The 51339-nt window shown below is 71.2% G+C and carries 36 protein-coding genes and 2 pseudogenes; 11 read left to right on the forward strand and 27 right to left on the reverse strand.

Going from position 1 to position 51339, the window contains the following annotated elements; all coding sequences use genetic code 11:
- Positions 1-147: 147 nt before the first annotated feature.
- Positions 148-1284, reverse strand: a complete 1137-nt coding sequence (locus IEZ17_RS05220; protein ID WP_189296817.1) for a CobW family GTP-binding protein — start codon at positions 1282-1284, stop codon at positions 148-150.
- A 678-nt stretch (positions 1285-1962) separates the two neighbouring features.
- Here IEZ17_RS05220 and IEZ17_RS05225 point away from each other — a divergent pair.
- Entirely contained in the window at positions 1963-2973 is a 1011-nt protein-coding gene (locus IEZ17_RS05225; protein ID WP_189296819.1) for a ferredoxin family protein, read from the forward strand.
- 794 nt (positions 2974-3767) lie between these two features.
- Here the strand turns inward: IEZ17_RS05225 and IEZ17_RS05230 are convergent.
- The 4 genes from IEZ17_RS05230 to IEZ17_RS05245 form a co-directional block, all read right to left on the reverse strand.
- A complete protein-coding gene (locus IEZ17_RS05230) occupies positions 3768-4454 on the reverse strand; it encodes a response regulator transcription factor (protein WP_189296822.1) in 687 nt (228 codons plus the stop codon).
- Positions 4451-5617: a sensor histidine kinase gene (locus tag IEZ17_RS05235; RefSeq protein ID WP_189296824.1), complete on the reverse strand. Its 1167-nt coding sequence runs from the start codon at positions 5615-5617 to the stop codon at positions 4451-4453. Before IEZ17_RS05235 ends, IEZ17_RS05230 begins: the two co-directional genes overlap by 4 nt.
- Positions 5618-5647: 30 nt before the next feature.
- Entirely contained in the window at positions 5648-6136 is a 489-nt protein-coding gene (locus tag IEZ17_RS05240; RefSeq protein WP_189296826.1) for a DUF1453 domain-containing protein, read from the reverse strand.
- A gap of 159 nt (positions 6137-6295) precedes the next feature.
- Positions 6296-8416 carry a DNA gyrase/topoisomerase IV subunit B gene (locus tag IEZ17_RS05245; protein WP_189296828.1) on the reverse strand — a complete coding sequence of 707 codons (2121 nt, stop codon included), beginning with the start codon at positions 8414-8416 and terminating at the stop codon, positions 6296-6298.
- 445 nt (positions 8417-8861) lie between these two features.
- On the opposite strand from IEZ17_RS05245, the gene IEZ17_RS05250 reads away from it, so the two are divergent.
- Complete coding sequence (locus IEZ17_RS05250) at positions 8862-9092, forward strand: DUF7455 domain-containing protein (RefSeq protein WP_043266503.1); 231 nt, start codon at positions 8862-8864, stop codon at positions 9090-9092.
- Between the two features lie 123 nt (positions 9093-9215).
- On the opposite strand, the gene IEZ17_RS05255 is transcribed toward IEZ17_RS05250, so the two are convergent.
- The 6 genes from IEZ17_RS05255 to IEZ17_RS05280 all read right to left on the reverse strand — a co-directional run bounded on the left by IEZ17_RS05255 (position 9216) and on the right by IEZ17_RS05280 (position 18620).
- Positions 9216-10025 carry a serine protease gene (locus IEZ17_RS05255; RefSeq protein WP_189296830.1) on the reverse strand — a complete coding sequence of 270 codons (810 nt, stop codon included), beginning with the start codon at positions 10023-10025 and terminating at the stop codon, positions 9216-9218.
- A 139-nt stretch (positions 10026-10164) separates the two neighbouring features.
- Positions 10165-11721 (reverse strand): RNA polymerase sigma factor, encoded by a 1557-nt coding sequence (locus tag IEZ17_RS05260; RefSeq protein ID WP_268249804.1) that lies wholly within the window; start codon positions 11719-11721, stop codon positions 10165-10167.
- Positions 11722-12116: 395 nt separating this feature from the next.
- The gene (locus IEZ17_RS05265) at positions 12117-13100 is read right to left on the reverse strand and encodes a FadR/GntR family transcriptional regulator (protein ID WP_308427588.1); all 984 of its coding nucleotides are present in this window, start codon (positions 13098-13100) and stop codon (positions 12117-12119) included.
- A gap of 868 nt (positions 13101-13968) precedes the next feature.
- A complete protein-coding gene (locus IEZ17_RS05270; RefSeq protein WP_189296834.1) occupies positions 13969-14736 on the reverse strand; it encodes an NUDIX hydrolase in 768 nt (255 codons plus the stop codon).
- Positions 14737-14784: 48 nt separating this feature from the next.
- On the reverse strand, positions 14785-16791 hold the full coding sequence (locus IEZ17_RS05275) for a glycogen debranching N-terminal domain-containing protein (protein ID WP_189297026.1): 2007 nt from the start codon (positions 16789-16791) through the stop codon (positions 14785-14787).
- Positions 16792-17006: 215 nt separating this feature from the next.
- A complete protein-coding gene (locus IEZ17_RS05280) occupies positions 17007-18620 on the reverse strand; it encodes a DUF4192 domain-containing protein (RefSeq protein WP_189296836.1) in 1614 nt (537 codons plus the stop codon).
- Between the two features lie 125 nt (positions 18621-18745).
- Here IEZ17_RS05280 and IEZ17_RS05285 point away from each other — a divergent pair, with 125 nt between their 5' ends.
- Positions 18746-20911 carry a RecQ family ATP-dependent DNA helicase gene (locus IEZ17_RS05285; protein WP_189296838.1) on the forward strand — a complete coding sequence of 722 codons (2166 nt, stop codon included), beginning with the start codon at positions 18746-18748 and terminating at the stop codon, positions 20909-20911.
- Between the two features lie 307 nt (positions 20912-21218).
- Positions 21219-21812: pseudogene (locus tag IEZ17_RS42045) on the forward strand (hypothetical protein); the annotation flags it as partial.
- Positions 21813-22326: 514 nt separating this feature from the next.
- Here IEZ17_RS42045 and IEZ17_RS05295 read toward each other — a convergent pair.
- From IEZ17_RS05295 to IEZ17_RS05315, 5 genes are all read right to left on the reverse strand, one after another.
- Positions 22327-22977, reverse strand: a complete 651-nt coding sequence (locus IEZ17_RS05295; protein ID WP_189296842.1) for a hypothetical protein — start codon at positions 22975-22977, stop codon at positions 22327-22329.
- 66 nt (positions 22978-23043) lie between these two features.
- Entirely contained in the window at positions 23044-23745 is a 702-nt protein-coding gene (rnhB, locus tag IEZ17_RS05300) for a ribonuclease HII (RefSeq protein WP_189296844.1), read from the reverse strand.
- A gap of 303 nt (positions 23746-24048) precedes the next feature.
- On the reverse strand, positions 24049-24957 hold the full coding sequence (locus tag IEZ17_RS05305; protein WP_189296846.1) for an ADP-ribosylglycohydrolase family protein: 909 nt from the start codon (positions 24955-24957) through the stop codon (positions 24049-24051).
- A gap of 11 nt (positions 24958-24968) precedes the next feature.
- Entirely contained in the window at positions 24969-25628 is a 660-nt protein-coding gene (locus IEZ17_RS05310) for a histidine phosphatase family protein (RefSeq protein ID WP_189296848.1), read from the reverse strand.
- A 341-nt stretch (positions 25629-25969) separates the two neighbouring features.
- On the reverse strand, positions 25970-27589 hold the full coding sequence (locus IEZ17_RS05315) for an ABC-F family ATP-binding cassette domain-containing protein (protein ID WP_189296850.1): 1620 nt from the start codon (positions 27587-27589) through the stop codon (positions 25970-25972).
- Positions 27590-27706: 117 nt separating this feature from the next.
- On the opposite strand from IEZ17_RS05315, the gene IEZ17_RS05320 reads away from it, so the two are divergent.
- On the forward strand, positions 27707-28453 hold the full coding sequence (locus tag IEZ17_RS05320) for a TetR/AcrR family transcriptional regulator C-terminal ligand-binding domain-containing protein (protein ID WP_229851889.1): 747 nt from the start codon (positions 27707-27709) through the stop codon (positions 28451-28453).
- 50 nt (positions 28454-28503) lie between these two features.
- Here IEZ17_RS05320 and IEZ17_RS05325 read toward each other — a convergent pair whose 3' ends face one another.
- Positions 28504-29109, reverse strand: a complete 606-nt coding sequence (locus IEZ17_RS05325; protein ID WP_189296854.1) for a YdbC family protein — start codon at positions 29107-29109, stop codon at positions 28504-28506.
- A 68-nt stretch (positions 29110-29177) separates the two neighbouring features.
- Complete coding sequence (locus IEZ17_RS05330) at positions 29178-29915, reverse strand: amidase (protein ID WP_444544822.1); 738 nt, start codon at positions 29913-29915, stop codon at positions 29178-29180.
- 158 nt (positions 29916-30073) lie between these two features.
- Here IEZ17_RS05330 and IEZ17_RS05335 point away from each other — a divergent pair, with 158 nt between their 5' ends.
- Positions 30074-30661, forward strand: coding sequence for a TetR/AcrR family transcriptional regulator (locus IEZ17_RS05335; protein WP_189296856.1), 588 nt, complete (start codon positions 30074-30076; stop codon positions 30659-30661).
- Between the two features lie 437 nt (positions 30662-31098).
- Positions 31099-31620 (forward strand): TerD family protein, encoded by a 522-nt coding sequence (locus IEZ17_RS05340; protein ID WP_189296858.1) that lies wholly within the window; start codon positions 31099-31101, stop codon positions 31618-31620.
- 112 nt (positions 31621-31732) lie between these two features.
- Here IEZ17_RS05340 and IEZ17_RS05345 read toward each other — a convergent pair.
- A pseudogene (locus tag IEZ17_RS05345) lies at positions 31733-32176 on the reverse strand (CGNR zinc finger domain-containing protein); the annotation flags it as partial.
- Between IEZ17_RS05345 and IEZ17_RS05350 the strand changes: the two are divergent.
- Both IEZ17_RS05350 and IEZ17_RS05355 read left to right on the forward strand, forming a co-directional pair.
- Positions 32163-33233, forward strand: a complete 1071-nt coding sequence (locus IEZ17_RS05350) for an MFS transporter (RefSeq protein WP_189296860.1) — start codon at positions 32163-32165, stop codon at positions 33231-33233. The pseudogene IEZ17_RS05345 and the gene IEZ17_RS05350 sit on opposite strands and share 14 nt — an antisense overlap.
- A gap of 483 nt (positions 33234-33716) precedes the next feature.
- The gene (locus tag IEZ17_RS05355) at positions 33717-34685 is read left to right on the forward strand and encodes an alpha/beta fold hydrolase (protein WP_189296862.1); all 969 of its coding nucleotides are present in this window, start codon (positions 33717-33719) and stop codon (positions 34683-34685) included.
- Between the two features lie 191 nt (positions 34686-34876).
- Here the strand turns inward: IEZ17_RS05355 and IEZ17_RS05360 are convergent, their stop codons facing one another.
- Both IEZ17_RS05360 and nrdR read right to left on the reverse strand, forming a co-directional pair.
- The gene (locus IEZ17_RS05360; protein ID WP_189296864.1) at positions 34877-37750 is read right to left on the reverse strand and encodes a vitamin B12-dependent ribonucleotide reductase; all 2874 of its coding nucleotides are present in this window, start codon (positions 37748-37750) and stop codon (positions 34877-34879) included.
- Positions 37751-37871: 121 nt separating this feature from the next.
- A complete protein-coding gene (gene nrdR, locus IEZ17_RS05365) occupies positions 37872-38402 on the reverse strand; it encodes a transcriptional regulator NrdR (protein WP_189296867.1) in 531 nt (176 codons plus the stop codon).
- 574 nt (positions 38403-38976) lie between these two features.
- Between nrdR and lexA the strand changes: the two genes are divergently transcribed.
- Positions 38977-39774 carry a transcriptional repressor LexA gene (lexA, locus tag IEZ17_RS05370; RefSeq protein WP_189296869.1) on the forward strand — a complete coding sequence of 266 codons (798 nt, stop codon included), beginning with the start codon at positions 38977-38979 and terminating at the stop codon, positions 39772-39774.
- A gap of 137 nt (positions 39775-39911) precedes the next feature.
- Here lexA and IEZ17_RS05375 read toward each other — a convergent pair whose 3' ends face one another.
- From IEZ17_RS05375 to IEZ17_RS05395, 5 genes are all read right to left on the reverse strand, one after another.
- Positions 39912-41927 (reverse strand): ATP-dependent DNA helicase, encoded by a 2016-nt coding sequence (locus IEZ17_RS05375; RefSeq protein WP_189296871.1) that lies wholly within the window; start codon positions 41925-41927, stop codon positions 39912-39914.
- A gap of 42 nt (positions 41928-41969) precedes the next feature.
- Complete coding sequence (locus tag IEZ17_RS05380; protein WP_189296873.1) at positions 41970-43745, reverse strand: IucA/IucC family protein; 1776 nt, start codon at positions 43743-43745, stop codon at positions 41970-41972.
- Positions 43746-43850: 105 nt separating this feature from the next.
- On the reverse strand, positions 43851-44549 hold the full coding sequence (locus IEZ17_RS05385) for a GNAT family N-acetyltransferase (protein WP_189296875.1): 699 nt from the start codon (positions 44547-44549) through the stop codon (positions 43851-43853).
- A gap of 37 nt (positions 44550-44586) precedes the next feature.
- On the reverse strand, positions 44587-46629 hold the full coding sequence (locus IEZ17_RS05390; RefSeq protein ID WP_189296877.1) for an IucA/IucC family protein: 2043 nt from the start codon (positions 46627-46629) through the stop codon (positions 44587-44589).
- Positions 46626-48020 (reverse strand): diaminobutyrate--2-oxoglutarate transaminase family protein, encoded by a 1395-nt coding sequence (locus tag IEZ17_RS05395; protein ID WP_189296879.1) that lies wholly within the window; start codon positions 48018-48020, stop codon positions 46626-46628. Before IEZ17_RS05395 ends, IEZ17_RS05390 begins: the two co-directional genes overlap by 4 nt.
- 284 nt (positions 48021-48304) lie before the next feature.
- On the opposite strand from IEZ17_RS05395, the gene IEZ17_RS05400 reads away from it, so the two are divergent.
- Positions 48305-49492, forward strand: a complete 1188-nt coding sequence (locus tag IEZ17_RS05400; RefSeq protein WP_189296881.1) for a trypsin-like serine peptidase — start codon at positions 48305-48307, stop codon at positions 49490-49492.
- 137 nt (positions 49493-49629) lie between these two features.
- On the opposite strand, the gene hflX is transcribed toward IEZ17_RS05400, so the two are convergent.
- A complete protein-coding gene (gene hflX / locus IEZ17_RS05405) occupies positions 49630-51117 on the reverse strand; it encodes a GTPase HflX (protein WP_189296883.1) in 1488 nt (495 codons plus the stop codon).
- Positions 51118-51339: the final 222 nt, after the last annotated feature.

Raw genomic sequence — 51339 nt, forward strand, 5'->3', positions numbered from 1 at the left:
TGGACAGGCGGCTGGCATCGCATGGCCGGCCTCCGTTCGGCGGCTGCCACTCCCACCCCAATGACATCAAGCCATGGCCCGCGAAGTCACCCTTCGCCCGGGGCCGCTCCTCGCAGGAGCGTGTTCCCAGGGCGCTCGCTCCTGCACTCACTCCTCCTGCGAGGCAACGAACCGCAGCACACCCCACATGCTGTTCATGTCAGCCTCCGAGGGCGCAATTTGCCGGCAGGTGTCCAGTTCCTTGCGCAGTGCGGGAGCATCAATACCACTGCCGATCATGACCAGTTGGGTACACCGCTCCTCGCCCTTCGGCCACGGCGAGGGATAGAAGCGCAGGAAGTCACCGACCGCGTGGAGCGTGAACTTCTGACGGTTCTCCGGGACATCGAAGTGCACGAAGCCCTTGATGCGATACAGACCGGCGGGACGGCTGTCGAGGAACTCCATCAGGCGCCGCGGATGCATCGGCTCGCCGGAGGCGAACTCCACACTCTGATAGGCGGCATGGAGATGCTCCACATGCTCGTGGCACCCGTCGTGACAGTCCTTGTGGTTATGCTCGCAACCATCGTGGGACCCGTGCTCGACGCCATCCTCGATTCCGTGCCCCGACTCCCCATCGGCGGCGGCTTCGCGCAACACATCCTCGAAGGACAGCTGGCGTACGGCTGCGTGACGGTCCTCCCCCGCTCCCCTGTCGAAGAACAGCTCCGGATCGATCCGCCCGTATGCCGTGCAGAGCACCGGACGGCCGGGAGCAAGATCCGCCAGCGTGTCCAGGAGCTCCTGACGTGCCGCCTCCCCGATCCGGTCGGCCTTGTTGAGCACCACGAGATCGGCGATACCCACATGCCGGTCCAGTTCGGGATGCCGGACCCGGGTCTCCGCGAACTCTGCGGCGTCGACGACCTCGATCAGCCCGCCATAAACGATCCGGTCGTTATCACTCGCAAGGATCATCCGGATGAGTTCCTGCGGCTCGGCCAGGCCGCTGGCCTCGATGACGATCACGTCGATATGAACGGCAGGGCGGGCCAGTCGCTCCAGATAGGTGTCCAGCTCACTGGTGTCGACGGCGCAGCACAGACAGCCGTTGCCGAGCGAGACCATCGAATCCACCTGCCCGGCGACGGTCATCGCGTCGATCTCGATGCTGCCGAAGTCATTGACGATCGCACCGATACGAGTGCCGTCGCCGGCGCGGAGCAGGTGATTGAGGAGCGTCGTCTTACCCGACCCCAGGAACCCCGCGAGCACGACGACGGGGATCTGCTGCGTGGCCAAGGGGGTGCCTCCATGGTGCGGGTGGCGTGCCGCACGAACCGGCGGCAAACGAGCTGTCGATCGTAACGGACCACCTGCGGGACGGACCCAAGCCGCTTCTGCCAACGAGCGGCGTCAAAGACCACAACTGGGTTCCGAGCCGCCGCGATCAGGCGCATACCGTCGTCACGAGGAGGGTTCGCCTGCTATCGGCAGAGGCAGTCCCTGCCATTGCGATCACCACCGACCCCCATGCCTGAGCCGCGTCTCGCGTGCTGCGACCGCCCAGGAAAATCTCACGCTGCGCTCCGGGCACAACTCACCACACGGGCAAGCAGGCCACTCAGCCCCACGCCGCGTGCAGACGGAGCACCGGCCAGAGTGCGGCCCCGGCGCCCACACGCCGGGCTCCAAAGCCCGCCAATGCGCGAACGGCTCCGGCGGCCACAAGGCATTCCACGGCCCTACGCCCCGCCTGGGGCCCCGCACAGCAGTCAGTCACACGTCCCGGCGAGCTGCCCCTGGCCCCGTCGGAGCTGACCTTCGTCGCCTCGGCGTCCCGGAACGTCGCCGCAGCGCTCGGCTGCCATACCCGACACCGCCGTAACGCAAGCACGACAGACCGCCGCCACTCGTCGTAGACCCCGTCGACACCCTCCCGAGATTCAAGGTGAGACGCTCCGAGTTAGGCTCGCCTTTGTGAGCACTTGCGCTACCGCTTCCCGCGTATCGGCCGAACCCGTCGCCGGGACAGCAGCCACCGCCCGTACCTGGCTGCTCATCGAGCAAACCGGACCGTGGGGAGTCAAGGCGCTGACAGACAGCCACCTCGACCCGCACGTCGGCCGGGCCCTGGAGACCGCGGCAGAGGGGACGGATGTAAGGGTCGCCCTGATCCGCCGTCCAGGACGCCACGCCGACCTCCACGGTGTTCCCCGGCGTCGACTTTTCCTCGCACACACCGCTCCGGGCCGTTCCTGGATCCGCACCACCACCGTCACCGACCCGCGGGCGGCTCTTGGGCTGGACTTCGCCGCCTTGGGCGCGGGCGAACATGACGGCCTCTGGGAGCCGTACACCGGTGAGCCTGTGGTTCTTGTATGCACCAACGGCAAGAGGGATCGCTGCTGCGCCATCCTCGGCCGCCCGTTGGCGACCGAGCTCGCCGCCACGAGCTCCGCGGTCTGGGAAGTCACCCACATCGGCGGACACCGCTTCTCCCCCACACTTTTCGTCTTGCCTTACGGATACGCCTACGGACGAGCTTCGGCTCAGTTGGTCAAGGATGTCGTGGAAGCGGCGCGTTACGGCCGTGTCGGACTCGACCATTGCCGTGGCCGCTCGGCGTGGGATCGGCCGGCTCAGGCCGCTGACCTTGCGGTCCGCGAGCTGATCCGAGAGCGGCGGGCGGACGCACTCGACGTCGTACGGACCGACGCGGTGCGGCCCGAAGCGCGGTGGGGCGATGGACCGGCGCCGGGCGACGGGTCGGTTGCGGAGGCTTCCCCCGCCTGGGTTGTCACCGTTACGCACTCCGACGGCCGCGCCTGGCACGTTGTCGTCGATCAGCGGACCGACGGTGCTCCGGCGCCCGCCAGCTGTGGTGCGCCTCTCGGCCCATCGACGCGAATGGCGGTTACTTCCATCACCGCCATCCCGGATGCCGGCGCCCCTGGCCGGCCCTTCTCTCCTGCCCTCCCGCTCACCTGAAGCCGGACGCATATCCGGCTCCTCACCTTCGCTCTTGCACCTGCAGCGCTGTTTCCCTTCCGGCTGCTTTCCGCCTGCCACAGCCCGAGCCAACACAGCCCCTGACGCCAGCCCCAGTGTCACGGCAAGCCCCAAGCCGAGCATCGACCTCGCGGCACTGCGGCGCCCACCGTCCCCCGCTGCCGCACGCCATGCACCGGCGCCATCCCCCGTCGCCCACATACCGACTCCCCTCCGCGTGCCGCACCGCACGCCTCTCCCAGCTCCTGCCGGGCCACAGACCCTCCTCAGCCACCTGCCGCGCGCCCCTCGTACGCTCATCACCGAGCTCGCCGCGCCCGGAAAGAGCGCCGCTCGGCGACGCCAGCCGGCGTCGGACGGACCGTCCAGCCCCTTGAACTTCACTTTGCGAGGCTACGCGCACACAATCCGCAACCGACGAGGCTGTGGATAACTCCACGCCGCACCTGCATTCCTGCCAACGCCCCGCAGCCACCCGTCGTACACGTGCGCCCAGGCCGGCAGCCATCTCTTACAGCGTGCGTATGGAAGGACCGCCATAGCTCGCCCCGCATCGGCGGTTGCCATCCGGAGGCGATTCCGCCGTACCTGACCAGGCCCCCCGGATGAGCGGTCCAGCAACACAGCTGATTCCACGGCGGAGAGTCCCTCCATACGCCCAACTATCCAAATCCACCGACCTGTTGGGCATCCGAACAAGAGCGGATCGATCAAGCGGGCAGTTTGAAATGAAAGGCCCCATATTCTTCAGCCTGGGGCCCCTCGCCACGTCATCAGGTAGCAGCCGAACCTGGCGGCTCCGCGAGGCCATGCCGGTACGCGTAGTGGATCGCCTGGGCACGGTCACGTAGACCTGCCTTGGCGAACAGGTTGTTGATGTGCGTCTTCACCGTCGCAGTGGAGACATGCAGCGTGCGCGCGATCTCTGGGTTCGATTGCCCCTCGGCCACGAGCCGCAGCACCTCCACCTCTCTGGCGGTCAGTCCGTCCGGGGGCCCGTCCGACGGTTTCGGAAGGCTTCGTACGGGCTCAGCGAAGCGCTCCAGGAGGCGGCGCTGGATCTTCGGTGACAGGCTGGCTTCGCCCGACAGCACATCTTCGATGGCGCGGACGATCTCATCGCCGTCGGCGTCCTTGGTGAGGTAGCCACGGGCCCCGGCTTGCAGGGCGGGGAAGAGCGAGTCGTCATCGGCGTACGTAGTGAGTACCACGACCTGGGTTCCGGGGTGATCCGTACGGATCCGGCGGGTGGCCTCGACGCCGTCGCAACGCGGCATCCTCAGGTCCATCAGGGCGACGTCGGGGGCGAGTTCGGCGACCATACGGACGGCCTCCTCACCGTCCGCGGCCGATCCGACGACCTCGATACCCGGCAACAGTCCCAGCAGCATCACGATTCCCTCGCGTACCACCGTCTGATCATCGGCCACGACGACACGCGCCACCGTGCGTGCCGTCATGCGGGCACCTGCAACCGCACCACGAAACCCTCCTCGTCGGGGCCGGACTCCAGCGTTCCACCGAGGAGTTCGGCCCGCTCCCGCATCCCGAGCAGACCGTACCCGGAACCGCTCCTCGCGAGTTCACCGGGCTTGCCGCGTCCTCCCGAATTGCGCACCACCAGTCCTACGTGCCCCTCGGCGTACTCCAGTTGCACGGTCACCCGGGCACCTGGTGCGTGCTTGCGCACATTCGTGAGCGCTTCCTGTGCGACCCTGCGGACGGCGAGACCCGCCTCCGCCGGCAGCGTGCGCCGCTCGCCCACGACGTCCAACTGAGCGCCCTCAGCGGCCGCCAGACGGCGCAGGAAGTCCTCGACCGGGACCATCTCGCCGCGCAGCGCGGAAAGGGCCTCACGGGTGCCGTCCAGCCCTTCTCGCGCCATCCCTCGGCATGCCACCACCCGCTCCAGGAGCTGCTCACGGTCCGATTCCAGATCGCTGCTGCGCTGGATCATCAGCCGCGCTGCCTCCAGGTGCACCAGTTGGGCGCTGAGACTGTGGGCGAGAACGTCGTGGATCTCGCGCGCGATCCGCCCCCGTTCGGCGAGCGCCGAGGTCTCGGCCTCGGCCTTACGGGCAGCGCGTTCCTGCGCCAGCAGGCGCTGGGCATTGCCGCGCGCCTCGGCATCCAGCCGCACGACGTATCCGGCGAGGCCCAGCCCTCCTGTGGTCACAACGGTCGTCAGCCAGTTGTCCGTGTTGACCACCGCGAACGCACCGAGTGCGAGGGATGAGCACGGCACGGCGATGCTCAGCGGCAGCCGCTCCATGGACGTGATGGCACAGGCGCACCACAGGACGATCGCCGGCATCCGGGCGTCGGCCAGGTAGAAGCCGAAGGCCGCGGCCTCCAGCACTGCGAACAGCCCGATGGAGGGCCACAGCCGACGCTCGCGCGTCATACGGAAGAAGCTCCAGAACACCACCAAGGTCATGGCAATTGCGGCGCACGCCGCAACCAGGCCCCAGCCGCTGAAGGTCCCCCCTACGAGGGTGGCCCACACCAGGCTCGCCACCACCAGGACGCGGATGGCGCGGCCGATCCACAACCGGGCCTCGCTGAGGCCCTCGCGGGAGAGTGACTCCCGCAGGGGCCAGCTGGTCCAGTGGTTCGGCGGCACGACGGTCCTTTCGGTGGGCGTCGCAGAGTGTCAGCCCGCGACAGGGACACGGTACGTCTGCTGAACGGCCTGGGCGCGCCAGGTGGTGACACCGGCACGGGTCAGCAGCATGGCCGCCACGGACAGCAGCGTGGCCTGGCTCCCCTGGTGGACGCCCAGGACCGCGGCGATGCCCATGAGGCCGAGGCGCAGGGCCGTCCCGCACAGCCACACACCGGCCGCCGCCCAGGTGCCCTTGGTCCAGACCGCCCCGTCCACGTCGGTCCAGATGCGCGTGGTCCAGGCCCATGCCGCACCGCTGGCCAGTCCGATCAGAAGGGTCATCGCCAGCAGGACCGCGGACGCCGCATGGTGCGCGGGGTCCAGGAGGTCGGGTTGCCGCAGCGCCATGACGGCGAGGATGACGGGCAGCAGCCACCACTTCTTGCCTTCCGAGGTGATGCGCTGCGCCATGAACTGCCGGGCGAACACGATGACGACAACCGCGATCATCGCAACGATGTTGAGCCAGCCGCTCATGTCCTGAAGCCTCCGTGGGACGGGGAATTTCGACGTTTCCGACGCTACGGAGAGGACCCCACCGCCCGGATCGGAGCCAGGGTGGGGCGCGGGTGGAAATGGCGACGGGCACCCGTCCACCCGTAGGTGGAGAGGCGCCCGTAGAGAGTCGCTGCCGGCTCAGGTGTCGATGCGCGAACGGTCCAGAGTGGACGCGGAGTTGGTGATGAACTCCTTACGGGGAGCGACTTCGTTGCCCATCAGGAGGTCGAATGCCTTCTCCGCCGCTTCGAGATCACTGATGTTGATCCGGCGCAGGGTGCGGTGCCGCGGATCCATGGTCGTCTCGGCGAGCTGATCGGCGTCCATCTCACCCAGGCCCTTGTAGCGCTGGATGCTGTCCTTGTAGCGGACCTTCTTGCGCTGGAGCTCCAGCAGGGTCTGGCGGAGTTCGTTGTCCGAGTAGGTGTAGATGTACTTGTCCTGGCCCTTCTTGGGGTTGATGAGCTCGACGCGGTGCAGCGGCGGGACGGCGGAGAAGACCCGGCCCTGTTCGACCATCGGCCGCATGTAGCGCTGGAAGAGCGTCAGCAGCAGGCAGCGGATGTGGGCGCCGTCGACATCGGCGTCGGCTAGGAAGATCACCTTGCCGTAGCGGGCGGTGTCGATGTCGAAGGTGCGACCGGATCCGGCCCCTATGACCTGGATGATGGAGCCGCACTCGGCGTTCTTGAGCATGTCCGAAACCGACGACTTCTGGACATTGAGAATCTTGCCGCGAATCGGCAGCAGCGCCTGGAACTCCGAATTCCGCGCCAGCTTCGCCGTGCCCAGCGCCGAGTCGCCCTCGACGATGAACAGTTCGCTGCGGTCGACGTCGTCGCTGCGGCAGTCCGCGAGCTTGGCCGGCAGGGAGGAGGACTCCAGCGCCGTCTTCCGCCGCTGGGCCTCCTTGTGCTGACGGGCGGCGATGCGCGTACGGGCCGCGGCGACGACCTTGTCCAGTACGGAGCGTGCCTGCTGCTTGGCGTCGCGCTTCGTGGAGGTCAGGAACGCCTTGAGCTCCCTGCTGACCACCTGGGCGACGATCCGGGACGCGGCGGAGGTACCCAGCACCTCCTTGGTCTGCCCCTCGAACTGCGGCTCCGCGAGCCGTACGGTGACGACCGCGGTGAGACCCTCCATCGCGTCGTCCTTGACGACGTCGTCCTCGGCGACGCGCAGCAGCTTGCTGGACCGCAGCACCTCATTGACGGTCCTGGTCACCGCGCGCTCGAAGCCCGAGACATGGGTGCCGCCCTTGGGGGTGGCGATGATGTTGACGAACGACTTGATCGTCGAGTCGTAGCCGGTCCCCCACCGGAGAGCGATGTCGACGCCCAGTTCACGGGTGACTTCGGTCGGTGTCATGTGACCGCGCTCGTCGAGGACCGGCACCGTCTCCTTGAAGGTGCCCTGGCCGGTCAGCCGCAGGACGTCGCAGACGGCCTTGTCCTGCGCCAGGTACTCGCAGAACTCGCTGATGCCGCCGTCGTAGCGGAACGTCTCCTCCGACTTCCCGGCGCCGTCGATACCTCGCTCGTCGCGGACGACGATGGTCAGGCCCGGTACGAGGAAGGCGGTCTGCCGGGCACGGGCGTACAGCGTCTCCAGAGAGAGCTTGGCGTCCTTGAGGAAGATCTGCCGGTCGGCCCAGTAGCGCACCCGGGTGCCGGTCTTCGTCTTGGGGACCCGCCTGCCCTTGATGAGGCCGTTGCCGGGGTCGAACGGGGCGTCCGGCCCCGATTCGGTGAAGATGCCGGGCACCCCGCGCCGGAAGCTGATGGAGTGCGTCTTGCTGTTGCGGTCCACCTCGACGTCCAGCCGCGCGGAGAGCGCGTTGACGACCGAGGCGCCGACGCCGTGCAGGCCGCCGGAGGCAGCGTACGAGCCGCCGCCGAACTTTCCGCCGGCGTGCAGCTTGGTCATCACGACCTCGACGCCGCTGAGCCCCGTTTTGGGCTCGACGTCCACGGGAATCCCGCGGCCGTTGTCCTGGACCTCCACCGACCCGTCGTCGTGGAGGACCACCTCGATGTGGTCGCAGTAGCCGCCCAGCGCCTCGTCGACGGAATTGTCGATGATTTCCCAGAGGCAGTGCATCAGGCCACGGCTGTCCGTGGAGCCGATGTACATGCCGGGACGCTTGCGGACGGCTTCCAGACCCTCGAGGACGAGCAGATGCCGCGCGGTGTAGTTGGAACCGTCCCGGTCTGCCCCGGTCAGCACTGCGGTGGACGGCACGGACATCTCGGCGGTCACGCGGTTCGCTCCTCGCTGAATTTCTGGCAGTCCGCATTCCGCGGACTCGGTTGTGGCGGTGTCGCCGGTGAGAGGGTACCGAGGCCCAGTAGAGCCGATGTGACGCCACCCGTGAGCATGACCATGGTAGTAGAATTTCGCTCACGCGTTCGATCGCTCGATGGGGTGACGTCCGAGTGACGTGCACATCACGTTCCCTTCGAGGCATGAACCATTTAGGCTCCGGGCACGTCCTCATCAACAACCGGCAAGCCAGCCGGGAGGGCACACCTCCAGTAACCAACGTGAATCAGACCACCACGCAATACGGCTCATTCGCCGCCACCCGGCAGCACCCGGCCCCTCGGAAGAATTTTTTCGAGGAAAAGGCACGAGCGGGAACGTTTTCGGCCTGGTTGGATGTTGACCCTGGTACGACAGCTCGTCGAGCTAGAGAAGAGGCGACGTGACTACTGTTCTGACACCCGCGAGCCCGCTGACGGCCGCTGACCGCTGCGACCGCTGCGGCGCCCAGGCATACCTGCGCGTCGTCCTGATGTCCGGCGGAGAACTGCTCTTCTGCGCCCACCACGGTCGCAAGTTCGAGCCAGAACTCAAGAAGATCGCCGCGGAAATACAGGACGAGACGGAGCGGCTGACCGCTTCTCCGACGTCTGCGTCCGATGAGGAACGCTGACACATCGCATCCACGACGAGCGAGTAGCGGCCCAGGGCCGTGCGGCGGGCGGTTTTCCCGGCACCACAGGGGAGGCCGCCCGCACTCGTGCGCCGCGGCAACTCTGACAGCCCTTGGCAGCGCTCAGCCCGCCCCGTGCTCGTGCACCGCCGGGAGCAGCGCGGAGGCGCGCGTGTAGACACCGGGGCTGGCCGCCTGCCCGCAGCCCGTCCCCCACGACACCAGCCCCACCAAGCGCCCGTGCACCACCAGCGGCCCCCCGCTGTCTCCCTGGCAGGCATCCCGCCCGCCCTTCGGCTCCCCCGCACAAAGCATCGATGCGGCCTTGTACGTCCCGTCCGCGCTGCCCGGATAGGCCCGCGCGCAGACCGAGTCGCGCAGCACGTTCACCCTGGCCGACCGCAGCTGCGACGCATAGCTGCCCTCTCCGGTCGTATCGCCCCATCCGTAGACCGTGGCCGCGCTGCCCGGCCGGTAGGCGCTGTCGTCCTCGTCGGCTATTCGAATCGGGCGGTTCGGGACTCGCTCCTGGAGCGTGAGGACAGCCATGTCGCCCTCGTTGGTCCAGCTGTTGTAGCGCGGATTGACCCACACATTGGCGACCTTGATCTCCCGGCCGCCCCCGCCGGTGAGGTTGTCGCGTCCGACGACGACCCGTAGATCGCGTACCTCTTTCCAGGGGAGTCCCAGCACTTCCTGGCCCAGACAGTGCGCGGCCGTCACCACCGTCGCGCGCCCGACCAGCACGCCGCCGCAGAACTGCCCGGAGCGCTGGGTTCCGAACCGCTGGTGTGATGCCAGGGCCACCGCCCAGGGGGTGCTGGAGGGCCGTACGGGCTTGCCGCCGATCACGACCCCGTCCGCAGCGGACGAGGTCGGTACGGCGAGTATCAGCGCGAGGGCTCCGAAGGCGGCGGGCACGGAGGGTCGCATACGGACTCCTGACTCTGGGGCAGTGGTCGCCCACCCAGAGTGACCCAAACGGCCGCGCCCCGCACCCGGACGGCCGCGAGCCCGGCCCGTCCACCGAGGTGGGAGGGCCGGGCTCGCGGCGCGATCGGAGCAGGTTCGGTTAGTCGAGGTAGTCGCGCAGCACCTGGGAACGCGACGGGTGACGCAGCTTCGACATCGTCTTGGACTCGATCTGACGGATCCGCTCACGCGTGACGCCGTAGACCTTGCCGATCTCGTCCAGCGTCTTGGGCTGGCCGTCGGTGAGGCCGAAGCGCATGGACACCACGCCGGCCTCGCGCTCGGAGAGAGTGTCCAGCACGGAGTGCAGCTGCTCCTGCAGGAGCGTGAAGCTGACCGCGTCGGCCGGGACGACGGCCTCGGAGTCCTCGATGAGGTCACCGAACTCGCTGTCGCCGTCCTCGCCCAGCGGGGTGTGCAGCGAGATCGGCTCACGGCCGTACTTCTGGACCTCGATGACCTTCTCGGGGGTCATGTCGAGTTCCTTGGCCAGCTCCTCCGGGGTGGGCTCGCGGCCCAGGTCCTGGAGCATCTGGCGCTGGACGCGCGCGAGCTTGTTGATGACCTCGACCATGTGGACGGGGATACGGATCGTACGGGCCTGGTCGGCCATGGCACGGGTGATGGCCTGGCGGATCCACCACGTCGCGTACGTCGAGAACTTGTATCCCTTGGTGTAGTCGAACTTCTCGACCGCACGGATCAGACCGAGGTTGCCCTCCTGGATCAGGTCCAGGAAGAGCATGCCGCGGCCGGTGTACCGCTTGGCCAGGGAGACGACCAGTCGGAGGTTGGCCTCCAGGAGGTGGTTCTTCGCCCGGCGGCCGTCCTCGGCGATGATCTCCAGCTCGCGCTTGAGCTTCGGCGCGAGCTTGTCGCTGTTCGCGAGCTTGTCCTCGGCGAACAGGCCGGCCTCGATGCGCTTGGCGAGCTCGACCTCCTGCTCGGCGTTGAGGAGCGGAACCTTACCGATCTGCTTGAGGTAGTCCTTGACCGGGTCGGCGGTGGCGCCGGCCGCGGCGACCTGCTGCGCCGGGGCGTCGTCCTCGTCGTCGTCGGACAGTACGAAGCCGGCGCTCTCGGCGCCTTCGGCGGCCTCGGGAGCGTCGCCCTTGCCGGGCGCTGCGTTCTCCTCGGTCATGTCGTCGTCGAGCAGCTCGTCGACGTCCTTTTTGGACGCGGTCTTCTTTGCCGTGGCCTTCTTGGCCGTGGCCTTCTTCGCGACCGTCTTCTTGGCGGCCGTCTTCTTCGCCGCCGCCTTCTTCGCAGGCGCGGACTCGGACTCACCCACCGGCGGGTCCGCCACGGGGGCGGGGGCGGCGGCGGTGGCCTTCTTCACCGTGGCGGTCTTCGCGGCCACGGTCTTGGTGGCGGTGCGCTTTGCGGGACTCTTCGCTGCGACGCTCTTGCGGGTGCGCTTGGGCGCCTCTGCGGCACTGACCATCAGCGTCACACCCTCCTCGTCGAGGATCTGGTTGAGGCTGCGCAGAACGTTCTTCCACTGGGTTGGCGGAATCTGGTCAGCCTCGAAGGCCCGACGCACGTCATCGCCGGCGATCTGCCCATCTGCCTTTCCCCGCTCGATGAGCGCCATCACAGACTCGGACTCGGCGATCTCCGGCGGGAGCGTACGGGATGTGCTGGCCGACACGAACAACCTCTCGGAACGATGGAAACGGCTTCCGACCCCGTCCACTACGGATCGGAGCCGACGACCGCCGGTAGGGATGGACCGACGGCGCAGGGGCAACCGGGGAGTTGAACAGCGTCACGAACGCCGCTCGTATTCCCTCCTCGGCTATCACCTCTTAAGTCATCGCGCTTCCCCGGAGAGCGTTACGCCCAATCTGCGTGGCCCGAGTCACACCCCATAACGACCCATTCCCAGTCATATGACATGCAACCCTCTCAAGGTCTACCGCCGGATCCGGACGACGCCCCGGATCCGGCGATCCTGCGCTCCTTCGGTACGTACGCCACACCCTCCATCAGGGCGCGCGGGACACGAGGTCGCGCGGGGCTTACGGTCCGCACGTGGTCGGGTGCGGGCCTTCAGTGCTCGCGGGGCGCGGGGACGACGTGGTCCACGGGCGTCCCGGTGCCCTGACCGCCGGTCTCGCCGTGGGCGGCGAGGAGCTGGCGCATCGCGGATTCGGCGGCCGTGGCGTCGCCGGAACCGATCGCGTCGACGACCCGCATGTGCTGGCCCACGGATGTCTCGACCGGCCGCTCACAGCCGCCGCCGGATCCGCCGGAGACGTGCAGGGCGGAGGTGACGATGCCCGAGAGGTGCTCGAGCATCCGGTTGCCGGCGAGCTGGAGGAGCAGCGTGTGGAACTCGACGTCGGCACGGGTGAAGGTCATGGTGTCGCCCTGGGCGGCGGAGTGGCCCATGATCTCGACCATGTCGGCGAGCCGCTGCTGGATGTCCTCGCGGCCGTGGCCGGCGGCGAGCCGGGCGGCGAGCGGCTCGATCGTCCAGCGCAGCTCGCACAGCTCGCGCCGCTGATCGTCGCGCTGCGGCCCGTAGGCCCGCCACTCGATGATGTCGGGGTCGAGGAGGTTCCAGTCGCTGACCGGGCGCACCCGGGTGCCTACGTTGGGGCGCGCGCTGACCAGCCCCTTGGCTTCGAGGACGCGCAGCGACTCACGGACGACGGTGCGGGAGACCTCGAAGCGCTGGCCGATCTCCTCGGGGACGAGCGGGCGGTCGGCGCCGAGATCGCCGGAGACGATCATCTGGCCGAGCTGTTGCACGAGTTGGCCGTGGAGGCCGCGGCCACGGCTGCCCGCCGCGCGACGGCCGACCCGGCCGATGTCTGCTTCGGAGCCTTCCCAGACCGGTGAAACGCGCTCTGCGCGGTCCTGGCCGGTCGCGTTGGCGGCGTTGGCGTAGGAGTAGCGGTCAAGCTCGCCGGGGCCTGCGAGGCCGGTGTCGCCGGGGCGAGCCGCGGTCATCATGGTGTGCGCAAGGGTACTCACGCATCCTTTGTCGGCGACACCCTGAACGGCCTTGAGGTCTTTGGTGAAAAGCACACGAAAGGGTGATCGCCCGTTATCTCGCAATTGACGCTTTATCGGAAAGAAATGCGCTTTCGGCGGTGAGTTGTGGACAGCGGGTGCAACAACGGGGCCCGGAAACGGGCGTCTTGGCCGGTAGGCGCCCCCGGGCCCGTTAGCACGGTGAACACATAAGCGCAGACCAGGGCGGACGACGGCAACGCCGTTGCACCGTCAGAGGGTTGGGCACAAGTCGCGTCGCCATCGATACGCCTCGGTCGATTCCGTAAGGCCGGCGGACTGCCGCCGACGGCCTCACGGACCGGGCACTCCGGCTGAGGGCTCGGGCCGCCGAGTCGAGCCGGACGCGTGCGCCGGCGGCTCACGCCGGATGGGGGTGGCGAGTTCGGCCGTCCACCGCACTGCTGCCCGCGGCCATACGCCGGCGGCCGGTCCCCCGTATGCGCCGCCGGGCTCCGGCACGAAGCGACCAGCGGGAGTCACGAGGTAACCAGCGAGGTTTACAGGCCACTCGGGGATGCCGGCGGATACGTCCCGGGCGAACTGCATGCGGGCGGTGGCCTCGTGGGCGATGAGTGATGCGTCGCGGTGAGCACCGAAGGTCGGGAAGCGGCGCACTCTCGCCGGGGAGGCTCCCAGGTTCGCCTGGAAGCAGGGGAGTTGGCGGAGCGCAAGCTGTGACCATTGGGGGTGTCGAGGCGGTGGAGTCACCTCGGTCGGTGACTTCACGGGCGGCTTGTTGACCCGGTGGGTGACGCTGCGGACGGCGTGAACCGGCGACTGCGCGACCGGGTGGGTGCATGTCCGTCGCGCGCCTCATGGGGCGTGAGGCGGTGCGCAAGCGGATGTGGTGGCGAGCGGACCCGGCGGTACGCGGCGGTGGTCAGACCTCCGGGCGCAGCATCGGGGGGTTGAGGAGGGTCGCACCGCCGGCTCGGAACAGCTGCGCGGGGCGACCGCCCTGACGGGTCGTGGTGCCGCCGGTGGGGACCAGGAAGCCGGGGGTGCCGGTGACCTTGCGGTGGAAGTTGCGCGGGTCGAGGGCGACGCCCCAGACCGCCTCGTAGACCCTGCGGAGTTCGCCGACGGTGAATTCCTGCGGGCAGAAGGCTGTGGCGAGGGAGGAGTATTCGATCTTCGAGCGGGCGCGTTCCACGCCGTCGGCGAGGATCCGCGCGTGGTCGAAGGCGAGCGGGGTCGTCAGCTCGCCTTCGCGGGCGTGCCCGCCTCCCTCGTGCTCCAGGAGGGTGTCCACGGGCGCCCAACGGGCGCTGTGGGCGTCGCCGCCTGCCCTGGGGGCGGGCAGGTCGGGAGCCAGGACGAGGTGCGCGACGCTGACGACCCGCATCCGGGGGTCACGCTTGGGATCGCCGTAGGTGGCGAGCTGTTCGAGGTGCGCACCGTACGCGGGCGGCGGGCCGGCCTCCGGGTGGGCGTGCAGGCCGGTCTCCTCGGCGAGCTCCCGGGCAGCCGCGTCCTCAAGATCCTCGTCGGCGCGGACGAATCCGCCCGGCAGGGCCCAGCGGCCCTGGAACGGCGGCTCACCGCGCCGTACGGCCAACGCGCACAGGGCGTGGCGGCGCACGGTGAGCACGACCAGGTCGACGGTGACAGCGAAGGGCGGGAAGGCCGACGGGTCGTAGGGAGGCATGACGTGATCATAGTCGTCCGCCTGACGATAAACAGGTCATGCGGCCCTTCACGACCCCAGTTGCAGGCCGTCCGCCGCTGCCTCGACCATGCCCATGCCCAGCCTGCTGATCCGTACGGCGAAAGGCTGCTCGGCGATGGTGAGGCCGGTGAACTGCATCGCGCCGAGCGGGGCGGTGCCGAGCGGGCGGACGGCCACCGTTCCCGAGGGGACATCGGGGCGCAGGCCGGCCAGGGCGACGAGTGTCTGGACCGCCCCGGCCGCCGCGACGGAGGCGGGGCGGCAGGCCGCCGGGTGCGGCACGGGAGCGCCGTCGGCGGTGCGCTGCTCCCCCGCGTACATCTCCGGGAGGCGGTGGCCGAAGCGCTCCGCGGCGTCGAGAACGCCCCGTGTCAGGGCGCCGGCCGCGGCTTCGTGGCCGGCTGCGGCCAGTCCGGCGGCGGCGATGGCCGTCTCCTGGACGCGGACGGCTCCGCTGCGGTGGCCGAACGGGTTGTAGCCGGTCTCCCTGGCGCCGAGTCCGCGCAGGCCCCATCCGGAGTCCATGGCCGGGCTGCGGAGCAGTCGGGCCAGCTGGTCGGTCTGGGTCGCGTCCAGGAGGCCGGGGGCCAGGGCGCCGCCGCCGAGCAGGCCCGTGTCGAGGAGATGGGCGGCGGTGGAGCCCAGGTGCGGCACCGGCCTGCCGTCGCCGGTGAGCAGGGCGGGACGGCCGCCGGCGCGGTCCTCCACCCAGAAGTCGGTCCGGAAGCGGGTACGCAGGTCGGCTGCCCAGTCGCGGAGTGCGGCGGCGCCTGCGGCGCCGCAGGCATCGAGGAGGTCGGCGCCGAGGAGCGCGGCGCGGTGGGCGTGGGCCTGCGTCTCGCAGCGGTAGGGGCCGTCGGGCGCCGGGTCGGGGAGGTAGCCACCGCGGCCACCGCCCGGTGGGTCGGTGGCCGTACGCAGCCACTGGAGGCAGCGTTCGGCGGCGGGCAGCAGCCGTTCGGTCTCCTGATCGGGCAGGCCCCAGCGGCGGGCCTCCGCGAGGACCGCCGGGAAGAGGAGCGTGGCTTCGATGCCCGTGCAGCTCGGTGGAGCGTGGGGCCCGGCGTCCCGCAGGGCGCCGGGAATTCGGCCGAAATCCGTTCCCGGGGTGGCTTGTTGAGTACGGGCGAGGGTGCGCAGGGTGCTCGCGGTGAGCCGGGTGCCGAGGGGGAGCAGCATCCGGGCGGTCCAGAGGGCCTCGGCCGGGGCGAGACCGCAGCGCCAGGGGAATCCCCCGGCTACACAGACGTCCGTGGGCATGGCCGGGTCGCGCATCAGCAGGCCGTGCAGATCGTCGAGGCTGCTCGCCATGAGGGCGTCGGCGCGATGGTCGTCACACTCCAGGCGGGCGGCCGACCAGGGGTGCGGCGGCCGGTCGCCGCGCATTCGGGGGCCGGAGGGGCCTTGGCGCGGGCCGGGAATACGGGGCCGGCCGGGCCGCCCGTGGGCGGCCGGGTGGGCGCCGCCCCGGGGGCTGCCTGTGTTGTATTCGAGGCGGGCGTGCAGTTCGACGGTGCGCCGGCCGCCCGGTGGCAGCTCCAGGTCCCAGCGCAGCAGGCCCGCCGAGGCCAGGGCGTCCTGGGGCGTGGGCGTCGCGGAGACCACGGCGTGCGCGCCGGGCCCGGACCAGCGGAGTCCGGAGCCGTGGACCGCGGCGCGGAGTTCGGCGCCGGGGAAGCCGACGGCGACGGCTCCGAGCTCTGCGAGGTCGGTGCCGAGCCGGATTTCGAGCGGCAGCCGGACGGGCCGGCCGGCGCTGCTGTGGAAGGTGATCCGTTCGATGCCGTCGGCGGAACGCAGCCGCTCCATCCGGATCTCCGGATCCGGCCCGCGCTCGCCCGTTCTGCGGACCACACCGATGAACTGGGCGCGGTCCGCGGCGACCAACCGGCCCTGGACGACGAGCGGTTCGCCGCCCGCGGCTCGTACCTCACAGCGGGAGAGGATCCGCCGGCCGTCCCGGTAGTAGCCCTCCAGGCCCTCGCCGGTGAGCTGCCCCGAGGGGGGCGATACGGCGAGGGACGGCAGGGCCACACAGATCAGCGAGGAGTGGACGGGCTGTGGTTGGGGCGGCCGGGGCGGCGTGGTGCGCCGTTCTCCGGCGGGCTGGTGGGTCGGCTGGGTGGTGGGGACGATCCCTGGCACGCTCTGCGCTCCCTGGTGAGGTCGGGGCTCCGTACGGCCTGCGCCATACAGGTGAACGGTCCGGCCGGCGCCCAGGTCACGCCGACCGGACCGCGACCGCTCGGTCAACGCCGGCTCCGGTCACCGTCCCGGCCGGTCCGGCGCTTGCCGGCGGCACCGGTCACACGAGTGCCGGGGCCGGTGCCGCCGCGTGGCCCCTTGGGGCGTTCGGCGGATCCGGGGCGCGGCGGTCGGGCCCGCTTCGCGGGCCGGCGTGGTTCCTGCGCAACGGCCTCCGGCCCGTCGGCGGCGGCGCTCTCCGCCTCCTTCCGCTGCTCGCGCAGGCAGCGGCGCAGCGGCTCGGGATCCAGGCCCTCGTTGATGGCGCGGTGCAGCATCTGGGCGAAGACATAGCCGGGGTCAACGGTGAGAGCACGGCTGAGGGCGACGCGCGCGGACGGTCCGTCGGCGGTGGACCAGCAGACCCAGCCGGCGAGGGTCAGCGGCGCCGCCGCGTGCTCGACGTAGCCGCCGGCGCAGCGGCGGGCGAGGGCGCGCCAGAGCCGGAGGGCCGGGGCGGCCTCGGGGCCGTCCATCCATTCCGCGGCCCGATCGCGGGTGACGCGGTCCTGGAGGCCGAGGATGAGGTCGGCGGCTTCGCGGTCGGTGATCAGGGCGTCGTCGCAGGCGTCCCTGGCGCGGTTGCTGCCGGTGGGGGTGTCCTGGCGGAAGCGGCGGATCATCGCGCGCGCCAGATCGAGGGTGTCGCGCCCGACCGCCGGCGCGCCGTCCGGCCGGAGCATCCGGGGCATGAGCGCCGCCGCCGCAGCGTCCAGGGCCCTCTCCTGGTCGGCGGCGCGCGGTCCGGTGCGCGGTGCCAGCCTGGCCTCCATCTCCTTGAGCGAGCCGCGTACCTGCATTCCCGCATAGGCGGCGGCTGCGGCGATCACGGACGTACCGGGCAGGAACAGGGGTGTCCCCTCGGCGGGGCAGCAGCGGAAGTCGGGGCAACAGTAGGACCAGAAGCGGCCGTTGGAGATGCACAGGGCTTCGAGGACCGGGACGTCCTGCGCGCCGCAGGCGGTGCGGAGGCGCTGGGCGAGGGGGCGGAGGCGGTCCTTGACGTCCTTGCCGCTCTCGCCGTGGGACGGTTCCCGGCAGAGGAAGACGAGGATGCCCACGGGCCGGGTGCCGCGGTCCCGGGCGCCGGTGATGAGGCAGTCGGCGAGCTGGTCGCAGACGTCGGGCCATTGAGTGGTGTCCGTCGGGATGCCGAGCCTGAGCCGTCCGCCGAAGCGGGCGCGCTCACCGTGCAGCGCGACCATCACGATGCTGTCGTCCGGATAGAAGCCCATGAGATACGGCAGTGCGTCGGCGAGCTCGGCGGGGCCGCGCAAGGTGACCGGGGATTCGGTGGTCTCGTCATCGGCGGCGGCTGATGCGGACGGATGGGAGTCGGCTGAGTCGAAAGCCGTACGGGAGGCAGCGGAGTCGGCCGGCGCGTGGGCGTTGCAGGAGAGGGAGGGGGCGGACGGGTCGGGGGCGATGAAGGGGGGCACGGGGGTGGAAGCGGCGGTGGGGTCGGCGGATTGCGTGGGGGCGGCGGAGGCGGGTGGGCCGGGCGGAGCGCCGGGGGCCGGTGGCTCGGGCGGGCCCGTGGGGGTCTCGGAGGGCTGGCTCGCGGAGGCGGGCGCGGGGTTGTCGGTGCCGGGCTTGCGCGGTTCGCTGTGCGGATTCATGGCTCGAAGATCGCGCAGGCAGCCGCCGCTCCGCGACCCCTGTGGATAACTCGCGGGTGAGGTGGTTGTCCACAGCTTCGGGCCGGGGTTCGCGCGTTGTCGGTGCCATCGGGTTGCATGGGGGCATGAGCAACGAAGATCTGCGTGCCGCAGCCGATGCCGTCCTGAGCCGACTCGTCGGGGATCCCGAGGGCGACGCCCGGCTGCGCGAGGATCAGTGGCGGGCGATCGAGGCGCTGGTCGCCGACCACCGCCGCGCCCTGGTCGTGCAGCGCACGGGCTGGGGGAAGTCCGCAGTCTATTTCGTCGCGACGGCGCTGCTCCGCGAGCGGGGCAGCGGTCCGACCGTGATCGTCTCCCCGTTGCTCGCGCTGATGCGTAATCAGGTCGAGGCGGCGGCACGGGCCGGTATTCGCGCACGCACGATCAACTCCGCCAACACCGAGGAGTGGGACACCGTCCAGGCCGAGGTGGCGGCCGGTGAGGTGGATGTGCTGCTGGTGAGCCCGGAGCGGCTCAACAACCCGGATTTCCGCGATCAGGTGCTGCCCAAGCTCGCGGCGGCCACCGGCCTCCTGGTGGTGGACGAGGCGCACTGCATCTCCGACTGGGGCCATGACTTCCGGCCGGACTACCGGCGGCTGCGCACGATGCTCGCCGACCTCCCGCCCGGTGTGCCCGTGCTCGCCACGACGGCCACCGCCAACGCCAGGGTGACGGCCGACGTCGCCGAGCAGCTGGGGACGGGCGAGGGCACCGGCGAGGCGCTGGTGCTGCGCGGCACGCTCGACCGGGAGAGCCTGAGCCTGGGCGTGCTGCCGCTGCCGGACGCGGCGCACCGGCTCGCCTGGCTCGCGGACCATCTGCACGAGCTGCCGGGCTCCGGGATCATCTACACGCTCACGGTCGCCGCCGCGGAGGAGGTCACGGCGTTCCTGCGCCACCGGGGGCACACGGTCTCCTCGTACACCGGCAAGACGGAGAACGCCGACCGCCAGCAGGCCGAGGACGATCTGCTGGCCAACAGGGTCAAGGCGCTGGTGGCGACCTCGGCTCTGGGGATGGGCTTCGACAAGCCCGACCTGGGGTTCGTGGTGCACCTGGGCTCGCCGTCGTCGCCCATCGCGTACTACCAGCAGGTGGGCCGCGCCGGGCGCGGGGTCGAGCACGCCGAGGTGCTGCTGCTGCCCGGCCGGGAGGACGAGGCGATCTGGAAGTACTTCGCGTCGCTGGCGTTCCCCCCGGAGGAGCAGGTGCGCCGGACGCTGGACGTCCTGGCGGCGGCCGGCCGGCCGGTGTCGCTGCCGGCGCTGGAGCCGCAGGTCGAACTGCGCCGCTCCCGGCTGGAGATCATGCTCAAGGTGCTCGACGTGGACGGTGCCGTCCAGCGCGTCAAGGGCGGCTGGACGTCGACGGGGCGGCCGTGGTCGTACGACGCCGAGCGCTATGCATGGGTGGCGCGGCAGCGGGAGACCGAGCAGCAGGCGATGCGGGAGTACGCGTCGACGACCGGTTGCCGGATGGAGTTTCTGCGGCGGCAGCTGGACGACGAGGCGGCGGCCCCGTGCGGCCGGTGCGACAACTGCGCGGGAGCGCGGTTCGGCACCGAGGTGTCCGCCGCGTCGCTCGACGCGGCGCGCGGCGAACTGGGGCGCCCGGGGGTGGAGGTGGAGCCGCGGCGGATGTGGCCCACGGGTCTGCCGGCCGTCGGCATCGACCTCAAGGGCCGTATCCCGGCCGGTGAACTGGCCGCCACCGGCCGGGCGTTGGGGCGGCTTTCGGACATCGGGTGGGGCAACCGGCTGCGGCCGATGCTCGCACCGCAGGCCCCGGACGGTCCGGTGCCCGACGATGTGTCGGCCGCGGTGGTCACGGTCCTCGCCGACTGGGCCAAGGGCCCCGGGGGCTGGGCCTCGGGCGCGGCGGACGCACCGGCCCGCCCGGTGGGTGTCGTCTGCCTCGGTTCGCGCAGCCGCCCGCAGCTGATCCGGTCGCTGGCCGAGCGGATCGCCTCGGTGGGCCGGATGCCGTTCCTGGGCACCGTGGGGTCGGTGGACGACGGTCCGGACGGCAGGATTCCGCGCAGCAACAGCGCCCAGCGGCTGCGGGCGCTGCACAGCTCGCTGAGTGTGCCGCCGGAGCTCGCCCGGGCGCTGGCGTCGGCCGGCGGCCCGGTGCTCCTGGTGGACGACTATGCGGACACCGGCTGGACGCTCGCGGTGGCCGCCCGGCTGCTGCGCAGGGCCGGGGCCGAGGGCGTGTTTCCACTGGTCCTGGCCGTGCAGGGCTAGCGCGGACGAGCCGTGCGGCCGGTCGGTGATCGGGCAGGGGTCATCGGCGCCGTACGGGTCGGGGCCGGGAGAGAAGGGAGGGAGGCGGCGGGCATCAGAGACACGTGCGGCGGGCAGGGATACCGGCAGCGGACCGGATGATTCCGGCCGTGCGGGGGAATTGCTCGTTGCCGCATGCCTGTACGAACCGCGAGAATTGAAGTCGCTTCCCGTATCCGGCCGTTCGCGGTCCGGAAGAGCCCTGCCGCGCTGCGCTCGCGCGCCGGGCCGCCACCCGAAACGCGGACGCATCGACGAAGGGAGGACGATGACCTTCGGATTCGCCCAGCCCCCGTATGTGTCCCGGCCCCCGTCCACCGATTCCGCCGCCCCGCTGGGGCGGATGCTGGAGCCCGCGGAGTGGGCCTCGGCCGGAATTCCGCTGCTGCGCAATCCTCGTGAGGTCGTCGCCGGTCTGTACGCACGGCACCTCCCGGGGCTGTCCACGGTCATTGTGGCGGTGCTCGACCCGCAGGAGCGGGTGATCGCCAGTGCGTCGTTCACCCAGCGCCCGGTGGCTCCCGACGGCTGGGAGTTCCGCAATGCGCTGCTGACGCAGCTGCGCCGGATCGTCCCGCACGACCTGCGGCTGCGCGTCCCGGTGCGGACCGCGGTGCTGCTCTACTGCCGTGCGGGCGAGCCTCGTTGGACGGAGGCGGACGGTGCGTGGATGTGGGGGCTGCGCGACGCCTGCACCCTGCACGGGCTCCGTTGCGGGGCCTACATCACGCTCACGGGGGACCGCTGGCAGGTGCTGGGCGAGGGGCGGGGCGGGCGACGTCCGCGGGCGTCCGCTGCGGAGAAGTCCCGGGGCGGAGCGGACAGGGCGCGGACGGGGGCGCGGGACGGTACGGCGGGCTCGATCACCGGCGCAGATGGGGCGGGATTGCGCCATACCGAGGCGGAATCACCGCGTGGCGAGCCGGGGCCGGAGCCTGCGGAAGCACCTTGTGCGGAGCCGCGGCGTACGACATCGCCCGGTACGGCGGCAGCCCGTACGGAATCGCTCGGCACGGCGGCACCGTATACGGATGCGCCTCCCGGGTCTGTCACGCCGCCGGTGGAGGCGCCGGGCACGCCGGAGGCGCTGCCCGCCGCCCAGCCTCGGCCGCCCGGCCCGGCCGCCGCACCCCCACAGCGCATCACCCCTCAGGCGCGCACCGTGCCGCCGCCCGAGCAGCCGCGCAGCGGTGGCCGCGGGGCGCCGCGGCGGGCCGGAGGTGGCGCGGCCGAGGCGCACCGGCACACCGCGGCGCGCTGACCGGTGCGGTCCAGCCGCCGCCGGAACGCGGCTCCCGACCGCGGGCCACGTCCGGGCAGGCGAACGAGCCCGACCGGCCACTGGGGCCGGCGGGCTGCGTCGGGCCAGCGGCGGGTCAGGCGTTCGCGCCGAGAGCGGTGTTGATCCGCTGCGGGTCGCCGCAGACGATCAGCAGCGTTCCGGCACGGGCCATCGCGTCGGGCAGTGCCCGCGCGGCGGTCTCGTCCGTACCACCGTTGACGGCCACGACCACCACGGGTCGCCCGGTGGCGCGTTCGGCAGAGGCGTCCGCGTAGAACACATCGTCCGCGGCGTCGTGTTGGGCCCAGTAGGACGCCTCACCGAAGGACAGTTCGTGGACCGCCCACGGGTGGCTGTCGCCGGTGGTCAGCACCAGGATCTCGCCCGGCGCGCGCCCGGAGTCCAGGAGCAGGTCGACGGCCTCGTCTGCGGCGTCGACGGCGCCCCCGGCGGGCGCCGGGATCAGCTGGAGCTGGGTTCCCGTGGCGGTGTCGGTCTTGGCTACGGGGGGCTGCGGCGAGCCGGTGCGCTGCGCCGGCGGAACGGCGACAGGCACACGCGACGGGGCAGCGGGTCCGGGCTTGCCCGGACGGGCACTGGACGCGGGCGCGCCACGCGGCGGGGCGGGGCGGGGACCGGGACCAGGGACAGGACGGGGGGTCGGCGCGGTACGGCCGGCGGCCGGAACAGCGCGGGGACCCGGGACACTCTCGTGAATCTGAGGCTCCTCGGGGATGAGAGGCATAAAAGGATGTCTATCAAACGTAGGTGCGGGACACGTCAGTGGGTACCGAATTCATGCCCGCACCGCTCAGAAGTCGAAGCCGAGTTGGCCACCGGCCTCCAGAGCGGCTGCTTCGGGGGTGATGCGCACCTTCTTGAGATGCCGCCACCGGGGCAGGGCGTCCATGTAGGACCACGACACTCGGTGGTGCGGCGTGGGACCGTACTCCTCCAGGGCGATGCGATGGGTCGGCGATGGGTAGCCGGCGTTGGCCGCGAAGTCGAAGTCGGCGTATTCCAGGCCCAGTTCGGCCATCAACGCGTCCCGCCGCACCTTGGCGATCACGGACGCGGCGGCGACCGCGATACAGGACTGGTCGCCCTTGATGACCGTGCGGACCCGCCATGGCGCGCCCAGGTAGTCGTGCTTGCCGTCGAGGATGATCGCATCCGGCCGGACCGGCAGCGCCCCCAGGGCGCGTACGGCGGCGAGCCGCAGCGCCGCGGTCATTCCCAGGGCGTCGATCTCCTCCGGTGAGGAGTGCCCCAGGGCGTACGCGGTGACCCAGTCGGCGAGCACCGCGCTGAGTTCGGTGCGGCGCTTGTGGGTCAGCAGTTTGGAATCGGTGAGTCCATCCGGCGGCCGGCGCAGTCCGGTGATGGCTGCACAGACGCTGACCGGGCCGGCCCAGGCTCCGCGCCCGACCTCGTCGACCCCTGCGACGATCTTGGCCCCCGTCTTGGCGCGCAGTGATCGCTCGACGGTATGGGTGGGAGGCTCGTACGGCATGGCGCCAGCCAGGTTACGCCTATTCGGCCCAGCCGTCCGCATCGGATCCCGACCTGGTGGCGGTCGGTTTCGGCGGAGATGCGGGCGGGACGGCTCCGCGCACTTACCGGCGGGTATGCACAGGGGGTGCGGACGGAGCGGCGCAGGCGCCGGACCGGGCGCGGGCAGGCACCCGCGCAGGCGTGAAGTCGCCCTTCCACGGGGCCTGTTGGCGGCGTGGGAGAGCGTGGGCGGATGGGCGTCGATCATGTCGCGGGCGGGTGGTGCGGGCGTGCCGGGACGCCGTCCCGCGAGTGGGCGCGGTCAGGCGGCGGAGCCGGGCGCCCAGGACGGGAGGGGCTCGGTGCCGTCGCACCATGCCTGGGGCGGGGCGCCGCCGGGGGATGCCGCGATGATGCCGCCGACGATGGCGCAGGTGGTGTCCACATCGCCGCCGGCCCGGACGGTGGTCCAGAACGCCTTCTCGTAGTCGCCCAGGTTCCGTGCTGCGGCCCAGAGGGTGAACGGCACGGTGTCATGGGCACTGGTGCGGCGACCGCAGCCCAGGACGGCGGCGACGGTGCCGGAGTCGGCGTAGTCGAGCATGTCGCGGGCCCGGCGCAGGCCGGCTTGTACGGCGCTGCGCGGGATCAGCGCGAGCACGCCGTCGAGCAGTTCCCCGGGGCCGAGGGCGCGCGCCGGGTCGGCGACCAGGGCTGCCGCGGCGGCCACGGCCATCGCGCCGACGACGGCCTCACGGTGCTGGTGGGTGATGTAGGCGGAGATCTCCGCCTGGTGGGTGGCCTGCTCCGGGTCGTCGGCGTACCAGGCACCGAGGGGGGCGATGCGCATGGCGGCACCGTTGCCCCAGGAGCCATGGCCGCTGAAGAGACCCGACGCCAGCTCGCGCCAGTCCTCGCCCTCGCGGATCAGCCGGAGCATGCGGTCGACTGCCCGGCCGTAGTTGCGGTCGACGTCGTGGTGGTCGGCGAAGGAGCGGGCCAGCGCGTCCTGGTCGATGCGGTGGTGGGTGGCGAGTACGGCCAGGACGGAGCAGGCCATCTCGGTGTCGTCGGTCCACCGCCAGGGGGCGGGGGGCAGCTCGCGGCGCTTGAGGGAGGGGTAGTGGGCGGGGACGAAGAACTGTGATCCGAGGGCATCACCCACGGCGAGTCCGCGCAGGCTCGCCAGAGCCCGCGCCCAGCGGTCGGCGTCACGACGGTCGGCGGTCATCGCTGTGCACTCTAACCGGTGACGCCATAAGGCTCCGGTTCACACCAGCGGTCGAAGGGGCGATCGAGGGAGTAGCGGCCTTCCAGGCCGAGGAACAGGGTGCGGAATTCCGCGTTGCCCGGATTGGACAGCGACTCGAACTCCGCGACCGTCCAGTGGAACCAGCGCATGCAGAAAAGGCGCATGGTGAGCCCGTGCGTGACGATCAGGACGTTCGGTGGATGGCAGGGGTCCTCGAAGCTGCGCCAGAGGCTTTCCAGGAACGCCCCGACCCGGTCGTAGACGTCCGCGCCGGACTCGCCTTGGGCGAAGCGGTAGAAGAAGTGCCCGTAGGCGTCGCGGTATGCCTTCTGGAGGCGTACGTCGTCCCGGTCCTGCCAGTTTCCCCAGTCCTGCTCGCGCAGCCGGGGCTCCTCGCGGACCCGGACCGTAGCGGGGTCCAGGCCGAGGAGCCGGAAGGTCTGGTGGGTGCGGCGGTACGGCGACACATAGGCGGAGACCCGTTCGTGGCCGAACATCTCGCGCAGCTGCACGCCGGCTTCCTCGGCCTGCCGCATACCGGTCTCGGTCAGGGAGAGTGCGTGGTCGGGCTCGCGCTCGTAGATGGTGTCGTCGACGTTGCCCTCGGACTCTCCGTGGCGGATGAGGACAATACGTCGGGGCCGGGCCATGCCGACAGCCTAAATCGGCTGCCCTGTACATGCCGCATCCGGTCGCCCGGCCGGGCTCTCGCCTCCTGCACCGCCTTGATCGCACGACGTTCCTCTCTGCTCGTGCCGTGTGCTCCGTACATCTGTGGCCCTTCCGGGCAACTTCGATGGACCTTCCGGTTCCTGTCCTTCCGGCTTCTCGTCCTTCCGGCTTCTCGTCCTTCCGGCTTCTCGTCCTTGCGCCTCTTCGGCTTTTCGCCTCTCCGCCCTGCTGTCTCTCCGTCTTGCTGCCTGACTGCCCTCTGACGCTGCTGTCTGCCGTTGCGGACAGCCCGGCACCGGTGGCTTCCGGCGCGGGCCGGTCAGCAGGGGACGAGGGCCGGGCGGCCGTCGCGTATCTCGTACGGGCGGCCGGCGAAGCGCCGGCGCAGCAGGCGGTCATGGGAAACGACGACCAGGGCGCCGGGCCATGTGGTGAGGGCTTCCTCCAGTTCTTCGACCAGGGCGAGGGCCAGGTGGTTGGTCGGCTCGTCGAGGAGCAGCAGATCCGCCGGGCGGGCCAGTAGCCGGGCCAGGGCCAGGCGGCGGTGCTGGCCGGCGGAGAGGGCCCCTACCGGCACCTGGAGATCGCGCTCCCGGAACAGGCCGTAGGAGAGGAGAAGGGCGGTCAGCTCTTCGGCGTCGCCCGTCAGGCCCCTGCCGAAGGCGGTCAGCAGCGGCTCGGCGGGGCGGGAGACCGGTATCTCCTGGGCGAGGAATCCGATGCGTCCCCGGCGGACAACCGTGCCGCTGTCCGGTTCGGTGACGCCCGCGAGGACGCGCAGCAACGTGGTCTTGCCCGCGCCGTTGGCGCCGTGGACCAGGAGCCGCTCGCCGGCCCCCACGGTGAGCGAGTCCACCGCGAGCCGGTCGCCGACCCGTACGCCGTCGAGGCGGACGAGGGTGCCCTCGGCCCCGCCGACGCCGGGCGCCGCGCGGAAGCGGAGCGGCTCGGGAGGTCTGGGGACCGGCTCCGCACGGAGTCGGCGCAATCGCTCCTGGGCGTTGCGGACCCTGCTGGAGACGGACGACTGGACACGCCCTCTGTCCCGGTCGTAGGCCATTTTGTTGTTGTCCTTCATGAGCCTCCCCTGGGCGATGCCGTGTGCCGTGCCCGCCGCGTACTCGGTGAGCCGGTCGATCTCGTCGCACCACTGGGCGTGGTCCTGCTCCCAGCGGCGGCGGGCGGCGGCTTTGGTGGCGACGAAGGTGCCATAGCCCTCGCCGTAGCGGACGAGGTCACGGCGGTCGGCGTCGACCTCGACGATCGCGGTGGCGATGCGCTGGAGGAAGAGCCGGTCGTGGGAGACGGCCAGGACCGTGCCGCGGTGGGCGAGCAGGGCGTCTTCCAGCCAGTCGAGGGCGGTCGCGTCGAGGTGGTTGGTCGGTTCGTCGAGGAGCATGACCTCCGGTGATGCGGCGATGAGGCAGGCGAGGCCCAGCCGGGCCTGCTCCCCTCCGGAGAGGCTGCCGAGCCGCCGGTCGTGGTCCAGCGCCTCCAAGCCCAGGCCGTGCAGCGCCTTGGCGACGCGGGCGTCGGCTTCGTAGCCGCCGCGCAGCTCGAAGAGGGTGAGCAGATCGCCGTACTCGTCGAGCCGGTCGGCCCCGGCACTGCCCAGGCCGGACTCCAGGGAGCGCAGCTGCCGTTCGATGTCTCCGAGCTCTGCCAGGGCCGCGTCGATCGCGTCCCGGACGGTGCAGTCCGGCGGGAGATCGGGGGTCTGGCCGAGATAGCCGATACCGCCGTCGGCGCTGAGCACGGCGCGGCCTTCGTCGGGCCGCTCGATGCCCGCGATGATGCGGAGCAGCGTGGACTTGCCGGCCCCGTTCTCCCCCACGATTCCGACGCGGTCACCGGGCCGTATCGACAGCGAGACACCCTCGAGCAGCAGCCGGTCGGCATAGGACTTGCTGACGTCGTGCAACGAGATCTGAGTGGGCAAGCAAACCTCCAGGTGATGCCGCGGCGCTCCGGGCACCCCCCGAAGCAGCAAATGCAACCAATGTTGCGTTACGATGATGGTGACACAGGAAGCCCACTAACGCAACAGGAGTTGCAGTTGTCTGGCGAGGACGAGAAGAAGCAGGCCGGTGCGGAGCCCGGCAGCGGTAGGCCCGCGACCGCGCCCACCCCTGGCACCCGGCGCCCCGGCGGACGCACCGCCCGCACCCGGGCCGCCGTCCGCGACGCCGTGCTGACCGGCCTCACCGAACACGGTTATCCCGGGCTGACCGTCGAATACGTCGCCGAGCACTCCGGCGTGCACAAGACGACGCTCTACCGCCGCTGGGGCGATGTCGAGGGACTGCTGGCCGACGCCCTGGACCTGGCGGGCGAGGACACCTGGACCCCGCCCGACACCGGCTCCCTGGAGGGCGACTTGCGGGCGCTCGCACAGGAGGTCGTCACCTCGTTCGCCGACCCCGCGGCGGCTGCGTCGGGATCCGCGATCATCGCAGCAGCGTTCCAGTCGGAACGGGCTGCCACAGCGCTGCGCGCCTACTACACCGAGCGGTTCGCGCGCTGCGAAGCCATCGTGGAGCGCGCCCTCCACCGCGGGGAGTTGACCGCAGCGGAAGCCTTGGCGGGCTCTTCCCGGGGGCCTGCCATCGACGCCGGGGCACTGGTCCGGTCCGTCTCCGCGCCGCTGTTCTTCCGGCTGTTCATCAGTCGGGAGCCGGTCGACGCCGCACTCGCCGACCAGGCCGCGGCGGCAACCCTGGCCGCCGCCCGCGCGGGCGTCTTCACCGTGGAACGGCCGGCCGCGGCGACCCCGGACGACGGCTCCCGCGGCACCGCCCCCTGACCGCACCGGCCGCGCCGTTCAGCGCCGCCGCGCTCAGCGCGGCGCTGGGCTCACACCGTCCAGGACGGTTCGAGCTGCACCACATCGCCCGCGATCGCGCGTACGTCCGCGGCTATCTGGGCCCGCAGAGCCAGCCGTTCCACCCGCTCCGGCCGGTATTTCCCCCGCTCGGCCGCGGACTGCCACATCGACAGGACCAGGAATTCCTCGCCGGGGGCCCGGCCGACCATCCCCCGCAGCATGCCCGGGGAACCGGCCATCGCCGGGTTCCAGACCTTCTCCTGCATGAGGACGAAGTGGTCCACCCGGTCCTGGCGCACCTGGCAGTGCGCCAGCCGCAGCACATCCGCGTCCCCGAACGCCGGCCGGAATCCGACCTTCACGTCGAATTCATGCTCGAACAGCCGCACTTGGCTGTCCTTGAAGGTGCCGACCTGGGATGCGGCCAGCCGGTCGTGGGAGCGCGCCATGAAGGAGTCGTAGAACGCCCGGCTCTCCCAGAAGGCGACCAGATGCGCCACTCCCGGACGCCTGCGGCTCCACCCCCCGGCCTGCCCTCGGAACCCTGGCTCACCCAGCAGCCCCGCCCACTTCCGCTGCCCCCGCTCGAACCCTCGACGGTCCACGACGGTGAGGCGAATCCACTTGACCAGCACCGCGCCATGGTACGGCCCATGGGCACCCTGAATATCTGCGCGTCACTCCAGGGCCACCCCGAACTCCCTTACGGTCGCGGATCAATGGGGGGCAGCACGCCCAGCCGCCGCTCTCCCTCCTCCGCGGCGTCCAGGCACAGGACCTCCCAGCAGGAGCGCCGGATCAGCTGCACGCCATACGGGAGCCCGTTCACCACCCCCGTGGGCACCGCCACCGCGGGCACGCCGACGAAACTCGTCGCCGTGCACATCCGCAGCGCGGTCCGCACCCGCCGGTGACTCTCCGCGTCGCGCGACTCATCCCCCGGCAGGAACGACGGATCGGTGAACACCGGCACCAGGACCAGCGGATACGCATCCAGGAACACGGCCCGGTCCCACTGGATACCGAGCCGCTCACCGGTCAGCCGCAGATACTCGGGGAGCTCCACGGGGCCGCGTGCCGCCGGGCGCTCGCAGCTTCGCCATCGGGGGCGCGTCGCGATGCGCCACGAGGTCACGGAAGCGCCCGGCGCCGAGGGTCGTCGGCGCACCCTCGATGGCGGTGCTGTCCTTGAGGTGAACGGCGCACCGGCCAGCGGGCCCGGGTCGGCGCCGGCGACACGTCGGCGGTCGGCCTCCGCCACCTCGGCCCGCGCCCGCTCGGCGAGCGGTTGCGTGACCGCGTTGGCGGCCGGACTCACGGCTGGATTGACCTCGGCGATCCGCGTCAGATGACTCTCGACCAGTTCCGCGGCCGTCACGTCACCTTCGCGTACTGCCGCCGCCTGCGCGCGGGCCAGCGGCTCCCACAGCGCATCCCCCATGACCCCAGACCTCACCATGGAGATGACCTCGCCCTTCCGATTGCGTCGCCCCTATTGAGCCCGACACCCGAGGACCGTTCCGATGCGATTGCATCGATTCAACGGCATCGTAACCTTGCAACCGATACGTACGCATCGAATACATCGGGGAGCGCGGCATGCCCAGACAGGTGGACCACGAGAGCCGACGGCGGCAGATCGCCGAGGCGGTGTGCCAACTGGCCGATGAGAGCGGCCTGGAGGGCGTGACGCTCCGGGACGTGGCGGCCAGGGCGGAGGTGTCCATGGGGGCGGTCCAGCGGTGCTTCCGCACCAAGGAGGAGATGCTGGTCTTCGCACTCACCCACGTCGGTGAGCGGATCACCGCACGGGTGACGGCGCGACTCGCCGGATCGCCCGCCCAGTCGGCCCGTACGGCGCTGGGGCACGCCTCGACCGAGGTCGCACTTCTTCAGCAGGAGCAGCGCACCGAGGCGCGGGTCTGGCTGGCCTTTGTCGCGCAGGCCGCCGTCAGCCCGGCACTGTCCGGAATTCTTCGTACCAACTATGCCGCCCTCCAGGGACTGTTCACCCGGCTGATCAGCGAGGCCACCGCAGCCACCGACCCGGAGTACGCCGCGCGCACCCTCCTCGCCCTCGCCGACGGCCTCACCACCCATGTCCTGATCGGCCACCTCTCCCCTGACGAGGCGCTGGCCGTTCTCGACTGCCACCTCGGCCGCCTCTGGGACGAGCCGACGGGATGAACAGGCGGAACGAACAGGCGGAACGAACGGCTGAGACGAGCGAGGGGGATGAACTGGGGGATGGCCCCGGCGGGATCAATCGGTGGGATGAGTTGAGCTGACGGATCGAGGTGAGTGAGCGGTCCAGGGAGCCAGTTGGCGGGATGCGCGGCGGTGAATTCCAACCCGGGCAAGATGATCGTGTCGATTGATCGCCCAGCGGTCGGCCGTCTCCCCGTCGGCTGTATTCCCAAAGATCCCGTCGCGCGAATCCCGGTCGATCGGTCGGCGCTTTCAAGCCAGCGGCACCGTTCGCAAGGGGTTTTCCACAGGGGGAGTTCATCTCGTCCGCCGGACGCCATTGCGTGGCACCCTGGTCAAACAAGGGGAAATCCTGGGGAGTTGCCCGCATGCAGGCGGGCGAGCTGCGCCACGGGAGCTGACGGAAGGGGAGCCCGGTGAGCACGCTCAACAAAGGCATCGACAAAGTCGAGGTATCGCTCGGGTGGGACCCCAGCCCCATCGGAGAGCCGGACAATGACCTCGACATCATCGCGGCGACGTATCCGGCGGACGCGCCGCACGGCGAGCCGGCATATCTGGTGCACTTCGACAGCCGGTCGCCCGACGGAACCATCACCCTCAACCGGGACAGCCGGACCGGCCAGGGATTCGGCGCCGACGAGGTCCTGACGCTGGAACTGAACCGGTTGTCCGAAAGCTACTCCCGCGTCGTGGTGGGCGTCCTCATCCAGCAGACCGACGGCCGGAAGGTCTTCGGCGAGGTGGAGAACACCGTGGTGGTGGTGCGCGAGGGGTACCACATGCTGGCCGAGAACGATTTCGCCGAAGTCGCGGAGTCCACCGCGGCGGCCGTCGCCGGATTCTCCCGGGATGCGGCGGGCGAATGGCGGTTCCACCCCGTGATGCGCGGGTTCGACGCCGATCCGGACACGTTTGCCGGGCTCATGGGCGGCTGATCGGTGGCTGACGGGCGCAATGGATAGCGGAATGCGCCCGTGCGGAGGGGAATCGGCGACCGGCCGCTTCCCCTCCGCGTCCCTCGGCTGCCCTCGTCGTCCACCCAGCGCCTCACGCCCCTTTCTCCGCGCCCCCTTGCCGCTTACGGCGGCGGTGCGCAGCCACCCGGTCCCGGGAGGCGCAGGTGAGCGAGCAGTAGCGGCGCGCGCTCCCGGGGCCGGTGCCCGAATAGAGGGTTGTGCAGCCGGCCGCGGCACATTCACCCCAGGGCACACGGCCGTATTCGGTCAGAACCTGGGCCAGCGCCAAGGCACTTGAGGCCAGGAACCAGTCGGCCCAGCTCGCGTCATCACCCCGGCCCACGTGGAGGTGCCAGGGGTGCCCGCCATGGCGGGAGAGGTGCGGACGGGCGCCGCATTCGGCAAGCAGCGCGTTGATGGCGAGCGCGACCCGGTCGACATCGCTCTCCGCGAGGAGGCACGCGACGCGGGCCACTGCGCCACGCAGGGCATCGGCGTCGTCCTGCGAGAACGCCTCGTCGGTGAGGTCGTACGGCCGGTTCTTCTACCTCGGGTCGCTGGGCGGCTTCGCCGCGGCCATAGCCGCGCCGGCGCTGCTCGTGGGGCGCGCCCCCGTCCCCGTGACCCTGGCCGCAGCCCTCGTCGGCGGCAGCTGCGGCCCGGTGGTCTCCGGCGGATTGTCGGGGCTGATCGCCCTCCTGGTACCGGCGGGCGTATCACGCGACCGCGCCTACGCGCTGGATGCGGCGGTCTACAACGCCGCATCGGTGGCCGGACCCGCGGCTGTCAGCGTCATCGCCGGGCTGGCCGCGCCGGGTCCCGCGATGGCGCTGCTCGCCGGAGCGGCAGCCGCTGCAGCGGCACTGGTCACCGGGCTCCCCTACAGACACACGCAGCCCGGCACTCGTCCCGTAGGAGCGTCCTCCGCGCCGGACGCGCCCGCCTCGCCGACGACACTGCGGTCCGATCTGGCGGCGGGCTTCGCGACCGTACGGCACATCCGGGAGCTGCGGGCGATCACCGGGGCCACCTCCCTGGCGTTCGTCGGAATCGGCGGGCTGACCACCACCACTGTGCTGCTCGCCGCCTGTCGGGGCGGCCCGGGGAGCGGCGGCGTCCTCATGACCGCGTTCGCCATCGGGGCACTCGCCGGCTCCCTGGCCCTGGCCCGCTGGGAGCCGCGCATTCCGGTCCAACACCAGGCCACCGCCGCCCTGTTGGGCACCGGGCTGGCGCTGGGTGCCGCGGCCCTGATCCCCGCGCCGGCGGCCATCGTGGCGCTGTTCGTCCTCGCGGGGCTGTACGACGGCCCACTGTTGGCCGCGACGCTGCGGATCCGGGCGGATCACGCCCCGGCAGGCGTACGGGCCCAAGTCTTCACCCTGGGGGCGGGCCTGAAGATCACAGCAGCGGCGTGCGGGGCGGCTCTCGTCGGACTGGCCGCCTCACTGCCACCGCCCGCGCTGCTGCCGGCCATCGCCGCCCTTCAGCTCGCCGCCGCACTGCTCCACGCTCGCGGCCGGTCAGCCACCGGCCGCACCCCTGGCGCGACAGAACGGCTCCCGGAAACCCGCCCCCGCGCGACCCGATAGCCGTCCCCTGCGGAAGTCCGCCCCTCTGCGGAAGTGCTCCGGCGCAAGCGGAGGAGAGCCTCTCGCGGTGGCACAACGGCCGGGTTCGGTCACCCCTGCTCGCCACATCAGCCCCATCGCCCCCATCAGCCCCAACGGCCCTATCGGCCCCATCACCTCATCGGGAGCGCCAAGGACTGCCGGGTCCGCAGGAAGGAAGCCCGCACGAACGGAGTCCGCACGGAGAGAATCCACGGGAAGGAAGCCCAGAGGAACGGGGTTCACGGAGAGAGGAAGGGAGTTCACGGATACGGGTTTCACGGACACACACCGAAGTTCGCGGACGAATATCCCCGGCACGGAGAAATCAGCAACGGAAACCCCAGGGCCGCACCCGCACCCTCCCTTCCCCTCCCCCAGGCACAGCCGCAATCCCGACAAGGAGCAGCACACCGACAGGTAAACCCCTTGTCGTGATCGTCACGCCCTCTCAAAGACGGCGCCATGCCCACCTTCAGCGCGCCCGACGGGACCCAACTCGCCTACCAGGAACAGGGAGAAGGCGAACCGCTGCTCTGTATACCCGGTGGGGCCATGCGCGCCTCCGGGTATCTCGGTGGTCTCGGCGGACTGCCGCGGCATCTCCGGTTGATCATGCTCGATCTGCGGGGCACCGGTGGTTCCGGTGTCCCCGCCGACCAGGCCACGTACCGTTGCGACCGGCAGGTCGACGATGTCGAGTCGCTCCGCGCCCACCTGGGGCTGGCTCGCGTCGATCTTCTGGCGCACTCCGCGGGCGGTGATCTCGCCCTGCTCTACGCGGCCCGGTACCCGCAGCGCATCCGCTCGCTCGCACTGATCACGGCTCGCGCGCGGGCCGTGGGCATCGATTTCACCGAGGAGCACCGCCGGGAGGCGGCCTCCCTCCGTTCAGCCGAGCCGTGGTTCCCGGAGGCGTACGCCGCCTACGAAGCCGTGTGGGCCGGTTCCGCGACGGACGTCGAACGGGACGCCATCGCCCCCTTCTTCTACGGCCGTTGGGACGCGGTCGCCGCGGCGCACGCCGCCGGCGAGGTGGCGCAGACCAACGAACCCGCCGCGGAGATCTACGCCTCCTCGGGCGCCTTCGATCCGGCCGCGGCACGTGCCGCGTTCGCCGCATGGGACGCCCGGGTCCCGGTCCTCGCGGGTGAGAAGGACAGCGGCCCGCTCCCCCGCGTGGCCGCGGGCATCGCCGAACTGTTCCCCGGCGCCGAACTGGCCGTCCAACGGGACGCCGTGCACTACCCGTGGCTCGACGATCCGCGTCACTTCGCCCGCACCGTCGAGGAATTCCTCTCCAGGGGGAGATCCGGCCGGCAACCGGGAGAAGCACCCGAAAACCGGCGACAAGGATTCCGGCCGGCAGGGATTCCCGCCGACAAGCCGGCAGGGATTCCGGCCGACGGGGATTCCCGGTGCGTCGGGCGATAGGGGACCGTAGCAGCCCGCGCAAAAGCCCGGTCCGCGGGCAACCCGGCGCGACCGCCCGAGGGCGTCACCCCGCCACCCCCCAAACAAACCAGGGCGGTGGAGACCGGATTCCCGGTTCCACCGCCCTGGCCGGCCGTTCATGCCGGCTCAGGCTCCCCGGCTACTGCGTACGCGCCGGGGAGCGTGCGCCGTCAGCTGCAACCGCTCGTCGAACCGCAGCCCTCGCAGAGGTAGCAGCTGCCGGCCCGCTGCATCTTCGTGCCGCAGGAGAAGCAGAGCGGCGCGTCGGCGTTGATGCCCAGCTGCATCTCGACCAGTTCGGCGTTGGTGTGCGCCTGCTTCGGAGCCGGGGCCGCGGGCTCCTCGACGATCTTCACCGTCGGGGTGGCATCCGTCTGGCGCGGGGCGGACTGGGCCAGGCCCTCGACGTCGACCTCGTCCTCGGCCGGCTCGTACGAACCGGTCTCCAGGTGGCGCTGGCGCTCCTCGACGGAGTGGATGCCGAGCGCCGAGCGGGTCTCGAACGGCAGGAAGTCCAGCGCCAGCCGGCGGAAGATGTAGTCGACGATCGACTGCGCCATCCGCACGTCCGGGTCGTCGGTCATACCGGCCGGCTCGAAGCGCATGTTGACGAACTTCGAGACGTAGGTCTCCAGCGGCACGCCGTACTGGAGGCCGACCGACACCGCGATGGAGAAGGCGTCCATCATGCCCGCGAGGGTCGAGCCCTGCTTGGACATCTTCAGGAAGACCTCACCGAGACCGTCGTCCGGGTAGGAATTGGCGGTCATGTAGCCCTCGGCGCCACCGACCGTGAAGGAGGTGGTGATCCCCGGACGGCCCTTGGGCAGGCGCTTGCGGACCGGGCGGTACTCGACGACCTTCTTCTCCGCGGTCTGCTCGGTGACCTCGGCCTTCTTCTCCTCTTCCTTCTTCTTGGCGGAGAGGGGCTGGCCGACCTTGCAGTTGTCACGGTAGATCGCGAGCGCCTTCAGGCCGAGCTTCCAGCCCTGGAAGTAGACGTCCTCGATCTCCTCGACGGTGGCCGACTCCGGGACGTTGACCGTCTTGGAGATGGCGCCGGAGAGGAACGGCTGGGCCGCGGCCATCATGCGGACGTGGCCCATCGGGGAGATGGAGCGCTCGCCCATGGCGCAGTCGAAGACCTCGTAGTGCTCCGGCCTGAGGCCGGGGGCGTCGACGACATTGCCGTGGTCGGCGATGTGGGCGACGATCGCCTCGACCTGCTCGGGCTGGTAGCCGAGCCGCTTGAGCGCCTTGGGGACCGTGTTGTTCACGATCTGCATGGAGCCGCCGCCGACCAGCTTCTTGAACTTGACCAGGGCCAGGTCCGGCTCGACGCCCGTGGTGTCACAGTCCATCATCAGGCCGATGGTGCCGGTCGGGGCCAGCACGGACGCCTGCGCGTTGCGGAAGCCGTTCTTCTCGCCGAGGCGGAGCACGTCCTGCCAGGCTTCGGTGGCCGCGGCCCAGACGGGGGTGTCCAGGTCGTCCATCCGCACCGCGGTGCCGTTGGCGTCGGAGTGCTGCTTCATGACGCGCTTGTGGGCGTCGGCGTTCCGGGCGTAGCCGTCGTACGGGCCGACGACCGCGGCCAGTTCGGCGGAGCGCTTGTACGAGGTGCCGGTCATCAGGGAGGTGATGGCACCCGCCAGCGCGCGACCGCCGTCGGAGTCGTAGGCGTGGCCGGTGGCCATCAGCAGGGCGCCGAGGTTGGCGTAGCCGATGCCCAGCTGGCGGAAGGCGCGGGTGGTCTCGCCGATCTTCTGGGTGGGGAAGTCCGCGAAGCAGATCGAGATGTCCATGGCCGTGATGACCAGCTCGACGACCTTGGCGAAGCGCGCGGCGTCGAAGGACTGGTTGCCCTGGTCGTCGTCGCGGAGGAACTTCAGGAGGTTGAGCGAGGCGAGGTTGCACGAGGAGTTGTCCAGGTGCATGTACTCGCTGCACGGGTTGGACGCGGTGATCCGGCCCGTCTCCGGCGAGGTGTGCCAGTGGTTGATGGTGTCGTCGTACTGGATGCCGGGGTCGGCGCAGGCCCAGGCGGCCTCGGCCATCTTGCGGAACAGGCCCTTGGCGTCGACCTCCTCGATGACCTCGCCGGTCATCCGGCCGCGCAGCCCGAACTTGGCCCCGGACTCGACGGCCTTCATGAACTCGTCGTTCACGCGGACCGAGTTGTTGGCGTTCTGGTACTGGACGGACGTGATGTCGTCGCCGCCCAGGTCCATGTCGAAGCCCGCGTCACGCAGCGCGCGGATCTTCTCCTCTTCCTTGACCTTGGTCTCGATGAACGCCTCGACGTCGGGGTGGTCGACGTCGAGGACGACCATCTTGGCCGCGCGGCGGGTCGCGCCGCCGGACTTGATCGTTCCTGCGGAGGCGTCGGCGCCGCGCATGAAGGAGACCGGGCCGGAGGCGTTGCCGCCGGAGGAGAGCAGCTCCTTGGAGGAGCGGATGCGGGAGAGGTTCAGGCCGGCGCCGGAGCCGCCCTTGAAGATCATCCCCTCTTCCTTGTACCAGTCCAGGATCGACTCCATGGAGTCGTCCACGGAGAGGATGAAGCAGGCGCTGACCTGCTGCGGCTGCTGGGTGCCGACGTTGAACCAGACCGGGGAGTTGAAGCTGAAGATCTGGTGGAGCAGGGCGTGGGCCAGCTCGTGCTCGAAGATCTCGGCGTCGGCCGGGGAAGCGAAGTAACCGTTCTCCTCGCCGCTCTTCCGGTAGGTCTTCACGACCCGGTCGATGAGCTGCTTGAGGCTCGACTCCCGGTTCGGGGAGCCCACCGCGCCGCGGAAGTACTTGCTCGTGACGATGTTGACCGCGTTCACCGACCAGAAGTCGGGGAACTCGACGCCACGCTGCTCGAAGTTGACCGAGCCGTCGCGCCAGTTGGTCATGACGACGTCACGGCGCGCCCACTCGACCTCGTCGTACGGATGCACGCCGGGGGTGGTGTGGATGCGCTCGATACGCAGACCCTTGCTCGCCTTGCTGCCCTTGGCGCGGGAGCCTCGTGCCGGGCCGCTCGTCGTCTCTGTCATTCCGCCTCCCTGTATAGGCAAACGCCCATATGTGCACACTCATTCCGTGGCACGGTGTATGTCTTTCTGCGACCGGGACGCCCTGCTCTCGCCCCGGCCCAGGTCTGGATGCGCGCCGAGCTCAGTCGGCGGCGGTGGCGGGCACGGGAACAGCCGGGTTGCCGGCCTCCTCGTCGGTCCCGCGGTCCTGCACGGGCGGCCCCTGCTCGCGCTGCTCCCGCAGCTCGGTGATGGCCGCCTCGAAGTCCTCAAGTGAGTCGAACGCCCGGTAGACGGACGCGAAGCGCAGGTACGCGACGAGGTCGAGTTCCTGCAACGGGCCCAGTATGGCGAGCCCGACGTCATGGGTGGTCAGCTCGGCGCTGCCGGTGGCGCGCACCGCCTCCTCGACCCGCTGGCCGAGCTTGGCGAGCGCGTCCTCGGTGACCGGCCGCCCCTGGCACGCCTTGCGCACCCCCGCGATGACCTTGTTGCGGCTGAAGGGCTCGGTGACCCCGCTCCGCTTGATCACCATCAGTGACGCCGTCTCGATGGTCGTGAAACGGCGGGAGCAGTCGGGGCACTGGCGGCGCCGGCGGATCGCCGTCCCGTCATCCGTGGTGCGGCTGTCGACGACCCGGCTGTCCGGGTGCCTGCAGAAGGGGCAGTGCATGGCTCCACCCTCCTCACCCTCGAATACGGACGCACGCCAAAGGAACCGGCGTACGGCGAACGGCCTCCGGCCGGTCCGTACGGGCCCTTCGGAGCAGCCACCAGCATAGGCGATCCCTGGGGCCCCGACGGACCCGGCACCACAACTTGTAGGCGGCCGAACGCATCTAAGCACTAGATATGGTGTCGGGGCGCTTATACATGCCTACCGCGTGTCGCCGTGGCGGCGTGCCGGCGGGCCGTGCAAGAGGGTACGGGAAGACACCCGGGCGGCAGCCCGGAGGGGCGGGGATGACACAATCTGCGGCGTCGCGGCGGCCCGCTTCCGCGACGGCCGTCCGCCGGATTTCCGGAGGGGCGGCCGGCCGGAAATCCGGGACGGAAACCGGCGCGGAGGCCGGGTGGAAACCCGGTGGAAAGCGTCCCGGGGACCCGAATTGCCATTGGGCCATACACCCCACTGCGTGATCAGGTCAGCCAATCGCTGAATTTTTCACTCGAACGTGTGTTTGGCGCAACCTTTCGAAAGCAACTACCGTTGGCTAACTAGGGAGAACATTTCGAGAGGGGCCGACGTGACCACCACCGCAGACAGCGCGACCATCACCGCACACAGCCACTCCCAGAGCCGATTCGAACAACCGCAAAGGGCACAGCGGCCGATGGATGACGCCACGTCGGGCTCCGAAGAGAACAAGCCGACCCGCTCGCTCCCGGGCCGCCCTCCGGGAATTCGCGCCGACAGCTCCGGGCTCACCGATCGCCAGCGCCGGGTGATCGAGGTGATCCGCGATTCGGTGCAGCGGCGCGGCTATCCACCGTCGATGCGCGAGATCGGCCAGGCCGTCGGGCTGTCCAGCACCTCCTCCGTCGCCCATCAGCTGATGGCACTGGAGCGCAAGGGCTTCCTGCGACGCGACCCGCACCGCCCCCGGGCGTACGAGGTCCGCGGCTCCGACCAGCCGACGAGCGCGGCGACCGAGACCGCCGGCAAGCCCGCCGCGTCCTACGTCCCGCTGGTCGGCCGGATCGCGGCCGGTGGCCCGATCCTCGCCGAGGAATCCGTCGAGGACGTCTTCCCGCTCCCCCGCCAGCTGGTCGGTGACGGCGAACTGTTCGTGCTGAAGGTCGTCGGCGACTCCATGATCGAGGCGGCGATCTGCGACGGCGACTGGGTCACCGTCCGCCGCCAGCCGGTCGCCGAGAACGGCGACATCGTCGCCGCGATGCTCGACGGCGAGGCGACCGTCAAGCGCTTCAAGCGCGAGGACGGCCATGTCTGGCTGCTGCCGCACAACTCCGCGTATCAGCCCATCCCCGGCGACGAGGCGACCATCCTCGGCAAGGTGGTCGCGGTGCTGCGCCGGGTCTGACACCGCGCTCGCGACCGGGCCCCGGAACCACTGCGCCGGTTCCGGGGCTCGCCTGTGCGCCGGAACCGGCGCCGCTCTCGCGGACCGGCTTGCCCGCCGTGGGGCGTTGCTCCATTGCCGGTCGCGGTCACCACCGGCTACTCGGCCTCCTTGGCGGCCTTGTCGATGGCCGCGAGGGAGCGGCGGACCTGATTCCGGTCCGTGGTGTACCAGAAGTCCGGCATGGACTTGCGGAGGAAGGAGCCGTAGCGGGCCCGCTCCACGCGCGGGTCCAGCACCGCGACCACACCGCGGTCGCCGGTGGCCCGGACCAGGCGGCCCGCGCCCTGCGCCATGAGCAGCGCCGCATGGGTCGCGGCGACCGCCATGAAGCCATTGCCGCCGGCCTCCTCCACGGCCTTCTGCCGGGCGCTCATCAGGGGGTCGTCGGGGCGCGGGAACGGCACCCGGTCCATCACCACCAGCTGGCAGTTGGGGCCCGGCACGTCGACGCCCTGCCAGAGCGACAAGGTGCCGAACAGGCAGGTCCGCGCGTCCGCGGCGAAGTTCCGGATGAGCTCGCCGAGGGTCTCCTCGCCCTGGAGCAGGATCGGCATGTCCAGCCGGCCGCGCATCGCCTCGGCCGCGGCCTGGGCGCCGCGCATCGACGAGAACAGCCCGAGCGTCCGCCCGCCGGCGGCCTCGATCAGCTCGGCGAGCTCGTCGAGCATGTCCGTGCGGCTGCCCTCGCGGCCGGGCTGGGCGAGGTGCTTGGCGACGTAGAGGATGCCCTGCTTGCCGTAGTCGAAGGGCGAGCCGACATCCAGCCCCTTCCACGCCGGCTCGTCGTCGCCCGCGGTGCCCTCGGGGGCCAGGCCGAGGGAGGCGCCGACGCCGTTGAAGTCGCCGCCGAGCTTGAGGGTGGCGGAGGTCAGCACCACGGAGCGGTCGGCGAACAGCTTCTCGCGCAGCAGGCCGGAGACGGAGAGCGGGGCCACCCGCAGGGACGCGCCGAAGCGGTCGTGGCGCTCGTACCAGACGACGTCGTACTCGGAGCCGTTGGCGATCCGCTCGGCGACCTCGTGGACGTTCTCCACCGAGGCGATGGCCTGCTTGCGGACGGCGTCCTCGTCCTGGACGGACTTGTCGCGGGTCGCGCCGAGCGCCGAGATGACCGTGCGGGCCGCGTCCCGCAGCGCCATCAGGCAGTAGCCCAGGTCCTCCGGGATCTCCTCCAGGCGGCCGGGCAGCGCCAGCTCCATCAGCCGCTCGAAGGTCTCGGCGGCGGTCTGGAGCTGGTCGGCGGCCTTTTCGTCGACCAGCTTGGCGGCGCGGCGGACGGCGCGGTTGACCTGGCCGGGGGTGAGCTCGCCGGTGGCGACACCGGTCACCCGGGAGACCAGCTCATGGGCCTCGTCGATGATCAGCACCTCGTGCTGCGGCAGCACTGGGGCGCCTTCGATGGCGTCGATCGCCAGCAGCGCGTGGTTGGTGATCACCACGTCGGCGAGCTTGGCGCGCTCCCGGGCCGCCTCGGCGAAGCACTCCGCGCCGTACGCGCACTTGGAGGCGCCCAGGCACTCCCGGGAGGAGACCGAGACCTGGCCCCAGGCGCGGTCGGAGACACCGGGGGTGAGGTCGTCGCGGTCGCCGGTCTCGGTCTCGTCCGCCCAGTCGCGCAGCCGGAGCAGATCCTTGCCGAGCTTGCTGGTGGGCGTCGCCTGCTCGAAGACGTCGAAGAGGCCGTCCTCCTCTTCCTGCGGCGCGCCTTCATGGAGGCGGTGCAGGCAGAGGTAGTTGGAGCGGCCCTTGAGCATCGCGAAACTCGGGCGGCGGCGCAGCTGCGGATGCAGCGCCTCGACCGTACGCGGCAGATCGCGCTCGACGAGCTGGCGCTGGAGGGCGAGGGTGGCCGTGGCGACCACCACCCGCTCGCCGTGGGCCAGCGCCGGCACCAGATAGCCGAGGGACTTTCCGGTGCCGGTGCCGGCCTGCACCAGCAGATGGGAGGCGCTTCGCTTCGCTTCGCCTCCGCTGTGTGATGAGTCCTTGGAGGCGGAGCCGTCCACGGCCTCGGCGACGGCCTCGGCCATGGCCACCTGGCCGGGCCGCTCGGTGCCGCCGACGGCGGTGACGGCGGCATGCAGCAGATCGGGGAGAGAGGGCTTCGTCATAGCGCTTGCCAGCCTACGCGGGACCACTGACAGCGGGGTCGGTCACGGGACGTGCAGGGGGTTCGGGACGGTGCCGTGCACGGCGGCGTGCGGGCGGTCGCGGCGGTCGCGGTAGCCGTCGACGTGCAGCCGGTTGCGGTTCAGGCAGAGCCGCTCGATCTCCGGGGTGAGCAGGTCGAAGGTCTCCTGCCGCTCCTTGAGGTGCGGGAAGCGCTCGTGGTGGCGCAGGACCTCCGCCCGGACGAGCGACCAGAACTCGTCCTCGGGCACACCGAGTTGGTCCTCGCACAGCGGTGCCAGATAGCGGAAGACGCCGACGAACAGTCCGGAGTGGATGAACTGGGTGAGGAACGCGGGCGGTTCGGTCAGCAGCACCGCCCGGACGTCGTCCGGCATGGCGTCGTGCTCGGGCAGCGGCTGGGCGCTGGTGTTGACGTCGTCGACGAAGTCCTTCATGGCCAGGCGGGTGGGGATGTCGTGCTCGTCGAAGACGACGATGGCGTTCTCGCCGTGCGGGGAGAAGACCGTGCCGTACTGGTACAGGAAGTGCAGCAGGGGCGGCAGCAGCGCGGCGAAGAGGTGGGCCAGCCAGCTGCGCGCGGGCAGCCCGGAGCGGTGCACCAGCTCGGTGGTGAGGGCGCGGCCGGCGGGGTCGGTCTGGAGCAGCGAGGCGAGGGTGCGGGCCCGCTCCCCGGGGTCGAGGCAGCGGCTGACGGGCTCCCGCCAGATGCAGCCGAGCAGTTCCTTGAACTGGTAGGGGACGCCGGGCAGCCGGTCGTAGAGGGGGTGCTCGACGGTGACCGAGGCGGTCTCGCCGAGCAGGATCACCCGGGTTTCGTCGCGCAGATACGTATCGCCGTCGCGCAGGCCGTGGACCCAGCGGGTGACGGCGGGGGCGGCGAGGGTGCGCTCGGTGGGCAGGCCGCGCCAGACGAGGGTGTTGAGGATGGACAGCGGCAGCTTGACCGTGCGCGCCAGGGGGCGGCTGATGTTCAGGAAGGTGCGGATGGACTGCTGCGGCAGCCGGAGGTCGTTGTCAGTGGGCAGCGCGATGATGGATCTGTCGGCGAGCTGCGGGGCGAAGAGCGGGGCGATGGTCTCGTCCCACTGCCAGGGGTGGACGGGGAGGTAGAGGTAGTCGGCGGGGTCCTGTCCGGCGTCGGTGATGGTGCGGGCGAAGGCGCGGTGGGTGGCGGGCGACAGTTCGTCGCTGTAGAGGCGGTCGGGGGTGGCGAGTGCGGGGACGCCGCGGTAGTGGGCGATGCGGTGGTGGGCGGCGAGCCAGGGCAGCCGCTGGGGGCTGCGGGCCTCGGGGGCCCAGATCTCCGCGTCGGTGGCGGAGAAGCCGAGCCGGCCCTTGTTGGCGACGAGCCAGGGGTGGCCGGTCTGGTGGCCTTCGAGGTCGGCGTAGTCCAGGTCGGCGAGCTCGGCGGCGGTCAGGGCGGTGGCGTCCAGACGGGTGTCGGCGGCGAGGGTGGCGGTCAGTTCGCGGATGAGGTGGCCGGTGGTGTCGCCGGACAGGCCCAGGACGGTGTCGTGGGCGTGGGTGAGGAAGTGGAAGGGATCGGTGTCGGGGGTGATCGAGTGGGGGTCGACGCGCCAGTGCCCGTAGGCGCCTCTGCGGGCGGTGAAGCGGTAGGTGAGGTCGTCGCCGACCGGCAGGCGGTAGCGCCGGGTGCCGTCGGGGGCGGTGCCGTCGGGCTCGGGGGTGAGGATTTCCTCGTAGGCGAATTCCGCGAGGGTCTTGGCGAAGAGCCGGCGGGCGGCGTGCTGCCAGGCGCGGTGCGACGGGTGGGACGCAGGAAACGCAGGAGACAATGCGGGACTCCTCGATGCGGGACCGGCCCGGCGCGTGCGGGGGACAACCGGGGCGGCGAGGTGGATGGCGGACCGGATCGGGGCCGTCGACGGACGGCCCCGGGGTCAGAGCAGGTGGCGGTGGGCGCGGTCGCGGACCATCAACGCCGCGCGTTTCTCCGGGAGTTCGATCTCCTCGGCATAGCGGAATCCCGCGCTCAGGAAGGCCGCGACGGAGGCGGTGTTGCGCAGGTCGGGTTCGGCGATGACGCGCTCGCACCGGGGGCGCCGGTCGAGGACGAGGTCGGCGGTGGCCCGCAGCAGCGCCGTGCCCAGGCCGCGGCCCCGGTCGCCGGCGCCGCCGATCAGCAGGTGCACTCCGGTGTCGTGGGGCCGGGCCCGGTAGCAGCGGGCGACGCGGTCCAGGTCGGCGCGGTAGATCTCCCAGTAGCTCATCGGGACGCCGTCCAGCACGCCCAGGCACGGCACGCTGCGCCCGTCGCCGTCGAGCTGGGCGCGCAGATGGGCCGCGGTGGTCTCCGGGGGGCCGGCCAGTTCCCAGAAGGCGGCGACGGCGGGATCGTTCATCCAGGCGGTGATCCGGTCCAGGTCGCGGTCCGGCCGGACGGGGACGAGGGCGAACGACCCGGCGGGGGTGTCGGCCGCCGGCCAGTCCGCCGGGTTGTCCAGCAGCGGGCCGGCGGCGGGGGTGCCGTCAGCGGGCAGGCGGTCTCCGCCTACGGGCAGAGCGCCGGGTTCGGGCGGGATCTGGAGGTCGAGGGTGTGGTCCGAGGCGGCGCGGAGGTCGGAATCGGTGGGTGGCACGGTGTCGCTCTCCTCTGATGGCTGGGGACCGCGTCATCTAGGGCGCGAGCGGGTTGGGCAGGGTGACGTAGACGGACTGGGTGTCGACGGGGCCGACGAGTTCGTCCAGGCCGTGCAGCCGGGTGGCGAGATTGGCCTTGCAGCGCAGGGTGCGGGCCTCCAGCAGTTGTTCCGGCAGGGGCGAGCGGTGGGCACGGGGGGCCGCGGCGGCGTCGGCGAGGAAGCGCCGGAAGGCGGCGAGCAGGATCTCCTCGCGGATCAGCCGGGCCGCGCCGAAGGCCCCGATGAGGCCGAGGACGTTGTTGATGCCGAGGTAGTAGGCGAAGCGCTCGTCGGTGACGTCGTCGGCGACGAAGGTGTCGCTGGTGGCGCCGATGCCGGGCAGCCGCCGCTCCAGTTCGGCGCGGCGGGAGGCGCGGAAGTAGTAGCCCTGGTTGTCGCGGTAGCGGCCACCGGCCGGCCAGCCGTCGCGGTCCAGCAGGACGAGGGTGTTCTGCTGGTGGGCCTCCAGCGCGACGCCCGCCGTGCCGTCGAGCCAGAGGACGGGGCGGACGACGGCTTCGAGATAGCGCAGGAACCACTCCGTGGCCACCGCCCCGGCAGGCCGCCCGGTGCGGGCGCTGAGCGCGCCGACCAGGCTTTCGAGGCGGGAGCGCATCTCGCTGTGCCCGGGCCAGGGCCGCGGCGAGGTGAGCCCGGCGATGCAGACGGCGTCGTCGGTGGTACTGAAGGGGTTGTGGCGGATGACGACGTCCAGGCCCCGGACGGGCGCGCCGTCGGGGCCGTCCACGGCGAGATAGGCCGGGTCGCGGACGATGTCGAATCCTGGGGCGCCCGGGAAGGCGGCCAGCCACTGCTCGCCGAGGCCGGTGCGCAGCAGCCGGTGCACCTCGACGCCGCGCTCCAGTTCCTTGCGGAGGTTCTCCCGGCGGGAGTTGGTGATGCGCAGCCCGAGCGAGAGCTTGAGCATGGCAGGCGCACCGGGCCGGTAGACGGTGCGGACGGAGGAGGTGGGGTGCCAGGGCGCGCCGTGCGGGCCGAGGTCGTGCAGCAGGCCGGTGTCGAGCAGTGCGGCGATTTCCGGGCGTGCGGCGACTTCCCGGGCCTGCCAGGGGTGCAGCGGCAACAGCACGGTGTCGTCGGGGAGCGGGAGCCCGTCGCCGGCCAGGTCCGCGGCGAGCTGTCCGGCCGGTACGGTCTTGCCGCGTTCGGTCCAGGCGGAGTCGGCGGCGACGGCGGAGCGGTGGACGGCCATCCAGTGGAGCGGGAAGGCGCCGCGGAGTTCGGGCGAATAGGCGCGGGCCTCGGCGTCGGTGAGGCCCTCGCGGCTCTTGGGGGTGGGGTGCAGGGGGTGGCCGAGGAGCAGCGCCTGCTCGCCTTCGAGGAAGCGGGAGTCCTGGTCGTCGGCGGGGTGGGCGCGCCGGTCGGCGATGAACACGGCGGTGGTCCGTACGGAGTTGGCGACCCGGCCGACCAGCTCGGCGCCGTCGCCGTCCGGAGCCTGCGGCGCGCCGTCCACCGCGGGGTGTTCGTCGCCGTCCGCGACCCGGTGCTCGCCGCCGTCCGAGGCCCGGCGGTCGCCGCCGTGCGCGGCTTCGCGGCGCAGCAGCGCGGCGAGGGTGACGGCGTCCAGGGGGGCGGAGCCGGGCGGGGTGCCTTCGAGGGTGGGCGCGCCCAGGCGGTGCCAGCCGGTGGGTGACCAGTAGCGGACGGGGATGTGCAGGGCGGTGGCGCTGGCGTGCAGCGGGAGGCGCAGCCGACCGCCGGCCGGGCGGGGGGTGCCGTTCTCGCGGAGCCAGCAGCGCAGCAGGTTCTCGATGCCGGCGGCGTCGGCGGCGACCGCCGCGTCGGGGTGGTCGAGGGGGTCGGCGTCGGGATGCCGGGCCGTGTCGTACGGGCCGGGGGTGCCGTACGCGGCCGGGGGCCGGTCGCGGCCTTCGGGGGTCTGCTGGTGGCAGGCGTCGTCGCCGGGCCGCCGCTGCTGCCGCGGTACGGACGGCTCGATCAGCCCCGGGCCCGGGTGGTGGGCGGGGAGTCGTTCGGCGGCCTGGGTCCCGTCGGGGCCGGGGCGTTCGTTCATGCGGAGGTGCCTCGCAGGGTGGTGGGGGACGAGCCCAGGGGCCCGGGGGTGGTGCGGACCGCCGCCGTGACGGCGTCGGCGAGGCGGTCGAGGATCGCGTCCGCCTGTTCGTCGGTGATGGTCAGGGGTGGCAGCAGCCGGACGACGGCGGAGTGCCGGCCGCCCAGTTCGACGATCAGGCCGCGGTCCAGGCAGGCCCGCTGGACGGCGGCGGCGAGCGCCGGGTCGGCGGGCCGGGCGCCGGTGGGGTCGGCGTCGGCGGCCCGGTCGACCAGTTCGACGCCGAGCATCAGCCCGCGCCCGCGGACGTCGCCGATGCAGTCGTGGGCGGCGGCGAGTCCGCCGAGCCGGGCGAGCATCCGGGCGCCGAGCTCGGCGGCGCGCCGGTCGAGGCCGTTGCGGCGGACGTAGGCGAGGGTGGCGGTGCCGGCGGCCATGGCGAGCTGGTTGCCGCGGAAGGTGCCGGCGTGCGCGCCGGGCTGCCAGGCGTCCAGTTCCTCGCGGTAGACGATCACAGCGAGCGGCAGGCTGCCGCCGATCGCCTTCGACAGGACGAGGACGTCGGGCACGATGCCGCTCTGCTCGACGGCCCAGAAGGTGCCGGTGCGGCCGACGCCGGTCTGCACCTCGTCGACGATCAGCGGGATGTCCCGGGCGGCGGTGATCTCCCGCATCCGGCGCAGCCAGTTCGGCGGCGCCGGGATCACCCCGCCTTCGCCCTGCACCGGTTCGAGGATCATGCCCGCGGGCCGCGGCACGCCGCTCTTGTGGTCGTCGAGCAGGCTCTCCGTCCAGCGCGCGGAGAGTTCGGCGCCGCGCTCGCCGCCGGTCCCGAACGGGCAGCGGTAGTCGTACGGGTAGGGGAGCCGGGTCACGCCGGTGTGCCGGGCTCCCCCGGAGGCGGTGAGCGCGTCCGACGTCATGCCGTGGTAGGCGCCGGAGAAGGCCATCAGGCCGCTGCGCCCGGTCGCGGTGCGGACGAGGGTGAAGGCGGCCTCGACGGCGTCCGTACCGGCCGGGCCGCAGAACTGGATGCGCGCCTTTTCGGACAACTCCCCTGGCAGGGTGGCGAACAGCTCGGTCGTGAAAGCGTCCTTGACGGGCGTGGCCAGGTCGAGGATGTGCAGCGGCGCCCCGGAGTCGAGCACCGTGCGGATCGCTTCGAGGACCACCGGGTGGTTGTGGCCCAGCGCGAGGGTGCCGGCGCCGGAGAGGCAGTCGAGATAGCGCCGGCCGTCGGCGCCTTCGATGGTCAGCCCGCGGGCGCGCACCGGGACGATGGGCAGCGAGCGCGCGTAGGTACGGGCAGCGGACTCACGCAGGGACTGCCGCCGCAGGATCCCTTCGTGGGCCGGCGGTGCGCCCGCCGGCACGGTTTCGGTCAACGCCACGGCAGTTGTGTCCTCCTGCTGGTGAACTGCTGGATTCCGCGCGGGCGCTGCGGGCAGCCCGACTGTCCCCCGTACGTACCAACGACGGCACCGGCAGGGGAACACGGCCGCCGGCAAGATCCTTGACGGCCGGGAACCGGGGACCCGAGTACCGCCGTCCCCTTCGGCACCGGCATAGTGGGGGGCTGCACCCCGGATCTTGAGGTTCATGACAAGGACCCGTGAGGGTGCGCACCACACGAGCCGCTCCGGCTCGGCCCGATTCACTCAGGGGGAACTGACCCATGCGATCGATACGTCGGCCAGTGCTGGCCGCCGCCGCCCTCACCGCCGTGGTGGCGCTGACCGCGACGGGCTGCGGGCCGTCGGGCGACAACGCGGACGCCAAGCCGAGCCAGTCGGCCCAGGGCACCACGGGCGGGGGTGAGATCAAGATCCCCAAGGACCTCCAGGACAAGCTCAAGCAGCACGGCATCGACCTGGACAAGTGGAAGAACGGGGAGTGGAAGAACTGGGACAAGGAAAAGTGGCTCCGCGAGGCGGGGCAGTTCATCAACCCGGTCATCAAGGGCTTCTGGAACCCGGACAAGATCGACCACGTCAAGCCGCCCCAGGACCCGAGCAAGCCGTCGGACATCGCCGAGGACCAGGGCAAGACCGACCCCGAGCCGGCCGCGGTCACCGCGCAGCCCGTCAAGGCGCCGTACACCTCCACCGCGCCGGGCATCGGCCTGCTGGTGTTCAGCACACCCGAGGGTGAGTCCCGCTGCTCCGCCACGGTCGTCAAGGACCCGGCGCACCCGGGCAAGTCCAACCTCGTGTGGACCGCGGCGCACTGTGTGCACGCCGGCAAGAACGGCGGCTGGTACCGCAACGTGATGTTCGTGCCGAACTTCAACCGGACCGGCAAGCCGGCCACCCAGCTGAAGACCACGCCCTTCGAGGACCGGGTCCCGGCGGGCAAGTGGTGGGCGGACGACATGGCCACGTCCCAGGAGTGGATCAAGGACGGCGGCGCCGTGCCGGGCGTCCCGATGGCCCCGTACGACTTCGCGCTGATGCACGTGAAGCCGGAGGAGGGCACCGGCGGCAAGTCGCTGGAGGAGATGGCCGGCGGCGCGTACCAGGTCGACTTCAACGCCCCGGCGATCGGCAAGATCCCGAGCCTGACCGCGCAGGGCTACCCGGCCGAGGCTCCGTTCGACGGCGCGGTGCAGGAGTCGTGCACCGACAAGCCGACCCGGCTGTCGCTGGACGCCAAGAAGCCGACCATGTACCGGATCGGCTGCACCATGACCGGCGGTTCCTCCGGCGGCCCCTGGTTCGTCAAGGGCCCGGACGGCAAGCCGGTGCTGGTCTCCAACATGTCGATGGGGCCGCGTCCGGCCCGTTGGTCGGCGGGTCCGCACCTGGGCCCCGAGGCCAAGTCGATCTTCGACGCGATGAGCAAGAAGTGGGCCGGCCAGAGCTGAGGACGTGAGGGGGGTGGTGCCGGCGTCCGGCGCCACCCGCCGCGTACGGCCCACGGCATGACGAAGGCCCGCCCCCGGGAATCCGGGGGCGGGCCTTCACCGTACGGACGCCGTACGGGGCGCCCTTGGGGCAGGGCCTAGGCGGCCGGGACGAACGGGCGGAACTCGGCGGCCAGTTCCTCGTGCACCCGGGCCTTGAGGAACGTGCCGTCGGCGGTGTGCTCCTCGGAGATGACCTCGCCCTCGGCGTGCGCCCGCGAGACCAGGGCACCCTGGGTGTAGGGCACCAGCACCTCGATCTCGACCTGGGGGCGCGGGAGTTCCTCGTCGAGGAGGGTCAGCAGCTCCGTCATGCCCTGGCCCGTACGGGCCGAGACCACGATGGCGCGCTTCTCCTGGCGCAGCAGCCGCTGGAGCACCAGCGGATCGGCCGCGTCGGCCTTGTTGACGACCACGATCTCGGGCACGTCCGTCGCGCCCACGTCGCGGATCACCTCGCGCACCGCCGCCAGCTGCTCCTCCGGCACCGGGTGGGAGCCGTCGACCACATGGAGGATCAGGTCGGAGTCGCCGACCTCCTCCATCGTGGAGCGGAACGCCTCGACGAGGTGGTGCGGCAGATGCCGGACGAATCCGACGGTGTCGGCGAGGGTGTACAGCCGCCCGCTGGGGGTCTCGGCCCGGCGGACGGTCGGGTCCAGGGTGGCGAACAGGGCGTTCTCCACCAGGACTCCGGCGCCGGTGAGGCGGTTGAGCAGGGAGGACTTGCCGGCGTTGGTGTAGCCGGCGATGGCGACCGAGGGGACCTTGTTGCGACGGCGCTCCTGGCGCTTGATGTCGCGGCCGGTCTTCATCTCCGCGATCTCCCGGCGCATCTTCGCCATCTTCTCGCGGATCCGCCGCCGGTCCGTCTCGATCTTGGTCTCACCGGGGCCACGGGTGGCCATACCGCCACCCGCCGAACCGGAGCCACCGCCACCCATCTGCCGGGACAGCGACTGTCCCCAGCCGCGGAGCCTGGGGAGCATGTACTGCATCTGCGCCAGCGAGACCTGCGCCTTGCCCTCCCGGGACTTGGCGTGCTGGGCGAAGATGTCGAGGATCAGGGCGGTCCGGTCGACCACCTTGACCTTGACGACGTCCTCCAGGTGGATCAGCTGGCCCGGGGAAAGCTCACCGTCGCACACCACGGTGTCCGCCCCGGATTCGAGCACGATGTCGCGCAGCTCCAGCGCCTTGCCGGAACCGATGTACGTGGCCGGGTCGGGCTTGTCGCGGCGCTGGGTCACGCCGTCGAGCACCAGGGCGCCGGCGGTCTCGGCCAGCGCGGCGAGCTCCGCGAGGGAGTTCTCCGCGTCCTGCACCGTCCCGGTCGTCCAGACGCCGACGAGCACCACGCGCTCCAGGCGCAGCTGGCGATACTCGACCTCGGTGACGTCTTCGAGCTCGGTGGAGAGGCCGGCCACCCGGCGCAGCGCCGCACGCTCGGAGCGGTCGTACTGGTCGCCGTCGCGCTCCCCGTCGATCTCGTGGCTCCAGGCGACGTCCTCTTCCATCAGGGCGTCGGCCCGAAGGCTCTCGGGGAGGCGCTGCCGGTCCTGCGGAAGGGAAGAAGAGGAGGTCATTTGATCCTTTGTGTCGTTGGGAAGCCCTCGGAGGACCGGCCGGTCCCGCCGGGACTGTCGCTGGTGACAACGTCCGGGCCGCCCGGGAGATTCCCCGGGCGCCCGTCCGCGTCGACCCCTTGATGGTCGCACGGCCGCGGAGGGGCGTCACGCGGGTTTTCCGGTGATGTCCCGCTACGGGACCGGGTGCCGTCCGGGCAGCGGCCACCGGGGGTGCAGCAC

This window comes from Streptomyces albospinus, from assembly GCF_014648695.1.
Classification (GTDB): domain Bacteria; phylum Actinomycetota; class Actinomycetes; order Streptomycetales; family Streptomycetaceae; genus Streptomyces; species Streptomyces albospinus.

Coding starts and splice junctions, on each gene's coding strand:
- IEZ17_RS05305 (WP_189296846.1), bottom strand. CDS start 24,957: ATGACCGCCGACCGTCGTGACGCCGACCGCTGGGCGCGGGCTCTGGCG.
- IEZ17_RS05240 (WP_189296826.1), bottom strand. CDS start 6,136: ATGAGCGGCTGGCTCAACATCGTTGCGATGATCGCGGTTGTCGTCATC.
- IEZ17_RS05255 (WP_189296830.1), bottom strand. CDS start 10,025: ATGCGACCCTCCGTGCCCGCCGCCTTCGGAGCCCTCGCGCTGATACTC.
- IEZ17_RS05375 (WP_189296871.1), bottom strand. CDS start 41,927: ATGACGAAGCCCTCTCTCCCCGATCTGCTGCATGCCGCCGTCACCGCC.
- IEZ17_RS05360 (WP_189296864.1), bottom strand. CDS start 37,750: ATGACAGAGACGACGAGCGGCCCGGCACGAGGCTCCCGCGCCAAGGGC.
- IEZ17_RS05335 (WP_189296856.1), top strand. CDS start 30,074: ATGCCCAGACAGGTGGACCACGAGAGCCGACGGCGGCAGATCGCCGAG.
- IEZ17_RS05330 (WP_444544822.1), bottom strand. CDS start 29,915: ATGGGGGATGCGCTGTGGGAGCCGCTGGCCCGCGCGCAGGCGGCGGCA.
- nrdR (WP_189296867.1), bottom strand. CDS start 38,402: ATGCACTGCCCCTTCTGCAGGCACCCGGACAGCCGGGTCGTCGACAGC.
- IEZ17_RS05310 (WP_189296848.1), bottom strand. CDS start 25,628: ATGGCCCGGCCCCGACGTATTGTCCTCATCCGCCACGGAGAGTCCGAG.
- IEZ17_RS05355 (WP_189296862.1), top strand. CDS start 33,717: ATGCCCACCTTCAGCGCGCCCGACGGGACCCAACTCGCCTACCAGGAA.
- IEZ17_RS05400 (WP_189296881.1), top strand. CDS start 48,305: ATGCGATCGATACGTCGGCCAGTGCTGGCCGCCGCCGCCCTCACCGCC.
- IEZ17_RS05230 (WP_189296822.1), bottom strand. CDS start 4,454: ATGACGGCACGCACGGTGGCGCGTGTCGTCGTGGCCGATGATCAGACG.
- IEZ17_RS05270 (WP_189296834.1), bottom strand. CDS start 14,736: ATGCCTCCCTACGACCCGTCGGCCTTCCCGCCCTTCGCTGTCACCGTC.
- IEZ17_RS05390 (WP_189296877.1), bottom strand. CDS start 46,629: ATGAACGAACGCCCCGGCCCCGACGGGACCCAGGCCGCCGAACGACTC.
- IEZ17_RS05280 (WP_189296836.1), bottom strand. CDS start 18,620: ATGAATCCGCACAGCGAACCGCGCAAGCCCGGCACCGACAACCCCGCG.
- IEZ17_RS05295 (WP_189296842.1), bottom strand. CDS start 22,977: ATGCCTCTCATCCCCGAGGAGCCTCAGATTCACGAGAGTGTCCCGGGT.
- hflX (WP_189296883.1), bottom strand. CDS start 51,117: ATGACCTCCTCTTCTTCCCTTCCGCAGGACCGGCAGCGCCTCCCCGAG.
- rnhB (WP_189296844.1), bottom strand. CDS start 23,745: ATGCCGTACGAGCCTCCCACCCATACCGTCGAGCGATCACTGCGCGCC.
- IEZ17_RS05285 (WP_189296838.1), top strand. CDS start 18,746: ATGAGCAACGAAGATCTGCGTGCCGCAGCCGATGCCGTCCTGAGCCGA.